A 56,901-nucleotide genomic window follows, 5' to 3' on the forward strand; every position below is an offset into this window, starting at 1 on the left:
GTTGCGAGCCGCCTATTATGTCAGGCTTTTCGTTTCCGTCAACACCTTCTTTCGAAGTGGTTGAGGTCCTGATCCTTCGCGGTTGCCGCCTTGCGGTGGCCCCTGCGTCGGGGGAGGGAAAGTATGTCCCCATCCGGGGCGTTTGTGAAGGGGGCAGACGACATTTTTTCACGTCGCCTCCCTCCCATTCATGCTGGAAGGGGTCCGGATCGCCCGAACCCCTTGTGGCGCTTAGGCCCCAACCAGCAGCACGCGGGCAAAGGTGCGCTTGCCGACCTGCAGCAGGCCTTCAAAACCGGGCACGAACACCTGCTGGGCGTCGTCCACGACCTCGCCATCGACCTTCACTGCACGCTCCTTGAGCTTGCGGGAGGCCTCGGAGTTGCTCGGGGTCAGGCCGGCAGCGGTCAACAACGCACCGATACGCAGACCCTCGGTCGGGATCGCCACTTCCTGTAGCGGCAGCAGGGTCACATCGCCCTGCCCGGTCACGGCGGCGTTCCAGCCGGCGATGGCCTGTTCGGCCGCCGCGGCATCGTGGAAGCGGGTGGTCAGCTCGCGCGCCAGGCGCAGCTTGACCTCACGCGGGTTCAGGCCGCCGGCCTGGACCTGCTCGCGCAGGCTCACCGCTTCGGCCTGGCTGATATCAAAGGAAAGCAGCTCGATCCAGCGCCACATCAGGTCGTCACCGATCTTCATGGTCTTGGTGACCATATCGATGGCCGGCTCATTGATCCCGATGTAGTTGTTGAGCGACTTGGACATCTTGGCCACGCCGTCCAGGCCCTCCAGCAGTGGCATGGTCAGCACGATCTGCGGCTTCTGCCCGTAGTGCTCCTGCAGTCCACGGCCCATCAGCAGGTTGAACTTCTGGTCGGTGCCGCCGAGCTCGACGTCGGCCTCCAGCGCCACCGAGTCGTAACCCTGGACCAGTGGGTAAAGGAACTCATGCAGGGCAATCGACTGCTGGGCGGCATAGCGCTTGGCGAAGTCGTCGCGCTCAAGCATGCGCGCCACGGTGTGCTGGCCGGCCAGGCGGATCATGTCGGCGGCGGCCATCTTGCCGAACCACTCCGAATTGAAGCGCACTTCGGTCTTCTCGCGGTCCAGCACCTTGAAGACCTGGTCTTCATAGGTACGCGCGTTGGCCAGCACGTCTTCCTTGGTGAGCGGCTTGCGGGTGACGTTCTTGCCGGACGGGTCGCCGATCATGCCGGTGAAGTCGCCGATCAGGAAGATGACCTGGTGGCCGAGGTCCTGGAACTGGCGCAGCTTGTTGAGCAGCACGGTGTGGCCCAGGTGCAGGTCCGGGGCGGTGGGGTCGAAACCAGCCTTGACCCGCAGCGGGCGGCCGCTTTCCAGGCGCTGGCGAAGTTCCTCGGATTTGAGGATTTCGTCGGCGCCACGACCGATCAGGGCGATGGCTTCTTCAATCGAGGACACGTGACAACTCCCGGCAATGCCTTATTTACATGAATGACGTTAAGTACAAGTTAACCGCATGCGCTTCACAAAAGCCAATAGGCACAAGGGTTTGACGCGGTATTTATACCTGTCTATGTTACCGACGTTTGGGCCCGCGCTCCCGGGCCAGTCAGGAACAGACCGACGATGCTCAACTCCGATCAAGGCCGCGCGCGCAAGCAGCGCTTCAAGGAACGTCTCCACGTCCTCCACGACACCGCCCTGCATCGGAAGCTCAAGCAGCATCTTCCCGCCGCGTTCAACGAGCGCTGGACGCGCCGGCACTGGATGCACGCCAGCCTGTTCGCCACCATCGGCGCGCTGGTGGCCACGATCGTGCCGGGCTTCTCGCACACCATCGAAACGCCCTACTCCGTCGGCCATTCCACCCTGGCCCTGCCGTTGCCGCCGCTGTCGCTGGAGCGGCAGAAGCAGGTGCCCGGTGACAGCTGGCAGGTGCTGCGGGTGCAGCGCGGCCAGACCCTGAGCAACCTGTTCGACGAGGCCGGCATTCCGGCCACGGTGATGCACCAGGTGCTGGAGCACCCCGGCGCGCGCGCGGCGTTGACCAAGCTGCGCCCCGGCGCGGAGATCGCCTTCGACCTGCCGCTGTCCGGCGACCTGCGCACGATCCGCTTCGACCGCGATGCCGACAACCGCGTCGAGCTGTCGCTGAAGGATGACCAGATCACCGAGAAGGTGATCAAGCGCGAGTCGTCGACCCGCCGCATCGTCGCCAGCGGCGAGATCACCAGTTCGTTGTATGCGGCCGCGCGGAAGGCCGGGCTGTCGCCGTCGGCGATCGCCACGATGACCGACGATATCTTCAAGTACGACATCGACTTCTCCAAGGACCTGCAGCCGGGCGATCGCTTCAGCGTGGTGCTGGATGAAACCTGGCGCGAAGGCGAGAAGGTGGATACCAGCAAGATCCTGGCGGCGACCTTCACTTCCGGCGGCAAGACCTACAGCGGCTTCCGCTTCGACCGCAACGGCAAGTCCGAGTACTTCGACGTGAGCGGGCGACCGCTGAAGAAGAGCTTCATCCGCATGCCGATCCCGTTCGCGCGGTTGAGCTCCAGCTTCGGCGCGCGCAAGCACCCGGTGCTGGGCAAGATGCGCATGCACAAGGGCGTGGACTACGCCGCGCGCACCGGCACCCCGATCATGGCCGCCGGCGATGCGCGCGTGCAGTTTGCCGGTACCCAGCGTGGCTACGGCAACGTGGTGATCCTGGACCATGGCCGCGGCCACACCACGCTGTACGGGCACATGTCGCGCTTTGGCTCGATCAAGGTCGGCCAGCGCGTGGCCCAGGGCACGGTGATCGGCTATGTCGGCTCGACCGGCATGGCCACCGGCCCGCACCTGCACTACGAATTCCGCGTCAACGGCGAGCACCGCAATCCGCTGTCGGTGACGATGCCGCCGCCGGAGCCGCTGCGTGGCAACGAGCTGGCTGCCTTCCGCGCGCAGACCGCGCCGGCGCTGGCGCGCATCCAGGGCATGGAGAAGCTGATCTATGCCGAAGCCAGCCCGGCCCCGCAGGTGGCCCCGGCCGACACCCAGGCGCAGACCCAGACCGCCAGCGTGGCCAAGCCGGCCAGGCGCAACCGCGGCTGATCGCGGCGGCCAGCGCGCGGGTACGTGCGCATTGACGGCGATGACGGGTTGCGCCGAAGCTGGACGCAACCCGCTTTGACTGCCTGCCATGACCGCTGTCGTTGATCCGCATAGCCCGCTCTTCATTGGCTTGATGTCCGGCACCAGCGCCGATGGCATCGATGCCGCGCTGGTGCAGTTTCCCGCCGAGGGCGGCTGCCGCTTCGTGCACGGCCACACCCACCCGTGGGATCCGGCGCTGCGTGCGGAGCTGATCGCACTCGGCGAAGGCGGCGACATCGCCTCGCTGGATGCGCTGGGCCGGATCGATGCCGAAGTGGGGCTGCGCTTTGCCGAGGCGGCCAATGCGCTGCTGCGGCTGAGCGGGGTGGATCGTGCCCAGGTGCGCGCGATCGGCTCGCACGGGCAGACCGTGCGCCACCGGCCGTTGGCCGATCCGGCGTTCACGATGCAGCTGGGCGACGCCAACCGGATCGCCGAGGCCACCGGGATCACCACCGTGGCCGATTTCCGCCGCCGCGATGTGGCTGCAGGCGGGCACGGCGCACCGCTGATGCCGGCCTTCCACCTGGCGATGCTGGGCACCACCGATGAGGATCGCGCGATTCTCAACCTGGGTGGCATCGGCAACCTGACCCTGATTCCCCGCGATGGCGTGCCACGCGGCTTCGACACCGGCCCGGCCAATGCACTGATGGATGCGTGGTGCCAGCGCCACCGGGGCGTGCCATTCGATGCAGACGGGGCGTTTGCGGCCAGTGGGACCTTCGACGAGGCGTTGCTGGCGCGCTGGCTGGCCGAGCCGTGGTTTGCGTTGCCGCCGCCGAAGAGTACCGGGCGCGAGCAGTTCCACCTGGACTGGGCCGAGCAGGCACTGGGCGAAGGCGAGCTGGCGGCGGCCGATGTGCAGGCCACGCTGATGGAGCTCACGGCGGCGACGGTAGCCAACGCCTTGCTGGCGCACCTGCCCGAGGCGAAGCGGGTGCTGGTGTGCGGCGGTGGGGTGCGTAATTCACAGCTGCTGCGCCGGTTGGGCGCGCGGTTGCCTGGGGTGGTGATCCAATCCAGTGCGGTGCACGGGTTGGACCCGGATTATCTGGAGGCGATGGGGTTTGCGTGGCTGGCGCAGCGGACGCTGGACGGCTTGCCGGGGAATCTGCCGAGCGTGAGCGGGGCGCGGGGGCCGCGGATTCTGGGGGCGATACATCCGGCGTAGGGGAAGAGCAAGAGCAAGGGCAAGGGCAAGAGCAAGAGCAAGAGCAGCCGAGCATGGCTCGGCTCTACCGGGGCAAGGGCAGCCGAGCCATGCTCGGCAACCGCGCAGCGCGGCGCTATCCGCGCCTGCCGATCCCTCTACGCTCGGGATGGTCGCCAGTGCCCTGCGCTACACCCCTTGGGCGTCCGGCAATGCCTGCAATGCGGCGATGGCATCGGCCAGGGCGTCCACTTCGGGATTCTGGAAGCCGCTGCGTACTTCGAGTTCGCTGGCGAACAGGCCCTGTTCGAGCAGCACCACGCAGGTGTGTTCACGGGTCCAGCCGCGCGCGACCGCCACGCGCCGGATGCGTTCGTTCAACAGCGGGTCCAGATCCCGCAGCAGCAGATCGACCATTGTTCTCCCCCGTTGGCAAGCACCGCCCCCACGGCACAACGGGGGTGATCATGGCCCAGCGCGGCGCGGCGGGCAACCTGGGTCAGGCTGGCGGGGCGTGTCGGCGCTGCTGACGGATCAACAAGGCACACAGGATCACCACCGGGATGCCGATCAATGCGGTGCCGGTGAAGAACAGCGCATACCCGTCCAGCAGGGTGCGGCCCTGGGCCAACGATTGCACCGCCCAGCCGGAGAGCCCTTTCAATGCCTTGCCGGGCATCGCATAGAACGAGCTCAGCAAGGCGTACTGGGTGGCGGTGTAGCCGATGCTGGTCAGGCTGGACATGTAGGCGATCAACGCCGTGCCGGCGAAGCCGCCGGAGATGTTGTCGATGGCCATGGCGATGGCGAAGCTGGTCGGGTCCGGGCCGACATAGGCCAGCCAGGCAAAGGCGAGGTTGGACGCCGGGCCAAGCACCGCGCCGACCAGCAACGTGGTGAGCACGCCCCAGCGCACCGACACCAGGCCGGCCGCGGCGATGCCGATGAAGGTGGCCACCAGCCCGACCGAGCCGCGCACCGCGCCGACGGTCTCTTCGGCCAGGCCCAGATCCACGTAGAACGGATTGGCCATCGGACCCATGATGAAATCGGCCATGCGATAGACGCTGATGGCCAGCAGGATCAGGATCGCGCCGCTGCGGTGTTCGCGCACGAAGGCCACGAACGGCCCCACCAGTGCATCGAACAGACCGCGTGGCGTCCACAGCGGGGCGGCCTGGGTCTGCACGGCCAGCTGCGCGCGCGCCGGCTCCCGGGCCATCACCACCGCCACCACGCCGAGTGCCATCAGGCCGGCCATGATTTCGTAGGACATCTGCCAGCCCACCCGCGCGGCGATCAGCAGGATCAGCGCATCGGTGACCAGCAGCGCGGTGCGATAGCCCAGCGCGGCCGAGGAGGTCAGCAGGCCGAGCTGTTCACTGTTCTCGGCGATTTCGATGCGCCAGGCATCGATGACGATGTCCTGGGTGGCCGAGGCGAAGGCCACCACGGTGGCCATCACCCCGAACACCACCAGGTGCTCCCAGGCGATGCCCAGGAAGACGAAATGGCCGCCCTTGGGCTGGACCAGCGCCATGCCCACCAGCGCCACGGCCACCACCAGCTGGGACAACAGCATCCAGCCACGGCGGCGGCCGAAGCGCCCCAGCAGCGGCGCGTTGACCTTGTCCACCAGTGGGGCCCACAGGAACTTCATCGAGTAGGCCAGGCCCACCCACGACAGGAAGCCGATGGTGGTCAGCTCGATGCCTTCCTTGCGCATCCAGAAGCCGAGCGTGTTGCCGACCAGGTAGATCGGCAGGCCGGAACTGAAGCCCAGCAGCAGCATGGCCAGCACCTTGCGCTGGCGCAGGTTGGCCAGCACCCGCTGCCACGGGCGACGCGGCTTGACGACCGCTTCGGTCATGGGGCGTAGTCCACCGTGAACGGGGCATGGTCGGAGAAACGCTCATCGCGGTAGACCGCGCAGCTGCGCAGGCGATCGCGCAGGCCAGGACTGACGAACTGGTAGTCGATGCGCCAGCCGACGTTGTTGGCCCGGGCCGCGCCGCGGTTGCTCCACCAGGTGTAATCCTGGCCTTCGGGATGCAGCAGGCGGTAGGCGTCGGTCCAGCCCTGGCCGGCGGCGATGTCCAGCGCCTGGCCGGAGTCGGCGCACTGGCCGTTGAGCCAGTCGCGCTCGGGCGGCAGGCAGCCGGAGTTTTTCTGATTGGACTTCCAGTTCTTGATGTCCAGCGCCGAGCGCACGATGTTCCAGTCGCCGCACAGGACGTAGTCGCGGCCGCTGGCCAGCCACTCCGCCAGGATCGGGCGCAGCCACTCCATCACTTCGTACTTGAAGCCCTGGCGCAGGTCGCCCGAACTCCCCGACGGAATATAGAAGGAGACCACGCTGAGGTTGCCGAAGCGGGCCTCGATGTAGCGGCCTTCATCGTCGAACGGGGCCCAGCCCAGCGAGGTGATGACCTGGTCGGGCTCGCGCTTGCTGTAGATGGCCACGCCGCTGTAGCCCTTCTTGGTGATGGCGTCGCGGTAGAAGCAGTGGTGGCCGTACGGACGGAACATCGGGTCGGTCAGCTGGTCTTCCTGGGCCTTGGTTTCCTGGATGCAGAGCACGTCGGCGTCCTGGGCGCGGAACCAGTCGAGGAAGCCTTTGGTGGCGGCGGAACGGATGCCGTTGGCGTTGAAACTGATGATGCGCATGCTGACCCGGGTCTGGAGCGGTAACCGGGAAAGCATACCGGGAAGACCCCGCCACGGCTCGCCGGGATGCGCCGCCGGTGCCAGCCCTTGGGGAGGGCCGGGAAATGCTGCGCGGCGCGGCAGAAGGCGGTTTGAGGGCGAAAAAAGCCCCCATGCATTAGGATTTGCGGTCCAAATGAATTGAATAGAGTCCTGATGAGCGACCATCGCCACCGTTTCCTGCAACTGGCCCTGACCGCCGACGCCCTGCGTTTTGGCCAGTTCACCCTCAAGTCGGGCCGCCTGAGCCCCTATTTCTTCAATGCCGGCCGCTTCGATTCGGGCGCGCGCATGGTCCAGCTGGCCGCCTGCTACGCCGATGCGGTGGAGGCCACCGGGCTGAAGTTCGACGTCGTGTTCGGCCCGGCCTACAAGGGCATCCCGCTGGCCACCGCGACCGCCTGCGAGTTCGCCCAGCGTGGGCGCGACCTGCCGCTGTCGTTCAACCGCAAGGAAGCCAAGGCCCACGGCGAAGGCGGCAACCTGATCGGCGCAGACATGAATGGCAAGCGCGTGCTGATCGTCGATGACGTGATCACCGCCGGTACCGCCATCCGCGAGGCGCTGACCATCATCAAGGACGCCGGCGGCACCCCGGCCGGCATCGTGGTGGCGCTGGATCGCCAGGAGATCGCCTCGGAAAACGACCGCCGCTCAGCGGCCCAGTCGGTGGCCGAAGAGGCCGGGATTCCGGTGGTGGCGGTGGCCACGCTGGCCGACCTGCTTGATTTTGCCTCCGGAAATCCGGAACTTGTCGGATACCGGCAGCCGCTGGAGGACTATCGGTCCCGCTACGGCAGCCGTCCTACGCGTTGAGAGCAGGGGGCTCGCCAACCATGTCCAGCCGGATTGCCACCACCATTCTGATCGGCCTGCTGCTGGCCGCGCCGTCGCTGTCGGCCCAGGCCCAGCGCGGCAAGAACGAGCCGAAAGCCAAGAAGCTGTACTGCTGGAACAAGGGCGCCGAGCGGATCTGCAGCGATACGCTGCCGCAGGATGCGGTCAACAGCGCGCGGGAGGAATTCAGCGCGGCCAGCGGGCTGCGACGTGGTGAGGTGGAGCGCACGTTGACCGAGGAAGAGCGCGCGGATGCGGCGGTGGTGGCCGCGCAGCGCCAGCTCGACCTGGCTGCGGACGAAACCCGCAAGCGCACCGAGCAGGCGATGCTGTCCACCTACGAGAACGAAGATGACCTGCGCCGGGTGTTCATCGAGCGCACCGGCATCATCGACAACAACGTGCAGACCGCGCGCTACAACGTGGCCAGCCTGCGCGATGCACTGGTGAGCCTGCTGGGCACCGCCGGCGACCGCGAACTGGCTGGCAAGCCGGTGGCTGAGAAGCAGGCCCAGAGCATCCAGCAGCGCCATGCCGAACTGGTGGCGCAGCGGCGCATGCAGGCCTCCTTCGAAGCGCAGCGCAAGGCCTTGGATGTGGAGATCGAGGAGACCCTGCAGCGGTATCGGTTGTTGAAGGGCGTGGGGACCGATCCGCGGGCGTGAGCTGGCGGACGTTGTTGGAGTGAGAGGCGGCCGGATGGCCGCCTTTTTTGTGCGCGTGGCCCGGACGGGTAGTGCCGGCCGCTGGCCGGCTCGCCGTACATCGGGCCAGGGTCATGAGGAGCCGGCCAGCGGCCGGCACTACCGGAAGGCAGGTCAGCGGGGGCAGCCGACCAACGGTCGGCTCTACGTTTGTTTATGCACTTTTTACGCTTGGGCGTGGTGCTGGGCGTGGCCCCTTTATGCCGGGCAGGCAGACGATGGGCGCCTGACGTGGAGTGGTTCCACCTGGACGTCCCATGAGCCTGTATCTGCCTGTGTTCCCTGCCGCCGGTGCGCCCTGCACCGCCGCCCTCCTTTCCTGCGTTTGAGGCCACGACCATGCCTGCCTGGCTTTCCCTGGTGTGTGGCGTGCTGGTGCTCGTCGCCGCCGCCTATCTGCTGTACGTCGTGCTTCGGCCCGAAGCGTTCTGACCGGAGCCGACCATGACCGAGATCCTGTTGATCCTGCTGGCCAGCATCGTGCTGGCCTTTCCGCTTGGGCTGTACCTGGCCCGGGTGATGCGCGGTGCGCCGATGCGAGGCGATGCGCTGTTCGGGCTGATTGAAAAGCCCCTGTACCGGCTGCTGGGGGTGAACCCGGCGCGCGGCATGTCCTGGCGTGGCTATGTGATGGCCTTCCTGCTCAGCAACGTGGTGATCGCGGCGCTGGTGCAGGCGGTCTTCATGACCCAGGCCTGGCTGCCGTTCAATCCCGACCAGATCCCCAACATGCGCTGGGACACGGCGCTGCACACGATGGTGTCGTTCCTGACCAACACCAACCAGCAGCACTATTCCGGCCAGGCGCAGCTGTCCTACTTCTCGCAGATGACCGCCATCACCGGCCTGCAGGTGGTGACGCCGATGATGGGCCTGGCGCTGGTGGTGGCCACGCTGCGTGCGCTGTTCGGTGCGCGTCCGGACGACGTGGACGCCGCACAGTCCGCGCAGCTCAGCGCGGACCGCCGCGTGGACGTGGGCAACTACTACGCCGACGTGGTGCGCGCGTGCGTGCGCTTCATGCTGCCGCTGTGCCTGTTGTGGGCGGTGCTGCTGACCAGCCAGGGCGTGCCCTCGACGCTGGCCGCCGGCCCGCAGGCGACGCCGATCGATGCGGCCGCCGGCATGGACACGCAGAAACTGCCGCTGGGCCCGGTCGCGGCGATGGTCGCGGCCAAGCAGCTGGGCACCAATGGCGGTGGCTGGTATGGCCCCAACAGTTCGATGCCGCTGGAAAACCCGACGCCGTTGTCCAACGCCCTGGAACTGATCGGCATCCTGCTGATCCCGATCGCAGTGATCTTCATGCTGGGCGCGTTCACCGGACGCAGGCGCCTGGCCGGGCTGGTGTTCGGCTGCATGCTGGCGATGTCCAGCGTGTCGGTGGCGGCCACGGTATGGCTGGAAGGCCATTCGGCCACGGCGGCCAGCCCGCTGCTGATGGAAGGCAAGGAAGTGCGCATCGGCGCCGATGGCACCGGCCTGTGGGCGGCGATCACCACCCAGGTGTCCAACGGCTCGGTCAACGGCATGCATGACTCGCTCAGCCCGCTGGCCGGGGCGGTGCCGATGATCAACATGCTGGTCAACGCAATCTGGGGCGGCATCGGCTGCGGCCTGCAGCAGTTCATCGTGTACCTGATGCTGGGCGTGTTCTTGGCCGGGTTGATGACCGGGCGTACCCCGGAACTGCTCGGGCGCAAGCTGGAAACCCCGCAGGTCCGACTGCTGGCGCTGCTGGTGCTGCTGCAGCCGATCACCATCCTGGGCTTCACTGCGGTGACCCTGGCGATCCCGGCGATCACCGGCACGTCCAATCCCGGCTTCCACGGCATCAGCCAGGTGTTCTACGAGTACGTGTCGGCGTTTGCCAACAACGGCTCGGGCTTTGAAGGCCTGGGCGACGCCACCCCGTGGTGGAACCTGAGCTGCACCTTGGTGCTGCTGCTGGGCCGCTACCCGGTGCTGATCATCCCGCTGGTCGTGGCCGCGCAACTGGCCGCCAAACGGCGCGCCCCGGAATCGGCCGGCACGCTGCAGATCGAAACCCCGACCTTCGCGCTGACCCTGATCGCGCTGGTCGTCGTCCTGACCGTATTGCAGTTCATGCCGGCGCTGGTGTTGGGCCCGGTGGCCGACCACCTGTCGCTGACCCTGCATTGAGATGTGACCCCATGAGTACCTATCCCTTGAACGTTTCTTCCCACCGCCGCCAGCGCCTGCTCGATGCCGCCGGCTGGCGCCGCGCCCTGCGCGATGCGGTGATCAAGCTCTCGCCCCGGCACCTGCTGCACAGCCCGGTGATGGCGGTGGTGATGGCCGGCACCGTGGTCAGCCTGGTGGTCACCCTGAGCGGCAACGCACCGCTGGGCTTCGGCCTGTCGGTCACCGCGATCCTGCTGCTGACCGTGCTGTTCGGCAATTTCGCCGAAGCGGTGGCCGAGGCGCGCGGGCGTGGCCAGGCCGCCTCGCTGCGGCGGGCGCGGCAGGACCTGAGCGCGCGTCGGCTGGCCGCCGCGCATGCCGGGGCCAGCGAGACCCAGGTACCGGCCGCCGAGCTGCGCCCGGGCGACCATGTGATCGTCAGCGCCGGCGAATTGATTCCGGCCGACGGCGAGATCGTGCAGGGCCTGGCCACCATCAACGAAGCGGCGGTGACCGGTGAATCGGCGCCGGTGCTGCGCGAGGCCGGCACCGACCGCAGCGGCGTAATCGGCGGTACCAAGGTGCTGTCGGACCAGATCATCGTGCGCATCACCGCCGAGCCGGGCCACAGCTTCCTGGACCGCATGATCGCGCTGGTGGAAGGCGCCAACCGCCAGAAGACCCCCAACGAGGTCGCGCTGACCCTGCTGCTGGCCGCGATGACGCTTACCTTCCTGATCGTGGTGGCCACGCTGCCGGCGATCGGTGCGTTCGTCGGCGTGCGGGTGGACCCGCTGCTGCTGATCGCGTTGTTGGTGTGCCTGATTCCCACCACCATCGGCGGGCTGCTGCCGGCCATCGGCATCGCCGGCATGAACCGGGCGCTGGCCGCCAACGTGCTGGCCAAGTCGGGCAAGGCGGTGGAAGTGGCCGGTGACGTGGACGTGCTGCTGCTGGACAAGACCGGCACCATCACCTACGGCGACCGCCAGGCCACGCACTTCCATGCACTGGCCGGGATCGACGCGCCGCAGCTGCGTGAAGCGGCGCTGTTGTCCTCGCTGGCCGACCCGACCCCGGAAGGCAAATCGATCGTGCGCCTGGCGCGCGAACAAGGCTGCACCACCGCCGAGCCGGACCGCGCCGATTACCTGGCCTTCTCTGCGCAGACCCGCATGTCCGGCGTGGACCTGGACGGCGGCCGGCGCATCCGCAAGGGCGCGGCCGACTCGATCAGCGCCTATGTGCGTGAGCTGGGCGGCATCGTGCCGGCCGAACTGCCGGGCCGCGTGGAGCAGGTGGCGCGCAACGGTGCCACCCCGCTGGTGGTGTGCGAAGGGCGCCACGTGCTGGGCGTGATCGAGCTGTCGGACGTGGTCAAGCACGGCATGCGCGAGAAGTTCGCGCAGCTGCGCGCGATGGGCATCCGCACGGTGATGATCACCGGCGACAACCCGCTCACGGCCGCCGCCATTGCTGCCGAAGCCGGCGTGGACGACTACATCGCCGAGGCACGTCCCGAAGACAAGCTGGCGCGCATCCGGGCCGAGCAGGCCGGCGGGCGGCTGGTGGCGATGGTGGGCGACGGCACCAACGACGCCCCGGCGCTGGCCCAGGCCGACATCGGCCTGGCGATGAACTCCGGTACGCAGGCGGCCAAGGAAGCCGGCAACATGGTCGATCTGGATTCGGATCCGGCCAAGCTGCTGGCGGTGGTGGAAGTGGGCAAGCAGCAGCTGATCACGCGCGGTGCGCTGACCACCTTCTCGCTGGCCAACGATGTGTCCAAGTACTTCGCGATCCTGCCGGCGCTGTTCGCCTCCACCCTGCCGGCCATGGCGGCATTGAACGTGATGCACCTGTCCAGCCCGCGCAATGCGGTGCTGGCGGCGCTGATCTTCAACGCGCTGGTGATTCCGGCGCTGATTCCGCTGGCGCTGCGCGGGGTGCGCTTCCGCCCGGCCACGGCCACCGCGCTGCTGCGCCGGAACATGCTGGTGTACGGCCTCGGCGGCGTGCTGCTGCCGTTTGCGGCCATCAAGTTGATCGACCTCTTCCTTGTCTCGGTATTCGGCGCATGAACCGCTCACTTGCAACCTCCCTGCCCCGCGCCGCGCGCGCCCCTGCCGCGCGGGCGGCCACCCTGCAGCAGCACGGCGCATGGCGCCCGGCGCTGATGCTGGGGCTGGTCAGCCTGCTGCTGCTCGGCCTGGCCTATGCGCTGGCCGCGACCGGTGCCAGCCGGCTGCTGTTCCCCGCGCAGGCCGATGGCAGCCTGCTCATACGCGATGGCCAGGTGCGCGGCTCACAGCTGATCGCGCAGCCGTTCACCGGCGATGGCTACTTCCAGGCGCGCCCGTCGGCCGCCAATTACGACCCGATGGCCGCGGCGGGCAGCAACCTGGCCCGGACCAACCCGGCGCTGCAGGAGCGCGTACAGGCCAGCATCGCTGCGGTGGCCGCGCGCGAAGGCGTGGCTCCCGCGCAGGTGCCCAGCGACCTGGTGACTCAGTCCGGCGCGGGCATGGACCCGGAACTGTCGCCGGCCGCCGCGCAGCTGCAGATCGCCCGCGTGGCCCGCAGCCGCGGGTTGCCGCCCGAGCGCGTGACTGCACTGGTGAAGGCCAACACGCAGGGCCCGCAGTGGCGCGTGTTCGGTCAGCCGCGGGTCAACGTGATGACACTCAACCTGGCGCTGGATGACCTCAAGGCGGCCCCGTGATGCGGGGATCGCATCGGCCGGTGCACAATCGCCACCCATGAGCGACCCACGTACCCGCCAGGCCGATGCCCTGGTTGAACGCCTGCAACGCGAAGCCGGCGGCAAGCTCACCGTGTTCCTCGGTGCCGCCCCGGGCGTAGGCAAGACCTTCAGCATGCTCAGCCGCGCGCACGAACAGCTGCGTCGCGGCGTGGATGTGGTGGTAGGGCTGGTGGAAACCCACGGCCGCGCCGAGACCGCTGCGTTGCTGGAGGGCCTGCCGCAGGTGCCGCTGGTGCAGCGCGACTACCAGCAGCACGTGCTGGGCGAGATGGACCTGGACGCGGTGCTGGCCCGCCACCCGGCGCTGGTGCTGGTGGATGAGCTGGCCCACCGCAACGTCCCCGGCAGCCGCCACGAGCGCCGCTGGCAGGACGTGGAAGAACTGCTGGAAGCCGGCATCGATGTCTGGACCACGGTCAACATCCAGCACCTGGAAAGCCTCAACGACGTGGTGATGCGCATCACCGGCGTGCGCGTCACCGAGACCGTGCCCGACGCGGTGCTCGACCGCCTGCACGACATCGTGCTGGTGGACATCCCACCGCGCGAACTGATCGAGCGCCTTCAGCAGGGCAAGGTGTACGTGCCCGAGCAGGCAGCACAAGCCCTGCAGGCGTTCTTCTCGCCGGCCAACCTCACCGCGCTGCGCGAACTGGCCATGCAGGAAGCGGCCGACCGCGTGGACAGCAGCCTGCGCGAGACCCGCGCCGCACGTGGCGAGGCCAACCTGCCGCTGCGCCGGCGCGTGCTGGTGGCCATCGATGGCGGTGGCCAGAGCGAGTACCTGGTGCGCGTGGGCCGGCGCATCGCCGAGCGCCGTGATGCGCCATGGACGGTGGTAACCGTGCAAGGCCGGCGCAACGACGAAGACACCCGGCGCGAGATCGATGCGGCCTTTGCCCTCGCCCGCCGCCTCGGTGGCGAGGCCGAGCTGCTGCACGGATCGAGCATCGCCGATGCGCTGCTGGACCACGCCGCGCACAACAGCGTGTCCACGCTGGTGCTGGGCCGCACCCGCGAGCGCCCGTTCGCGCGGATGCTCAACCGCACCCTCACCCAGCAGCTGATCCAGCGCGGTGCGCACTACGAGATCACCATCATCGGCACCCCGCAGGCGCGCGCCCGCGCGCGGCGTGCCGGGCTGACGATCCCCACCCGCAGCACCGGCCAGGACACGTTGCTGGCCGTGGGCGCCACCGCGCTGGCCTGCCTGGTGGCGCTGATCGCCGAGCGCTGGGTGGGGCTGTACGACCTGTCGATGGTGTTCATCGTGGCGGTGGTGATGGTGGCCGCGCGCAGCCGCACCAGTGCGGCGGTGATCGCCGCGGCGCTGTGTTTCCTGGCCTACAACTTCTTCTTCATCGCCCCACGCTTCACCTTTGCGATCAGCGCGCGCCAGGGCGTGATCACCGTGTTCCTGTTCCTGGCCGCCGCGCTGGTGGCTGGGCGGCTGGCCTCGCGGCTGCGCATGCAGGTGGTGGCGCTGCGTGCGTCCAACCGCCATGCCAATGCGCGCCAGGCGCTGGGCCGGCAGCTGACCCGTGCGGCCAGCAACGAAGAGGTGGCGCAAGCCGGGCGCGAGGCGCTGGAACAGGCGATGGACGCACCGGCCTGGCTGCGCATCGGCCAGGACACCAGCACCAGCGGCAGCGCCGCACCGGGCGACACCGACCTGGCCGCCGCCGACTGGGCGCGGCGCCACGGCCAGCCCAGTGGCCGCTTCACCGATACGCTGGCCGGCGCGGAATGGTGGTTTCTGCCACTGCTGGACGGCGACGACCGCGCCATCGGCGTGGCCGGCATGCGCTTCGCGCGGAGTGCGCCGCGCCTCACCCCCGAGCAACGCCAGCTGGCCGAGGCGATGGTGGATGACATCGCCCAGGCCGCGCTGCGCACGCAGCTGGTAGCCGACCTGGAAAAGGCGCACGTGAGCAACGAGACCGAGCGCCTGCGTTCGGCACTGCTGTCCTCGGTATCGCACGACCTGCGCTCGCCGCTGGCGGCGATGATCGGCTCGGCCGACAGCCTGAGCAGCTATGCCGATGCGATGGACGCGCAGGATCGCCGCGCCCTGCTGGACACCATCCTGGTGGAAGGCGAGCGGCTGGACCGCTACATCCAGAACCTGCTGGACATGACCCGGCTGGGCCACGAAGGCCTGCAGATCAACCGCGACTGGATCGGCGTGGACGAGCTGGTGGGATCGGCCGCGCGGCGGCTGCAGCGGTATCAGCCGGAGGTGCAGCTCAAACTCGATATCCCGGCCACGCTGGCCCCGATCTGGGTGCACCCGGCGCTGGTGGAGCAGGCGGTGTTCAACGTGATGGAGAACGCGGCCAAGTTCTCGCCGCCCGGCGCGGCGGTGGAGGTGCAGGCGCGGCTGGTGGAGGGCGAGCTGCGCATCGACGTGCTGGACGCCGGGCCGGGCATTCCCGATGACGAGCGCGCCCGCATTTTCGACATGTTCTACAGCGTGGAGCGCGGCGACCGGGGCCGGCATGGCACCGGGCTGGGGCTGACCATCTGCCAGGGCATGATCGGCGCGCATGGCGGCAGCGTGCAGGCGCTGCCGGGGCGCGACGGACGCGGTACCCTGATCCGCATCACGCTGCCCCTGCTGCAACCCCACCCTGCCGATGACAACGACGAATCCTGACCCCACCCAAGGCGTGCCCCCGGCCCGCGTGCTGGTGATCGATGACGAAGCGCAGATCCGCCGCTTCCTCGACATCAGCCTGCGCGCGCAGGGCTACCGCGTGGTGCAGGCCGCCACCGGCCAGGCCGGGTTGGAAGCGCTAGTGAGCGAGCGCGCGGACCTGGTGATCCTGGATATCGGCCTGCCGGACATGGAAGGGCACGACGTGCTGGCCGAGCTGCGCCAGTGGAGCCAGGTGCCGGTGATCATGCTCACCGTGCGCGCCAGCGAGACCGAAAAAGTGCGGGCGCTGGACAACGGCGCCAACGACTACGTGACCAAGCCGTTCGGGACGCAGGAGCTGATGGCGCGCGTGCGGGCGCTGCTGCGCTCGCGCACGGTATCCAGCGAGGGCGTGCTGCCGCAGTTTGACGACGGGCACCTGCATATCGACCTGGTGCGGCGCGAAGTGCACCTGGACGGCGCGCCGGTGGCGCTGACCCGCAAGGAATACGCGTTGTTGTCGCTGCTGCTGCGCAATGCCGGGCGGGTGGTGACCCAGCCGCAGATCCTGCAGGAGATCTGGGGGCCGACGCACCAGCATGACACGCACTACCTGCGCATTCTGGTGGGGAAATTGCGGCACAAGTTGGGCGATTCGGCGCTGGATTCGCGGTACCTGTTCACCGAACCTGGGGTGGGGCTGCGCTTCAAGGGCTGAGGCGGGAGGGCAGCCGAGCATGGCTCGGCTCTACCTTGGGGTTCGTGCGCCTTGATGGGTCACGATCGTTGATCGATGCGCGCGGGAATGCGCACGCATCGGTAGAGCCGAGCCATGCTCGGCTGCCGTTCCCTCAGAACCCCGACACAACCAACGGTCGTAATCCCGATGCGCGCCATGCCCGCGCACCATTACCAACGGTCGTAATCCCAATGCACGCCAATGCCTGCGCGACGACCAACGGTCGCAATCGCAATGCACGCCAATGCAGGCACGTCGTGACCAACGATCGTAGTCGCGGGTGGGAGGGCAGCCGAGCATGGCTCGGCTCTACCTTGGGGTTCGCGCGGCTTGATGGTTCACGACCGTCGATCGTGGCGCGCGGGAATGGGCACGCATCGGTAGAGCCGAGCCATGCTCGGCTGCCTTTCCCTCAGAACCCCGACACAACCAACGGTCGTAATCCCGATGCGCGCCAATGCCCGCGCACCATGACCAACGGTTGTAATCCCAATGCACGCCAATGCCTGCGCGACGACCAACGGTCGCAATCGCAATGCGCGCGAATGCAGGCACGTCGTGACCAATGATCGTAGTCGCGGGCGGGAGGGCAGCCGAGCATGGCTCGGCTCTACCTTGGGGTTCGTGCGCATTCCGGCGCGCCACGACCGTCGATCGTGGCGCGCCGGAATGCGCACGCATCGGTAGAGCCGAGCCATGCTCGGCTGCCTTTCCCTCAGAACCCCAGCGCCACACCCGGCAGCAGCGGCTGCAGCTGTTCGCGGAACAGGGCCTTGATGCGCTCCAGCGCGGCTTCGTCATCGGCCTCGAAGCGCAGCACCAGCACCGGGGTGGTGTTGGACGCGCGCAGCAGGCCCCAGCCGTCCGGGAAATCGGCGCGCAGACCGTCGATGGTGGACAGGCGCGCGCCGGCGAACGGCGAGTCCTCCACCTGCGCGGCCGACACGAACAGCGACACCAGCGCATGTGGGGTGCCCGATTCCACCGGCACCTTCAGCTCCGGGGTGGACACCGCGTCGGGCAGTTCCTCGAAGATCTCCGACGGCGTCTCCTCGCGCTGGGCCAGGATTTCCAGCAGCCGCGCGGCCGCGTACAAACCATCGTCGAAACCGAACCAGCGCTCCTTGAAGAAGAAGTGCCCGCTCATCTCGCCGGCCAGCTCGGCATCGGTTTCGCGCATCTTCGCCTTCATCAGCGAGTGCCCGGTCTTCCACATCAACGGGCTGCCGCCGTTGCGCAGCACGTAATCGGACAGCTTGCCGCTGCACTTCACGTCGTAGATCACCAACGCGCCCGGGTTGCGCATCAGCACGTCGGCGGCGAACAACATCAACAACCGGTCGGCGTAGATGATCTTGCCCTCGCGGGTGACCACGCCAAGGCGGTCGCCATCGCCGTCGAAGGCCAGGCCGATATCCGCATCGAAACGCTTCACCGTCTGGATCAGATCTTCCAGGTTGTGCGGGTCGCTCGGGTCCGGATGATGATTGGGGAACGTGCCATCCACATCGCAGTACAGCGGAATGACCTCGGCCCCGATCGCCTCCAGCAGCGGCTGCGCCAGCTCACCGGCCACGCCGTTGCCGGCGTCGGCCACCACCTTCAGCGGACGGTCCAGCTGCACGTCATCGGCGATGCGCTGGATGTAATCGGCGTTGACCTCGCGCTGCTGCAGGCTGCCCGGCTCGGCGGCCACGTGCAGCTGGCCGTCGCGGATGCGCTGGTACAGCTCGGTGATGGCATCGCCGGACAGCGTCTCGCCGCCGACCACGATCTTGAAGCCGTTGTAGTCCGCCGGATTGTGGCTGCCGGTCACCGCCACGCAGCTGCCCGCGCGCAGGTGGTAGCTGGCGAAGTACACCACCGGCGTCGGCGCCAGACCGATATCGATCACATCGCAGCCGGCACGGCGCAGGCCTTCGATCAGCGCGCCGGTGAGTTCCGGACCGGACAAGCGACCATCACGGCCGACCACGATCTCGCGCAGGCCTTCCACCTGCATCACCGAGCCGATGGCCTGGCCGATCAGCGCGGCCACCTGCGGGGTCAGCTCACGCCCGACCACACCGCGGATGTCATAAGCCCGGAAGATATCGGCCGGCACGTCCTGGCCCACCACGCCGGGCATCGGCGGCGGCGCGCCTTCGGTCACGGCCGGCACCACCGCCAGCGGAATCTGGTCCAGGCTTTCGCGCAGGGTGGGGCCCTCTTCCACGTCGGCATCCTTGGACGCGCGGCGACGCGGCAACGGCACCCTGCCCTTGCCGAACTGCAGCATCGCGGCGATCGCCAGCAGCAGCACCGCCACGATCGCACTGGGAATGCCACCCAAACCAAGCGGGCCCGGTTCGATATCCGGCACGGCCGCCGCCAGGCGCAGCCCGCTCTTGCCGAGCGGACGGGCCAGCGCCTCGGCGCCGTCGGCCAGCGCGACGCTGCCCTGTTCGATCACGTTGTGGTTGCCCTGGCGCAGCGCCAGGTAGCCTTCATCGGGCACGCGCACCTGGTCGAAGGTGGCGGTCAGGCGCAGCAGCGGCTGGCGCACGTACACCAGCGCCGGCCCCTGCGTACCCAGCACCACCGGCGCGGCCAGGCCCAGGCGCTGGCCGCCGGCATCGCGCACCACACGGGCCACCACGGTGTCTCCGGCATTGGCCGCTTCCAGCAGGGCCAGGCGCGAGTAGCCAAACGCCTTCGGATCGGCATAGGCCTGATCCAGGGTGGCCAGCAGCACCTGCACGTCTTCGGTACCCGGCCAGCCTTCGCGGATGGCCACGGCGGTCGCTTCGGCATCGCCATTGGCCAGCGCCGTGGTGACCCGCTCGCTCTTGACCAGCTTGCGCAGCTGCGCCAACTGGCCGTTCAGCGCCGCATCCACACCGGTGACGATTTCATCGCGCGACTGCTCCAGCGACGTGCCCACCGAGGCCTGCCGCCATTGCCGCACCGCACTCCAGCCGAACCACAGCCCCAGCAGCACCAGCGCGGCGACCAACAGCGGGCCGGTGCGCTTGCTTGCCAATCGCGGTTGTCCATCCGCCGTTGCCTTGCTCATGAACACTTCCCCCTGTCAGCGCACCCCGGTATGGCCGAATCCACCCGTTCCCCTGGCGCTGTCGGTGAAAGTATCCACTACCTGCAGGCTCACGCGTGCAATCGGCAGCACAACCAGCTGCGCGATGCGGTCACCCGGCTGCAGCGTGAAGGGCTCGCGGCCACGGTTCCAGGCGCTGATCAGCAGCGGGCCTTGGTAATCGGCGTCGATCAGCCCGGTGCCGTTGCCCAGCACGATGCCGTGGCGATGGCCCAGCCCCGAGCGCGGCAGCACCACGGCGGCCAGGTTCGGGTCGGCGATGTGGATGGCGATACCGCTGGGAATCAGCGCGGTATCGCCCGGCTGCAGGGTGAGCTCGGTTTCCAGCGCCGCACGCAGGTCCAGCCCGGCGCTGTGCTCGGTGGCGTAGGCCGGCAGCGGCCAGGTATCGCCGAAGCGCGGGTCGAGCAGCTTTACCTGCAACGGCTGAAGGGTGGAATCAACGCTCATGCGTGCAACCTCTGGGCAATCAGGGACAACAGTTGTTCGGCCAGCAGCGCCTTGGAGGTGCCGGGGAACACCTGTTCGCCGCCCTGCCAGTAGGCCGTGGCCGCGTTTTCATCGCTTTCAAAACCGCCGGTGGCAATGCCCACCTGGTTGGCAATCACCAGGTCCAGGCGCTTGTCCACCAGCTTGCCGCGCGCGTACTTCTCCACATCGTGGGTTTCGGCGGCAAAGCCGACCACCAGCTTCAGCGCGTTGGTCTGCGCGGCCACCTCGGCCAGGATGTCCGGTGTACGCACCAGCTCCAGCGTGAGGGTCTGGGTGCCGGCGGTCTTCTTCAACTTCTGCGGGGCCACCTGGCGCGGGGTGTAATCGGACACCGCCGCCGCGCCTATATAGATGTCGGCCGGCAGCGCACCCAGCACGGCCTCGCGCATCTGCGCGGCCGAGCGCACATCCACCCGCTGCACCCCGGCCGGGGTGGGCAGCTGCACCGGGCCACTTACCAGCACCACCTGCGCGCCCTGGCGCACGGCGGCCGCCGCCAGCGCATAGCCCATCTTGCCGCTGCTGCGGTTGCCCACGTAGCGCACCGGGTCCAGGTCTTCATAAGTGGGGCCGGCGCTGATGACCACGCGCAGGCCCTTGAGCTGCTGCTCGGGCGCGGCGTCGCCACCGGCCGGCGCCTGCAGCGCGGCCAGTGCCGCAACGATCGCATTGGGTTCGGTAAGCCGGCCCGGGCCGGATTCGCCTTCGGCCAGCGGGCCGTCTTCCGGCCCGATCACCTGCGCGCCGCGCTGGCGCAGCAGGGTGATGTTGGCCTGCGTGGCCGGGTGCTGCCACATGCGGTGGTTCATGGCCGGGCACACGGTAAGCGGCGCGGTGGTGGCCAGGCACAGCGTGGTGACCAGGTCATCGGCGTTGCCGTGGGCCAGCCGGGCCAACAGATCGGCGGTGGCCGGGGCCACCACGATGCGATCGGCCCAGCGCGCCAGCTCGATATGGCCCATGGCCTGCTCGGCGGCGCTGTCCCACAGGGTGGTGCGGGTGGGCTGGCCGGACAGGGCCTGGAAGCTAAGCGGGGTGACGAACTGCTGAGCCCCGGCAGTCATGGCGACCTGCACCTGGGCCCCGGCATCGCGCAGGCGACGCACCAGTTCCAGCGACTTGTAGGCGGCGATGCCGCCCCCTACGCACAACAACAGCTTCTGGCCTTGCAGCGGGCGCGCGGACGCCGGAGAAGCCTGGGGGGAGTCAGCCACCTGCGAATTTCCTGTCGAACTGAGGCGATTAGCTTACCTGATGGGGTGCGGGGGGCTCATGCCTCAGGGGCATGAGGGAGGTGTTTTTGGTCATGAGGAGCTGAGCAGCCTCTCTATGACTGCTGGCTGCTGTCAGTAAATGAACTGCCTGCGCCAGGGTGCCGACCAAGGGATGTGAACCCCGTGGTTTTAGTCGTTAAATAAGGATGCTTTAATAACGTTCGCAGCTGGGAAAGATTTCTTTCGCAGCTGAAACCGTATCTAAAGGAACCTTTGTCATGCCACGCATCACTGGGACCTACGCCACAACCGCCGTTGGCGGCGAGAACGTTCGCGCGTTCGTACCTCACGCCCTCCCGCCCGGTGATCCCGTGCTTTCCCCAACCGCCTACGTCGAACAGAACGCCCGCGCCGAGGTGGCGCTGACGCGGTTGTCCGGCATGGCCGGGCTGGTGGCCTCCAGCAACTGGCTGATCTATGCCGCCATTCGTAAGGAGGCCTTGCTTACCTCGCAGCTGGAAGGCACCCAGGCTACCTTGACCGACGTGCTGGATGAGGAAGCCGGTATGACGGTGACCAACGCCCAGGATGTGGAAGAGGTTACGAACTACCTGCTGGCATTCAACTACGCGCGCGAGCAGCTGCGCAGCCCTACCGGTCTGCCGGTATCACTACGGCTGCTGACCGAATCCCACCGGGTGCTGATGACAGGCGTGCGTGGCGCCACCAAGCAACCTGGGGCCGTGCGCACTACACAGAACTGGATAGGGGGAAGCCGGCCAGGCAATGCGAGTTTCGTTCCGCCGCCCGCTCAGGAAGTGGGGCCCGCGCTGAGCGCGCTGGAGCGCTATATCCACCAGCCAGAGCACGCGTTGCCGCCCTTGGTGCGTGTGGCCTTGGCGCATGCGCAATTCGAAACCATCCATCCCTTCCTGGACGGCAACGGCCGCATTGGGCGCCTGCTCATCGCCATGCTGTTGGAAGAGTGGAAGCTAATGCCCGAGCCGTTGCTGTATGTGTCTGGTTACCTCAAACGACACCAGCGGGTGTACTACGACCGGCTTTCCGCCATTCGGAAGGACGGTGACTGGGAAGGCTGGGTGAGCTTCTTCCTGGAGGCCGTGGAGGCCGCTGCCGACGAGGCGCAAAGCAGCATCGTTGCCCTTGCCGCGTGCATCGCCGAGGATCGCAAGCGCGTGCTTGCACTGGGTACCAGTACGTTGGCGACGCTTCGGTTGTTCGAGCTGCTTCCGACCATGCCGAGAATCAACATTGATCGGGCAGCACAGGTGCTGGAGGTGAGTGCGCCTACTGCGGCGAAGGCTATCAATGGATTGCAGGTGGCGGGGGTGTTGGAGGAGACGACTGGGCGGGCGCGGAACCAGAGCTTTTTGTATGCGCGGTATGTGCGACTTTTAATGGACTGAGGAAGCAGCTATTGCAGCGCGGCTAGCCAATTTCAACAGTATTCTCTCCGCATATCTTTAGAAATATCATTGTTTTTGACTGAATCAAACAGTCTGCCGAACAGCCACCAAGTGTGCCCACGCGCAATCCTTATCAGACGACGCGGCATAGTCTGATTGGCTGGGCATACGTGCTTCTCGACACTTGAGCCATGGCAATCAAAGACTGGCCCAAGGACGAGCAACCGCGCGAGAAGCTACTGGCGCGTGGCCCAGCAGCGCTTTCGGATGCTGAGTTGCTTGCCCTGTTCATGGGCACCGGCTGTAAGGGCTTGGACGTCATGGAGAACGCACGCCTTCTCCTCAAGGAACATGGCCCCTTGCGCCTATTGCTTGATATGAGCGCGCAGAAGCTGAGGAAACTGCCAGGGCTAGGCCCGGCACGGGCTTGCAAGCTGGTCGCCGCACTGGAACTGGCCGACCGCCATCTGCGTGCAAAGTTGGACCTGGGTGAAGGCATGTGCGATCCCAAAGCAGCGATGCGCTACTTCAAACAGCGGCTTCGCGGGCGGCCCCATGAGGTCTTTGCGGTCATGTTCTTGAACACCCGCAACCACATGCTGGCGTTCGAGGAACTCTCCAACGGCACGATCGATGCGGCGGCGGTCTACCCGCGCGAAGTGGCGCGCCGCGCCCTGTTCCATAACGCGGCAGCCGTGATCATCGGTCACAACCACCCGTCCGGCAGTGCCGAACCGTCCGCCGCCGACCGCGATATCACCCGTCATCTGGAAAAAGCCCTGCCTTTGGTAGGCGTCCGCCTCCTGGACCATGTAGTAGTAGGCGAAGGCACCCCCGTCTCCATGGCTGAACGAGGCTGGCTCGAACCCACCCTGTCCATCCGTGGCTGAACGCCCCAGTCAGCCCAAACAGCCGTGTCTGAAGCCCCCAAACCCGCCCCAGCGACCTCAAAGCCCCCTGCCCCAACCCCGTTCAATGGATCGGCCCGCCATCTAGGCTAAAATTGCCGATTCCGCCGCTCCAGTCCCAAAGCAGGCCTTGTGAAAAATCTCCTCCGCGCCCTGATCAGCCAAGGCATCGAAGCCTTGCGCGCCAACGGCACTCTGCCGGCCGATACCCTGACCCCGGAATTCGTGGTCGAACGCCCGAAGACCCGTGAGCACGGCGATTTCGCCACCAATGCCGCGATGCTGCTGGCCAAGCCGGCGCGCAGCAACCCGCGCGCCCTGGCCCAGGCGCTGCTGGATGCGCTGCCCAAGAGCAATGACGTGCTGCGCGTTGAGATCGCCGGCCCGGGCTTCATCAATTTCCACCTCGCCCCCAGCGCCTACCAGCGCGAAGCAGCCAGCGTGCTCAAGGAAGGCGCCGATTACGGCCGCAACCTGAGCGGCAACGGCCGTACCGTGGGCGTGGAGTATGTGTCGGCCAACCCGACCGGCCCGCTGCACGTGGGCCATGGCCGCGCTGCCGCCATTGGCGACTGCCTGGCGCGCCTGCTGGATGTGAACGGCTGGAACGCCAAGCGCGAGTTCTACTACAACGACGCCGGCGTGCAGATCGAAAACCTGGCCCTGTCCACCCAGGCGCGCGCCAAGGGGCTCAAGCCCGATGACGCCGGCTGGCCGGAAGCGGGCTACCGCGGCGATTACATCCAGGACGTGGCCAACGCCTACCTGGCCGGCGCCACGGTGGAGCTGGAAGGCCACGCGGTGGTGGGCGAACGCGACCCGGACAACCTCGATGGCATCCGCCGCTTCGCGGTGGCCTACCTGCGCAACGAGCAGAACCAGGACCTGGCCGCGTTCGGGGTGGATTTCGACATCTACTTCCTGGAAAGCTCGCTGTACAAGGACGGCAAGGTGGAAGAGACCGTCGCCCAGCTGCAGGCGGCCGGCCACACCTATGAGGACGGCGGCGCGCTGTGGCTGCGCTCGACCGACTTCGGTGACGACAAGGACCGCGTGATGCGCAAGTCCGACGGCACCTACACCTACTTCCTGCCGGACGTGGCCTACCACCTGAGCAAGTGGCAGCGTGGCTATGAGCGCGCGATCACCGAGCTGGGTGCGGACCACCACGGCTCGCTGGCGCGCGTGCGCGCCGGCCTGCAGGCGCTGGACGTGGGCATTCCCCAGGGCTGGCCGGAATACGTGCTGCACCAGATGGTGACGGTGATGCGCGGCGGCGAAGAAGTGAAGCTGTCCAAGCGTGCCGGCAGCTACCTGACCCTGCGCGACTTGATCGAAGAAGCCGGCCGCGATGCGACCCGCTGGTTCCTGATCGCGCGCAAGCCCGATTCGCAGCTGACCTTTGATATCGACCTGGCCCGCGCGCAGAGCAACGACAACCCGGTGTTCTACGTGCAGTATGCGCACGCCCGGGTGTGCAGCCTGCTGCGCCAGGCGCAGGAGAAGGGCCTGAGCTACACGCCGGGCGAAGGCCTGGCCGGCATGGCCTCGCTGAGCGACGACGCCTCGCTGTGGCTGATGGTGGAAATGTCGCGCTTCCCGGAAGTGGTGGAAGCGGCCGGTATCGCGCTGGAACCGCACCTGATCGCGCAGTACCTGCGTGAATTGGCGCACGCCTTCCACACGTGGTATCACGGCACGCAGGTACTGGTGGCTGACGATGCCGAGCGCAATGCCAAGCTCACGCTGGCGTGCGCGGCGCGCCAGGTGCTGGCCAATGGTCTGAACGTCCTGGGCGTTTCCGCCCCGGAAAAAATGTAAGCAGTGGAGAAGCAGTAAATGGCAGCACGACGCGGCAAGAGCCAGGCACGGCGCAACAGCAGCCAGGGCACACCGGGATGGGTGTGGCTGGTTGCGGGTGTGGCGATTGCGGCCGTGGTGTTTTTGGCGGCACCGAACCTGTTCAAGAACGACGGTGACGGCTTCCTGCGGGTAGGTCCGCAGCCGAACCCGAACGCCCAGCCGGCCCCGGTGAGCGACGCCGACACCGACGTGGGCGCGGAACTGCCCAAGCCGGGTGCGGCGGCCAAGCCTGCCGAACCGGCCAAGCCGGCCACGCAGTACGACTTCTACACCCTGCTGCCCGGCAAGGAAGTGGAAATGTCCGATGCGGAGCTGGCGGCCAGCGCGCGTGCCGAGGACCAGCGCCGCGCCAAGGCCGAGGCGCAGCGCGCGCAGGCAGCGTTGGAAGGCCGTCCATTGCCGCCGGCCCCGGCACCCACCAGCACGGCGGCGACCACCTCGCCGGCGACGGTGAGCACCGCCCCGCTGCCTGCGCCGGTGGCCGAGCGCCCTGCGGCGACTACGGCAGCGGCGGCCACCCCTGCGCAGACGGCTGCGGCTACCCCGGCGGCACCAAAGCCGGCGGCTACTGTAGCGGCGACGCCTGCGGCTGCGGCGGCTGAGCCGGCGGCGAGCAACGTGCGTTACATCCTGCAGGCCGGCGCATTTGGCGCGTCTGGCGATGCCGAGGCGACCAAGGCCAAGCTGGCGATGATCGGTTTGGCGGCGCGGGTGGAATCGGCGCAGATCAACGGGAAGACGGTATACCGCGTGCGCATGGGGCCGTATGGCAGCGCGGGCGAGCTGGCGGAGGCCAAGCAGAAGCTGGATGGGACGGGGCTTCAGGCGATGGCGATCAAGGCGCAGTGAGTGGCGCTGCAGGAATTTTGAAGACGCCGGCTTGCCCGGCGTTTTCTTTTCGCGGCGAAGAGCAGCCGAGCATGGCTCGGCTCTACCCTTCTCTCGGGAATAAGCGCGCGGGCGGGTAGTGCCGAGCCATGCGCGGCAACCGCTTCTCTTGGGGATCAACGCGCGTTTGGTAGTGCCGAGCCATGCTCGGCAACCGCGCAATGCGCGATGCGTGCGTCCGAAGACCTGCGGCCTGAACACACCGGGGTTCACACCGGGGTTCAGTGCACGGCGGGCGCGTGGACCATGCGTTGGTACGGGCGGAGCGAAGAGCAGCCGAGCATGGCTCGGCTCTACGTCCTCCCCGGGAATTAACGCGCGTCCGGTCCGGCAGCTGGTGATGCGTTATCGTCCGCGCATGTCTTCCCATCCTGATTCTGCTGAACTTCCTGGCGTTGCCGGGGCTACCGGTCGCTACCGCGAATGGGCGCCGCCGGCTGCGCTGCGCGGCAGCTTCGGGCAGCTGTGGCGCAGTGATCTGCCGGTGGGCCATAGCGGTGAGGTGGCGGTGCTGCCCGATGGCTGCGTGGACATTCTCTGGCGCGATGGGCGGCTGTTTGTGGTGGGGCCGGATGTGGTGGCCGCGCACCCGCAGTTGACGCCCGGTGCGCAGGTGTTGGGCGCGCGGTTCCAGCCGGGTGCGGCGCGGGCGTGGTTGGGGTTGCCGCTGTCGGAGATCGTGGGGACGGCGGTGGCGTTGGAGGACGTGCTGGGCGTGCGGGCGCGGCGGATGGCGGCGCGGTTGAACGCGGTGGGCGATAGCGAGGTGCGGCAGCAGGTGTTCGCGCGGGAGCTGGCCGGGCTGGCTGGCAATGGCACTGCCGATGCGGCGGCGGCGCAGGTGTTTGCCCAGGTGCGTGCGGGGAATATGGACCTGGCGGCGGTATCCGGGACGCTGCAGCTGAGTACGCGCAGCCTGCGCCGGTTGTGCCATGCGCAGTTCGGCTACGGGCCGAAGATGCTGGAGCGGATCCTGCGCCTGCAGCGGGTGCTGCGTTTGGCGCGGGCGCGGCCACGCGACAGCCTGGCGGCGCTGGCGTTCGACGGTGGCTACGCGGACCAGTCGCACCTGAGCCGGGAAGTGCGGGCGCTGGCCGGAATCGGTGCGGCCGAACTCTGCGCGCAGTGGCGCGGCTGACTGGCCGTTTTGTTCAAGACAGACGCGCGGAAACTGGCGATGCTGGTGCTCCTTTCAATACGAGAACAGCGATGAGCACAGCACACGGCAACGATCGCCGCATCGACAACATCGAATTCAACGTGGCCGATATCGCCCGCAGCAAGGCGTTCTACGGGGCGGTGTTTGGCTGGTCGTTCACCGATTACGGCCCGGGCTATACCGAGTTCGACGATGGCCGGTTGCGCGGTGGGTTCACCACGGACGAGCCGGTGCGGCCGGGTGGGCCGTTGGTGATTCTGTATGCCGATGACCTGGTGGCCACGCAGCAGCGGGTGGAAGCGGCCGGGGCGGAAATCTGCCGGGCGGCGTTCGATTTTCCCGGCGGGCGGCGGTTTCATTTCCGCGATCCGGATGGGTATGAATTGGCGGTGTGGACGGCCGCCTGAGGTAGAGCCGACCGTTGGTCGGCTACCGTCTGAGGGGGCGTGCGCCGCGCGGTATGCGCGAAGAGCAGCCGAGCATGGCTCGGCTCTACCGGGATGCCGCACCCTGACGGGTAGAGCCGAGCCATGCTCGGCTGCCGTTGGGGGATGCGAGGTGTCGACCAACGGTCGGCTCTACCGGAGCGATCCGGTTGGATCAGTCGCGCGCTACCTGGAAACCGGCGAACGACTGGCTTACCGGCATCAGCTCCAGGCGGTTGATGTTGAGGTGCGCCGGCAGGTTGGCCACCCAGAAGATCTGCTCGGCGATGTCCTCGGCGGTCATCGGGTTCGCCCCGGTGTAGAGGGTGTCCGAGGCGGCCTGGTTGCCGTGGGTGCGCACGAGGGTGAACTCGGTCTCGGCCATGCCCGGCTCGATGGTGGTGACGCGCACGCCGGTGCCGTGCAGGTCGGCGCGCAGGCCGAGCGAGAACTGGCTGACGAACGCCTTGGTGCCGCCGTACGCGTTGCCGCCCGGGTACGGGTACACGCCGGCCACCGAGCTGATGTTGATGATGGCGCCCTTGCGCGCCACCAGCTGCGGCAGCAGGCGGTGGGTGAGGGTGACCAGGGCGGTGACGTTGGTGTCGATCATGGTGCGCCAGTCTTCAAGCGAGGCGCTCTGCGCCGGGGCGGTGCCCTGGGCGAGGCCGGCGTTGTTGACCAGCAGGTCGATGGCGGCGAAGCCGGCCGGCAGGGCGGCCAGTGCGGCCTCCATGGCGGCGCTGTCGCGCACGTCGAAGACGGCCGCATGGACGCGCTCGGGACCGTAGGCGTCGACCAGCGGCTGCAGCCGTTCAGCGCGCCGGCCGGTGGCGATGACACGCCAGCCAGCCTGGGCGAAACGATGGACGGCGGCAGCGCCAAAGCCGGAGGTGGCGCCGGTAATCAGAGCGGTACGGGTCATCGGGGTACTCCGTGGGAATCCCCGCCATTTTCGCACCGATCAGCGGATGCGGAACACGCGCGCCTTGGGCAGGTCTTCGTCCACCTGCAGGAACCAGCGCCCGGCAATGCCCGGCACCACGACGATCTCGGGGTTGCTGCGGCTGGCCTTGAGCGTCATTTCACCCTTGAGCACCTGCCACCGCTGGCCGTTGTCGAGGGTGAACACGGTGCCCGGCGCCCAGCCATCCACCTGGCCGGTGACCTTGGCCTTGATCGGGCCGTCGTCCAGGCCGGGGAACATCGGGGCCGGGGTAGGCGCGCCGGGCAGGGCGACCGGGGCGGCGGCCACCGGCGCGGCCGGGGTGCGCGCGTCGGCCTCACGCAGCAGGCGGTTGAGGGTCTGCAACTGGGCCGGGGTAAGCCCCACCTGGGCCAGTGCCTGCGGGTCCACGCGCTGTTCGATCGCCACGTAGGGCACCTGGGCGGCGGCCGATCCGGCCAGCCACAGCATTCCCGCACCCATTACTGCCTGCCACCTGCGCATTGCCTGCTCCACTGCCTGTCGATGCCCGATGGCGGCACTGTGCTTCACTTTCATGGCAGCCAGATGACAGCCGCGCCGGTCGCGACGGGGCCGGCGACCGGCAGGGGGTAAAATGGCCGCCAGCCGCGCAGCCGCGCCGGCGGTATTGGACGTCACATGATCAACAACGATGTACTGCGCAGCATCCGCTACATGCTCGACCTCAGCGACGGCATGATTGCCGACACCTGTGCCCTGGCCGACCCGGCCTTCGTGATCGACAAGGCCGACGTGGCCGGTTGGCTGCGCAAGGAAGACGAGGAAGGTTTCGTGCCGTGCGATGACCGCACCTTGGCGCACTTCCTGGATGGGCTGATCGTGCACTTCCGTGGCCGCGACGAGAGCCAGCCGCTGCGCCCGGTGGAAAAGCGCATCACCAACAACCTGGTGCTGAAGAAGCTGCGCGTGGCGTTCCAGTTGAAGGACGTGGACATGCACGAGATCTTCGACAACGCCGGATTCCCGGTGTCCAAGCCGGAGCTGTCGGCGCTGTTCCGCCAGCCGGATCACAAGAACTACCGGGCCTGCGGCGACCAGTTGCTGCGCAACTTCCTCAAGGGCCTCACCCTGCGCGTGCGCGCTGCCTGAGCCCCACCCCGGTACGTGGCTCGGCCTGCGGGGCCACGTGCTGCAGCAGTTCCTGCATGAAGGCCCGCGCCGCCGGCGTGGGCAGTTTCGACCACACCGCATGCACGCGCCGCACGGGCGCATCCTGGATGGCCACGCAGGCCACGCCGGTGAAGCCGGCGGCGATGGCCACCGGCACGATGCCCACCGCCAGCCCCTGCTGTACGAAGCGCTCGATGAGCGACATATGGTTGATCTCGAACGGCACCCGATGCGGTAGCCCGGCGGCGGCGAAGGCCTCGTCGGTCTGGCGGCGCGCGCCGCTGCCATATTGGAAGTCCACCAGCGGCAGTTCGGCCAGGGTGGCCAGCGACAGCCGTTTGCGGCTGGCCAGCGGGTGGTTGGGCGGCAGCACGGCCACCATCGATTCTTCGGCGAGCAGGCGATGGCAGGCACCGTCGATGGCGGTGCCCGGCGAGAGGCCGACCAGGGCCACATCCACGCGGCGCTCGCGCACGTCTTCCATCAGCACTTCGCTCTTGTCCATGCGCAGGCGGAATTCCACCTGCGGGTAGCGCGTGTGGAAGGCGGCCAGGCAGGCGACCAGGTCCACGGCGGTGAGCGAGGTGATCTGGCCGATGGTGAGGGTGCCGCGCACCTGGCCGGCGACGGCGGCGACGTCTTCGCGCAGGTGGCGCAGCGAGTCCAACACCTGGCGCGCGTGGGTGAGCAGCACCTCGCCGGCCGGGGTGACCCGCACCTGGCGCGGCAGGCGCTCGAACAGGGTGGCCTGCAGTTCTTCTTCCAGGTGGGCGATCTGGTGGCTGAGTGCGGACTGCACGACGTGGCAGCGCGCGGCAGCGCGGGTGAAGTTGCGTTCTTCGGCCAGGGCCACGCAGAACTCGAGCTGTTTGAGGTTCACGCCGACATCTCCACCATCCATCTATTTTCCAGATGCGCTGGATGATAACTATTCATTTCCATCATCGCGACGCGAGGCGGACACTGGCGTCCCCCTGACACCTGGAAGCCGTATGACCGCCGATGTCCACACCCCCTTGAGCCGCTGGCAGGTGCTGTTGATGGCCTTTGCCACGGGCGTGGCGGTGGCCAGCAATTACTACGCGCAGCCGCTGCTGCACACCATCGCCGGCGAGTTCGGGGTGTCCTTCGGGCGCGCGGGCATGCTGGTGACGGCGGCGCAGTTGAGCTACGGCGTGGGCGTGGTGCTGCTGGTACCGCTGGGCGACATGTTCGAGCGGCGGCGGTTGATCGTGGTGATGTCGCTGCTGTCGGCGTCGGGGTTGGTGGTGAGCGCGTTGAGCCATGAATTCGTCTGGCTGCTGGTGGGCACGGCGATCACCGGGTTGTTCTCGGTGGTGGCGCAGGTGCTGGTGCCGTTCGCGGCGACGCTGGCCCGGCCCGAAGAGCGTGGCCGGGTGGTGGGCACGGTGATGAGCGGGCTGCTGCTGGGCATCCTGCTGGCGCGGACGGTGGCCGGTGCGTTGTCGTCGCTGGGCGACTGGCGCTGGGTGTACTGGATGGCCGCGGGCACGCTGGTGCTGACCACGTGGGTGCTGTATCGCACGTTGCCGCGTTTCTACCAGCATGCGGGGTTGGGTTATGGCGCGTTGCTGCGCTCGATCGGGACGCTGTTCGCGCAGGAGCCGGTGTTCCGCCTGCGCACGCTGCTGGGCGCACTGAGTTTTGCGATGTTCGCCATGTTCTGGACGCCGCTGGCGTTCCTGCTGGCGGGCGCGCCGTACCACTACAGCGACGCGACGATCGGGCTGTTCGGGCTGGTGGGCGCGGCGGGCACGTTGGCGGCAGGGCTGGCGGGGCGGATGGCGGACCGGGGCAAGGCGGCGTTGGCGACGACGCTGGCGCTGGTGCTGCTGGCGGTGTCGTGGCTGCCGCTGGGCTTTTCCACGCAGTCGCTGGTGGCGCTGGTGGTGGGCGTGCTGGTGCTGGACCTGGCGGCGCAGCTGCTGCACGTGAGCAATCAGAACGTGGTGTTCGCGCTGCGGCCGGAGGCACGCAACCGGCTCAATGCGGGGTACATGACTGGCTACTTCATCGGCGGTTCGTTGGGGTCGCTGGTGTCGGCGCAGGTGTATGGCGCGTTCGGGTGGATGGGCGTGTGCGTGGCCGGCGCCGGTGTTGCGGTAGTGGCGATGGGTGTCTGGGCATGGGCGGTGGTCGCGGAGAAGCGGAAGGCGCCGTAACGCCGACCGTTGGTCTGCTGTCGCGACGTGACGCCGTAACGCCGACCGTTGGTCTGCTGTCGCGATGTGACACCGTAGAGCCGACCGTTGGTCGGCTGCATTTGCGCGGTGGGTGGGAGCAGCCGACCGACGGTCGGCTCTACGGGAAAAGCAGCCGACCAACGGTCGGCTCTACGTTAGAAGGTGGTTTGGACGGCGAACTCCACGCGGGAACCGGCGTTGCCGGGGAACAGGCGCTTGGCCGCGTGGTCGGTGTCGTGCGCGGTGAGGCGCAGTTCCCACGGGCCGTGGACCTTCCAGACGGCGCTGAGATGGCCGTGCAGGTAGTCGTCGGCCTGCGCGCTGGCCAGCCAGTAGTGACCCACCGCCGCTTCCAGCCGCCACTGCTCGCCCAGCGGCAGGCGCGCGCCCAGCTGGGCGTAGGTGCCGCTATGGCCGCCGGCCAATGCGTCGTCGGACACACCCACCTGCAGCCAGTAGCGCTGCTGCCAGGTCAGCGTGCTGTTGAGCTCGGTCCAATCCAGGTCCACGTTGCTGGACGGATAGAGATAGCGGGTGAGGTTGACGTCCAACGCCCAGTCCTGGCCCAGCGCCCCGCCCCAACCGGCCACCACGTCGAACTCACTGCGTGCGCCGTTGTCCGGCTTGAACGACACCCCCGACCCCCACACCGACGCATACCAGCCGCGCTCGCTGCCGAGTTTGACGCCCGCCTGCGCGGCCGGGTCGCCGTCGCTCTGCGAGCTGCCGCGCCAGACATAATCGGAGGTCAGCGTCGCGTTGCCCTCCACGGCGGCCGCCGCCGCACCACTCAGCATCAGGCCCAGCAGCAGCACGCTGCAGCGACGCGCGACGCGCCCTTTTTTCTGTTCAACCACCACGGTAAGCACTCCATCGGACGGCGGCGCCGTCGAGGTGGGCAGTGTTTCCGCAGTGGCCGTAAAGCCGCCATGGCGCGGCCGGGGGATCGGCGCAAATTCCGTGTAAATCCTGCGTCCACGATGCGCCAAAGGCCCCGCGCTATCATGGGCGCTCTGACCTGTTGCGAGTAATGGCGTGGACGCGATCCTGACCCCGGTGTCGATTGGCGAACTGATCGACAAGATCACCATCCTGGAAATCAAGGCCGAACGCATCAGCGACGCCGGCAAGAACGCCAACGTCCGCAAGGAACTCGATGGCCTGTGGCCGCTGTGGCAGCAGCAGCTGGCCAGCCAGCCCGGGCTGGACGCGCTCAAGGATCAGCTCAAGGCAATCAACGTGCGCATGTGGGACATCCAGGACCAGCTGCGCGACAAGGAAGCGGCGCAGGTGTTCGACGATGCGTTCATCCAGCTGGCGCGTGGCGTCTACGGCACCAACGGCGAGCGGGTGAAGGTAAAGAACGAGATCAATCGCATCGCAGGGTCTGCGCTGGTCGAAGAAAAGCAGTACCAGGGCGAATAAGCCACCCTGCCCGCGCCGGGCTCAGTGCCCGGTGGCGGCCATGAAGCGTTCGCGGTCCTGCTGGGTGCGCCGGCGGATTTCGGCCAGGGCTTCGTTCTCGGTGGCTTCCAGCATGGATTCGAACAGGCGCTGGAAGTGGTTGCGCATGGCCAGGCGTGCGCCGGCCGGGTCGCGCGCGCGCAGGGCGTCGAGAATGGCGGTGTGTTCTTCGTCGCGGGTGTCATCGTCGTTGTGGCAGACGTTGGCGTAGACCTGCTTCACCCGCGGCAGCTCGTTGCGCATGCGCCAGATCAGCTGCACGCAGTGCTCCACCACCGGGTTGCCGGCAATCCGCGCGATGGACAGATGGAACTGGCGGTCGGCCTCGCTGGCCGCCGCTTCGCCCGAGGTGGGGTCGACCATGGCCGCGATCAGGCCGGCCAGGGCCTCCACTTCGTCATCGGTGATGCGGCTGGCGGCCATGGCCGCCGCTTCGGCCTCGATCACCGCGCGTGCGGCGGTCAGGTCGAAGGCCGACACATCCGGCAACGCGCCGGGGGCCTGCGACGGGCGCGCCTTCACATACACGCCCGAGCCGGTCTTGATGGTGATCAGCCCCTGCGCTTCCAGCGCGATTTCCGCCTCGCGCACGGTCACCCGGCTGACGCCCAGGCGCTCGGCCAGGTCGCGTTCGCCGGGCAGCCGCGAGCCCGGCGGGAATTCGCCCTTCTCGATCAGCGCGACGATTTCAGCGGCAATGGACTGGTAGAGACGGGGTTCGGACATCATCAAGACCTGGCTGTACGGTGACTGGGGACCGACATGCGACCGCGCCCTCAGAGAGCGGCGCGGTCCTGGAAAACCGCGCCACTGACCTCAGAAGCGGTAGCGCACCCCCAGATAATAGCGCCGCCCGTAGGTGGTGTACTCGCGGAAGCTGCCCAGGATGGGCATATCCGACACCCGCGGCTCGTCGGTGAGGTTGCTGGCCGACAGCGACAGCGACAGGTTCTTGTTCACCTTGTAGGTGGCGCGGAAGTCGAGCGAGCCATTGTCGCGCACGTAGCGGTTCTGCGAGGGGTCGCCGACGAACTGCTGGTAATAGTCCGACCGGTATTTGTAGATCGCCTGCAGGTCCAGCTTGCCCAGGCCCCAGTACACCTGGGCCGAGGCCACGTGCTTGGACAGCCCGAAGATGTTGGCCGGCTCGACGATGCCGGGGGTGAACACGCCGGTGATCGGGTCGGTGGACTCGCCCAGGCGCAGGTCTTCGGTCTTGAAGTTGGAGTGGGCGTAGTTGTAGCTGGCCTTCACGCCCAGCCCGGAGAAGATGCCCGGCAGGTAGGAGAAGGTGTGCGAGCCGGTCAGCTCGAAGCCGATCAGGTCGCTCTTCTGGTCGCTGGTGGCCAACTGTTCAACCGGGACGGTGACGCTCTGGCCGTCGATGTCGAAGGTTTCGCCCAGCACCACCGGCACCGAGCCGCCGTTGAACTGCTTGTAGTAGATGGCCGTGGACAGGATCGAGTCGGCGTTGGCGTACCACTCCAGCGAGACATCGGCATTCCAGGACATCAGCGGCTTGGCGCGCGGGTTGCCGGTGGCGGTGATGTTACCCAGCGCCTCGGCCACGCTGCGGAAGTCGGTATCGGCCTCGTCCAGGGTGAAGCTGCGGCCAAAGCCTTCTGCCGCCAGGTCGGGACGCGACATGGCGCGGTAGGCACCCACGCGCATCAACAGGTCCGGGCGCAGTTCGAAGGACGCGTTGAAGCTGGGCAGCCATTCGGCATTGCTGGACTTGAGCACCTGGCGGGTGAAATCGCCGGTGGGGCGCAGGGTGATGGTGCCGTCGGGGTTGTTGATCACATCCAGGCCGCTGCGCAGGCCAACCGAGCTGACATCGGTGCGCACCCAGCGCACGCCGATGTTGCCGGTGACCGGCAGGCCGAACCATTCGCTGCTGTAGTCGCCCATCAGGTAGATGGCGTTGGTCTTCTCGGTGACATCGTTGTTGGCCGGGTCGCGCAGGTCCGCGCTCAGTCCGGTGTCGTCCACGCCGGTGAAGGCCTTGAACAGGCAACGGCTGTCGAAGGTGGCCCACTGGTCGATGGTGTTGCCGCTGGCGTTGGCCAGGAAGTCCTTCTGCGGGAACGCCTGCCGGCAGGCCTGGTTGGCCGCGCGGATGGCCGCGACATTGGTGGTGGTGATGTCGCGGGTGTCGGTGAAGTCGGTGTAGCTGGCTTCGGAGTGGCGCAGGCCGCCCTTGAACGCGGTGAAGAAGCCGCTTTCCGGGGTGAACGCCGCATCGAAGCGCTGCGCGCGGATGGTGTGTTCGCGGGTCTGCTGGCGGCGGCGGATCAGCGCCGAGTCGGTGTAGTTGTCCGGGTTGTTCACATCGAACGCCGGATCCAGGGTGATGCTCGGCACATCGCCGCTGTAGTCGTAGGTGTAGTCGACATAGCGGGTGTTCTTGATGCCGGCCACCGGCTTGCCGTTGACGTCGGTACGCCCGGCGCGCAGGCGGGTGGAGCGCTCGATCTGGTCGCGCTCGGTGTTGGAGTAGGACAGGTCGGTGGACAGGGTCCAGGCCGGGGTGGGACGGAAGATCACGTTGAAGCCGCCACCGGTGTATTCCTCCTTGCGCTCCAGGAAGTTGCCGGTGGAATCGATGGTGGTGCTGCCGGTGTGGTGCAGCAGCGCCCCATCGTCGGTGACCACGCGGTTGTTGAGGTTGCGCATCATCGAAGACAGCGACAGGTCCGAGCGGTCTTCGGTGTAGTCGCGCTTGGAGTGCTGGTAATCCAGGTTCACTTCCCATGCGTCGCCGGGGCGCCACTGCAGCGCGGCGAACTGCGAATCGCGCTTGTCGTGTTCGATGAACTGGCGGTAGATGCGGCTGCTGGGCACCAGGTAGTACGGCACGCCGTTGGCGACCTGGTTGCCGTCCACCTGGGTGCAGTTGCGGGTGGCGCCGACCACTTCGCGGCCATCACAGGCCACCCAGGTGGAGCTGCTGGAGAACATTTCTTCCGGGTTGCTGCCTTCCAGCGCCTGCACGCCCACGGAGATGCCGAGCTTGCCAGCGCCGCCCATGTCGAACTGGTCGATATAGCTGGCGGTACCGCGCCAGCCCACCCCGTCCTTGTCCTTGAGGCGGTTGTCGTAGTCCTGCCAGGTGCCGCGCCCATCGAGCTGGATGGTGCGCTTGCCGTATTGGAGCGGCTTGACGGTTTCCATGTTGACCGTGCCGGCCACGCCGCCTTCGACGAAGTCGGCGCGCTGGGTCTTGTAGATGGCCACGCTGTTGATCAGCTCGGACGGGAACTGGTTGAAGTTCACCGAGCGGTCGCCGCTGCCGTTGGTGGCTTCGCGGCCATTGAAGGTGGACGAGCCCAGGAACGGGCCGAGGCCGCGGATCGAGATTTCCGAGGCGCCGCCCTTCTCGCGATGGGTGGAGGCGCCGGTGATGGTCTCGATGGCTTCACCGATGGACAGCGCCGGCAGGTCGCCGATGTCGTCGGCGGCGAGCACGTCGGAGATGACGGTCTCCTCGCGCTTCTTGTCGATCGAGGTCTGGATGGTGCCGCGCACGCCGGTCACCTGGACCTGGTCCAGGGTGGTGGGCTGTGCGGGCGGTGCGGCGGCGTCCTGTGCGTGGACCAGCGGCACCAGGGCGGTGCTGCACAGGGCATAGAACAGCGCGCTATGCAGCGCGGTGCGGCGGAGGCCTCGTAGTGAGGCCGTACGGCGGTCATGCAACATCGTGATCTCCCTCCCAGGATGGATCGTCCGATTACACGGATTCGACCCGAAGATTCACGGTTACTGGACCAATGTCAATGAATTGGTACTAAAGTCTACCCCGGACATTCGTGCAGACCACTTTGACGGTATTTAATGTGCGGATGCAGCAGAAATATGCGCAACTGGCGAACCACATGCATCTAAAGTGGTATGCGATTGTGGTTGACGGACGCATTGGACGACCTGTTACGATCCGGACTCGCGTTTCGATGCCACGGTTGATCTGGGAGGGTAAGCCGATGACTCTGCAACATTCTCAAGCGCCACGTGCGCTGCGTCCGCTGCTCACCGCCCTGGCATTGGGCCTTGCGGCCGGCGCACTGCCCGCCTTCGCGGCCGACCATCTGGTCCATGATGCCGCCGGGTATGCCGCGGCGACCAAAGCGCTGCAGCCGGGCGATACCGTGATCCTCGCCGACGGCGTATGGCGCGACATCGACCTGCTGCTACGCGGCACCGGCAAAATTGGTCAACCAATTAAGCTGACAGCGCAGACCCCGGGCAAGGTGATCCTCAGCGGCCAGTCGCAGCTGCGCCTGGCCGGATCGTACCTGGAGGTGTCCAACCTGGTGTTCCGCGATGGCTGGGCCCCGGGCAGCGAAGTGGTGTCCTTCCGCGCCTCGTCCAAGGAGTGGTCCACCCACAGCCGGGTGACCGGCGTGGTGATCGACGGCTACAACAAGCCGGACCGCCAGCAGTCGGACAACTGGGTCGGGATGTACGGCCAGGACAACCGCTTCGATCACAACCAGCTGGTGGGCAAGACCAACGCCGGCACCACCCTGGTGGTGGTGCGCAACACCAGCAGTGGGCTGGACAACCGCCACCGCATCGACCACAACTGGTTCGGCCCGCGCCCCAACCTGGGCAGCAACGGCGGTGAGACCATCCGGGTGGGCACCAGCACCGACTCGCAGTCCGATTCGAATACGGTAGTGGAGAACAACTGGTTCGAGCAGTGCGATGGCGAAGTGGAGATCGTATCCAACAAGTCCGGCGGCAACCTGTATCGCGGCAACGTGTTCTTTGAATCGCGCGGCTCGATGGTGCTGCGCCACGGCCATGGCAACGTGGTCGAGCGCAATGTGTTCCTCGGCAACAACAAGGCCCACACCGGCGGCGTGCGGGTGATCAACCGCCACCAGATCGTGCGCGACAACTACTTCGAGAACATCGCCGGTGACAACTTCGCCGCCGCGCTCGCAGTGATGGCCGGCACCCGCGATGCGCCGTTGAACCGCTATGAGCAGGTGGACGATGCCCTGATCGAGCGCAACAGCTTCATCGGCGTGCGCCAGGTGTTCCTCGGTGCGGGCCTGGATGACGAGCGCAACGCCATGCCGGTCAACAGCCGCCTGCGCGGCAACCTGTTCATCGGCGATGGTAGTCGCGAGCTGCTGCGCAGCGAAGGCGATCTGGGGGGCATTGCCTTCAGCGGCAACGTGCAGAGCCCCAGCGTGTCGCCCGGCTTCCCGGCGGGTGTGAGCGCGCAGAAGGTCACCCTGCAGCGCGCGGCCAACGGGCTGCAGTACCCGGTGGAAACCATCGCGGCGGGCGCGCCGCGCGATCTCGCGCCGGTCGCGCGCGAACAGGTCGGCGTGAGCTGGTATCCCAAGACGCTCACCAGCACCGCGCTGGACAGCGGTGCCACCCACAAGGTGGCCCCGGGTGAGGACACCCTGAGCCGCGCGATGGCCAACAGCGCCCCCGGTGACCAGTTGCAGCTGCAGCGCGGCCAGTACCGCATCGACCAGGTGTTGAACGTGGACCATCCGGTCAGCGTGATCGGCCCCCGCCGGGGGCGCGCCAGCCTGCAGTTCTCGCGCCCTGCCCTGTTCGAGATCCGCGCCGGCGGTTCACTCAAGCTGACCGGGCTGGACATCGACGGTGCGCTGGCGCCGGACGCGGCCGGCAACGCGGTGGTGCGCATCGCCCCGGGCAGCCAGGCGTTCAACTACACCCTGCTGATCGAAGACAGCCGCATCCACGGGCTGACCACCAACAAGGCCTTCGACGTGATCAACGCCGGCAAGGGCAGCCTGGCCGCGCGCATCGCGCTGCGCAACACCACCGTGGAGGACATCAGCGGCAGCGTGATTGCCGCCGCTGCCGAAACCGACGACCTGGGCACTTACAACGCCGAGCAGGTGGACATCGTGGATTCGACGTTCCGGAACATCGCCGGGCCACTGTTGAACCTGTATCGCGGCGGCACCGATGAAAGCACCTTCGGCCCGACGCTGCGGGTGCATGGCAACCAGCTTGAAAACGTCGGCGTAGCTGCCGACACCAGCCTGCGCCTGCATGGCGTGCAGACCGCCACGCTGACCGACAACCAGTTCCTCCGCAGCGGACGCGTGCGCTTCAGCCACCGCGTCGGCGAGCCCCGCCTGGCCGCGCACGGCAACGTGCTCAACGCCACCGCGGCGATGCAGTCCGATACTCCAGCCGAGACCCTGCCATGACGCGTTCCACGCCCCTGATGCTGCTGCTGGCGGCCTCCTTCAGCGCCGCCGCGCTGCCCGCCGTTGCCGCCGCACCTGCCGGCACCCAACAACCGGCGGCCGCTGCCAGCGCCCCGGTACTGGTCACCGCCGCGCAGTGGCAGCAGATGCGCAGCGATGGCAGCAGATACCCGGTGTTTGCCAAGGAACAGCAGCGCGCCGAGCGCCTGGTGCGCGGCATGATCAAGGCCGGCATCGATGTGCCGGTGCCCAAGGACAAGGGCGGCGGCTACACCCACGAACAGCACAAGCGCAATTACCAGGCCATCCAGGCCGCCGGCGCGCTGTACCGGCTGACCGGCGACAAGGTGTATGCCGACTACGCGCGCGACCTGCTGCTGGGTTACGCCAAGCTGTACCCCGGGCTGGGCGCGCATCCGCAGGGCCGCGGGCAGATTCCCGGCCGGCTGTTCTGGCAGACCCTCAACGATTCGGTGTGGCTGGTGAGCGCGGTGCAGGGCTACGACGCGATCCGCGACAGCCTCAGCGCGGCAGACCGCAAGACCATCGACGACAACGTGTTCCGGCCGATGGCCGACTTCCTCAGCGGTACGCCGGAAAACTTCGACAAGATCCACAACCACGCCACCTGGGCGGTGGCGGCGGTGGGCATGACCGGTTACGTGCTGCGCGACACGACTTACGTGGACAAGGCGTTGAACGGCAGCAAGCGCGATGGCAGCGCCGGCTTCCTCAAGCAGGTGGACCAGCTGTTCTCGCCGGACGGCTATTACGAGGAAGGCCCCTACTACCAGCGTTATGCGCTGGCACCATTCATCCTGTTCGCCAATGCGGTCCAGCGCAACGAACCGCAGCACGGCATCTTCAAGCGCCGCGACGGGGTGTTGCTGAAGGCCGTCGATTCGCTGGTGCAGAGCAGCTACGGCGGCTACTTCTTCCCGATCAACGACGCCATCCTGGACAAAGGCCTGGACACCGAAGAACTGGTGGCCGGCATCGACATCGCCTACGCGCAGACCAGCGACGCGCGGCTGCTGTCGGTGGCCAAGGCACAGAAGCGCGTGCTGCTTTCGCCCGAAGGCCTGCAGGTGGCCCAGGCGCTGGCGCAGGACAAGGCCAAGCCGTTCGCCTTCGTACCCACGCTGCTGCGCGATGGCCCGGACGGCACCGAGGGTGCGCTGGCGATCCTGCGCATGGGCGGTGAAAACGGCCAGGCACTGGTGATGAAGAACACCAAGCAGGGCATGGGCCACGGCCACTTCGACAAGCTCAACTGGCTGTTCTACGACAACGGCCAGCGCGTGGTCAGCGATTACGGCGCCGCGCGTTTCCTCAACATCGAGGCCAAGGCCGGCGGCATCTACCTGCCCGAGAACAACAGCTGGGCGCGGCAGACGCTCGCCCACAACACGCTGGTGGTGAACGAGCAGAGCCACTTCGGCGGCGACTGGAAGAAGGGGCAGGCGCTGGCGCCGACGCCGCTGCTGTTCGCGGTCAACGACGATACCCAGATCGCCTCGGCGCGCATGGACGGTGCCTACGACGGGGTGAGCTTCACCCGCACCCAGGTGCTGCTGGCCCATCCCGCGCTGACCGAGCCGGTGGTGCTGGACCTGCTGCGGGTCAACGGCAACAAAGCGGCGCGCTATGACCTGCCGTTGCACTTCAACGGCCACATCATGGACGCGGGCTTCAAGGCGCAGTCGGCGGTGGCCGCGCGGCCGGTGCTGGGCAAGGCCAACGGCTACCAGCACGTGTGGATCGATGCGTCCAGCGAGCCGAGCAGCGAGGCGCGCAGCCTCACCTGGCTGCTGGACGGACGCTTCTATACCTATCGCTTCGCCAGCACCGCACCGTCGCGTGCGCTGATCGGCGAAAGCGGGGCCAATGATCCCTCGTTCAACCTGCGCCGCGAACCGATGCTGCTGCAGCGCGTGGATGGGCAGGCTGCCACCACGTTCTATGGCGTGCTCGAACCGCATGGCCAGTACGACGGCACCGCCGAAACCGTGCGCGGGGCCAACAGCCGCATCGACCGCATCGCCCACTACCGGGGCAAGGATGCCGACGTGCTGGTACTGGACCTGGCCGGCGGCAAGCGCGTGGCGCTGGGCATCGCCGATGACCCGTCCAAGGGCGGCGCGCATGAGGTGAGCGGCGATGGCCACAGCTGGCGTTGGGACGGCGGCTGGAAGCGCTTTGACACCGGCAGCGGCAAGGACGGCAAATGAAGGTCACCACCCAAGCGCGCACCTACGTGCGCTGGTTGATCGTGGCGCTGATCGCCGTTGCCACGGTCATCAACTACATCGACCGCAACGCCCTGGCGGTGATGTGGCCGCAGATCTCCAAGGATGTGGGCGCAACCAAGGAAGACTACGCGCTGCTGGTCACGGTGTTCATGCTGTTCTACGCCGCCGGGCAGTTCGTGTTCGGCCGGTTGTTCGACATCATCGGCACGCGCCTGGGCTTTGCGCTGTCGATCGCGGTGTGGTCGATCTCGATCGCGCTGCACTCGGTCACCCACTCCATCCTGTCCTTCAGCCTGGTGCGGGCGATGCTCGGCATCAGCGAGGCCGGTGCCTGGCCGGGCGCGGTGAAGGCCAACGCCGAGTGGTTCCCCGCCCGTGAGCGGGCACTGGCGCAGGGCGTGTTCAATGCCGGCGCGTCGATCGGGGCGATCATCTCCGCGCCGCTGATCGCGGTGCTGTTCCTGTGGCTGGGCTGGCGCGGCACCTTCATCCTGATAGGTGCGATAGGCTTCATCTGGCTGCTGCCGTGGCTGATCATCTACCGCGCCGGGCCGGACAAGCACCCGTGGGTGAGCGCGGCCGAGCGCGCGTTGATCCTGGATGCGCCGACCGAACAGCTGGCGGTGCCGGTGGCCGAGTACGTGCCCAACGTGCGCCAGCTGCTGGGCCATCGGCAGACCTGGGGCATCCTGATTTCGCGGTTCTTCCTGGACCCGATCTGGTGGCTGTTCGTGTCCTGGCTGCCGATCTACCTGGCCGACACCTTCGGCTTTGACATCAAGCAGATCGGCATCTTCGCCTGGGTGCCGTATGTCGGCGCGATGATCGGCAGCCTCGGCGGCGGCTGGTTGTCCGGGCGGCTGATCGGTGCCGGCTGGAGCGTGGACAAGGCACGCAAGGTGGTGATTACCCTGGGCGGGGCGATCATGGCCCCAGCCCTGCTTGGCGCGGTGCTGGCCACCGACCCGGTATGGGCGGTGGTCACCATTGCCTTCGTGCTGTTCGGCTTCCAGATCGCCATCGGCAACATCCAGACCCTGCCCGGCGACATCTTCAGCGGCAAGTCGGTCGGTTCGGTGGCCGGTCTGGGCGGCATGGCCGCCGTGGCCGGCACGCTGATCACCACCTGGCTGGTGCCGGCGATGACCCACGAATCCTACGCACCCATTTTCATCCTGGTGGCCGCGCTGGTGCCGGCTTCCCTGCTGGCGCTGTGGCTGGTGACCGGCCGCGTGGAGAAGATCCACGGCCCGGCCGAACCGCGCTGATTTCCTTTCCGTTTTTTCCCCCAACGCATCACAGGAGTTTTCCATGACCCAATTCAAGGACAAGGTGGCCATCGTCACCGGTGGCGGCCGTGACATCGGCCGCGAGATCTCGCTCAAGCTGGCCGCAGCCGGTGCCAGGGTGTGCATCAACTACGCCAACGACGAGGCCAGCGCGCAGGACACGTTGAAGCAGATCGAAGCGGCCGGTGGCACTGCCATCGTGCACCGCGCCGACGTCACCGATGCCAAGGCGGTGGCCGGCATGGTCGCGGCCACGCAGGCCGCGTTCGGCCCGCAGATCGACGTGCTGGTGAACGTGGCCGGTGGCATGGTGCAGCGCCGTCCGCTGGCCGAGATCGACGAGGCGTTCTTCCACAAGGTGATGGACCTCAACATGAGCTCGGTGTACCTGACCACCCATGCGGTGGTGCCGCACATGCCCGAAGGCGGTGCGATCGTGAACTTCGCCTCGCAGGCCGGTCGCGATGGCGGTGGCCCGGGCGCGGCGATCTACGCCACCGCCAAGGCCGCGGTGATGACCTTCACCCGGGCCATGGCCAAGGAGCTGGGCCCGCGCGGCATCCGCGTCAATGCGCTGTGCTGCGGCATGATCGCCACCCGCTTCCATGATGAGTTCACCAAGCCGGAAGTGCGCACCGCCGTGGCAGGCAACACCCCGCTGCGCCGCCAGGGCCGTCCGCAGGAAGCCGCCGACACGGCCGTGTACCTGGCCTCGGACGCGGCCGGTTTCATCACCGGTGCCAACGTGGACGTCAACGGCGGCACTTACTTCTCTTGATGGATATGTTCTGCTGACCGCCTGGGAGGGCTGCCATGCTGCGCTGGACCACTGCACTTTCGATTGCACTTGCCACCAGCGCCGCTGCGCTGCCCGCCCATGCCCAGGTCTGGGTGCCGGCATGGACCGCCTCGCCGGCACCGGACCGCCTGGACGGCACGCCGGAGGCCCCGGTGCAGTTTGCCCGGCAGACCGTGCGTCAGGACATGCGCCTGGCCAGCTCGGCCACCGCGCTGCGCTTCCGCATCAGCAATGAACTGGGCGATGCGCCGCTGACCATTGGCGGCGCCTCGGCCCAACGTACCGGCACGGCCACCCCGGCCAAGCTGGTCACTTTCAATGGTCGCAGCGAAGTGGTGGTGCCCGTGGGCGCCGCCCTGCTCAGCGACCCGGTGGCGATGACGGTGCCGGCCTTGGCCGATGTATCGCTCACCGTGTATTTCCCCGAACCGACCAAGCCGGCCGTGCGGCGTACCGCACTGCGCATCGTCGACGGCCGCCAGGCCGAGGTGGCCGACAAGGTCAAACTCGCCTACCGGCAGAACGTGGTGTCGGCGGTGCTCGCCGAACGCGCCAGCAAGCCGGTGGTGGTGGTCGCCCTGGGCGATTCGATCACCGAAGGCGCCACGGCCACGCGCGGCAGCAACGGCGATTGGCCGGCGCTGCTGTCCGCGCGCCTGCAGCAGGCCTGCCCGGACCGGGTGGTGGTGGTCAACGCCGGCATCAGCGGCAACAAGGTGATGGACCACGGACGCAGCCACAGCGCGCTGGCGCGGCTGGACCGCGACGTGATCGCGCTGCCCAACGTGAGCAAGGTGATCGTGTTCGAAGGCATCAACGACATCCGCCACGACGGCGGCACCCCGCCCAAGGCCGGCCGCAACGCTGAGGACATGGTGCTGGGCTACCGGCAGATCGCCGAGCGCCTGCACGGCAACGGCATCGGTGCGATCGCGGCGACCATCACCCCGTTCGGCGGCTCGGACCGCTACGAGCCCACCGCCGCCGCTACCCGCACCCAGCTCAACACCTGGATGCGCGGCGGCCGCAGCGGCTATGACGGCCTGATCGACTTCGACCAGATCCTGCGCGACCCGGCCAACCCGGAAAACCTGCCCGAGGACATTACCCGCGACCACCTGCATCCCAACGATGAAGGTTACCGGCGCATGGCCGAGGGCATCGACCTGGGCCTGCTGGGGTGCAAGGCACGATGAGCACGCAGCAGTTCGCGCTGGCCGCAGCGCACGGCCAGCGCTGGGATGCACTGGCGCTGGGCGAGGTGATGCTGCGCTTCGATCCCGGCGAAGGCCGGATCCGCAACGCGCGCCAGTTCAACGTGTGGGAAGGCGGTGGCGAGTACAACGTGGCGCGGGGCCTGTGCAGCACCTTCGGGCACCGCAGCGGGGTGTTGACCGCGTTGCCGCGCAACGAACTGGGTGCGCTGGCCCAACAGCTGATCCAGGCCGGTGGCGTGGATACCGGCCAGATCCTGTGGCGCGAGTACGATGGCATCGGCCGCAACACCCGCATGGGCCTGAACTTCACCGAGCGCGGCTTTGGGGTGCGTGCACCGCTGGGCATCTCCGATCGCGCTACCTCGGCCGCCTCGCAGCTGCAGGCCCACGAATACGACTGGGACGTGCTGTTCGGCCGCGACGGCGCGCGCTGGCTGCATACCGGCGGCATCTTCGCTGCGCTGTCCGAGCACAGCGCGCAGACCGCCATCGCCGCGGTGCGGGCCGCGCGCCGGCACGGCGTGGCGGTGTCCTACGACCTCAACTACCGCGCCAGCCTCTGGGACAGCCATCCCGACCCGGATGCGGCCCGGCATGCCAACTGCGCCATCGCCGCCGAGTGCGATCTGCTGGTGGGCGATGAGTACTCGTTTGCGGCGTGCCTGGGCATGGAGCTGGCCGACCTGGGTCGACGCACCACGCCGATGGATGTGGGCCCGGCCGACGCCGCCGCGCAGCGCGCACTGCAGCGCTTCCCGAACCTGCAGGCGGTGGCCTTCACCCTGCGCGACGCCAGCAACGCCGCACGCAATGGCTGGGGCGGTGCATTGCGTACGCGCGAGACATTGTTCGTCTCGCGCACGCGTGAGGTCGACCTGCTCGATCGCGTGGGCGGCGGCGATGCCTTCGTGGCCGGCGTGGTACACGCCCTGCTCAGCGGCAAGGGCGAACAGGCCGCGGTGGAACTGGGCGCGGCGCATGGCGCGCTGGCAATGTCCACGCCGGGCGACAACGCCTGCGCCAGTCTGGAAGAAGTGGAAGCGGTGGCACGCGGCGACAGCGCCGCCGCCAAGCGCTGACCCGGCACCGACCGCAGCGCGACCGTTCAGTGCGCCATTGAAAGATGCGCCAGCGCGCGCAACGTGGACACGGTCAGCGGCGTGGGCAACGCATCGGGGGTAAACCAACCCAGGGCGAGCAACGCCTCCGGTTCCTTCACTTCCGCTACCTGCGTTTTATCCTGCTTACGCACCAGATACACCGGCGCCACCCAGTGCTGGCCCAGCGCCGGTTCGAAATGGTCCACCACGCACAGCAACCGCTCCACCGCCACGCGCAGCCCGGTTTCCTCCTCGACCTCGCGGATCACCGCGTGTTCGACGGTTTCCATCCAGTCCACCTTGCCGCCGGGCAGGCCCCAGTGGCCTCTCTCCGGCTCGCGCCCGCGCTGCACCAGCAGGAGTGCGCCATCGGCGCGCTGCACGACGGCACCACAGCCAAGCCGGGGGTGTTGAGGATCGGAGGGCGTGGTCATGCGGGAGCCTTGGGTGTGAGAACGCGCATTATCGACGGTGCCGCGCGAAGAACGAGAAAGGCCCGGCAATGCCGGGCCTTTCCTGCCACGCCGTTCAGGCACGTGGCGATGCGGTCACGCTGGAATTACCAGCTGAAGCGCGGGCCGACCGACCATTCCTTGTCACCATGGCGATCCATCTTGATGTCGCCGTTGATGCCCCAGTTCTGGTTCAACTTCACCTGGCCACCCAGGCGGCCGTAGAACTGGCCATCCGGATTGACGCCGTGCTTCTTGCTGTAATCCTCGTAGCCGGCCATCGCATAGACTTCGGCGTGCTGGCCGAACGCGGTACGGATACCGGCTTCAGCGCTGTAGCCGTTGAAGTCCAGGCCTTCCTTCGGGTCGAACTTGTTGTAGGCAACGCGGCCCACGAAGTCGGTGCTGTTGCCGATTTCCTGGTTGTAGCCAACGCCGACGCGCCACTGGTCAACCTTGAAGTTGCCGATGTCGGTCTTCTGCTGGTTGTACTCACCGAAGGCGTGGAAGTTCGGCAGGAACGCATAGGAACCCTTCACGCCCCAACCATCGGCCTTGCCGCCGTCTGCGTCGGTCTTGACGTAGTCGCCTTCGGCGTAGTTGTAGGACAGGCCTTCAGCAGCCGAAGCGGCGAACGGCAGGGCGGCGGCGAGGGCCAGGGCAATCAACGAAGTCTTCATGGGGGTACACCTTTTTGTCGTGAACTGCTTGCAGCCAGCGCGGACGCCGCTCTGCATCGGGAATGTAAATTCTCCGTTATTCGCCACAACCCGCCCTGAAGTCGATAGGTTTCATATCAGTGAATTTTTGGCGGCGGTTCAGTTGCGCTCTGGCATATACGCGCGCGCTGCGATTTCAGCGGGAAACAGCGCTGAAGCTGTGCATGCGGCGTGATCCTGGCGACGTTGATGCTGAACAACAAGGGAAGGCCACGGCGCCGTGCGGCGATACGCCAGCATCGGCAAACAGCAATTGGAATCTGGTCACGACGATGCCCTTTCGGGGCGTCACGCGTTGGGGAAGCCGCTCTTGGGGAGTAGTCGGCTAACGCGTCCATCCTCCGTGATACACCGGCAACGCAACGGAGGCGTTGCTCAGGTCGCTCGTGTGGGCGTCCTTTCCGGCTCCCCATCTTCGATGGAATGCGTCAGCCCCGATATCAGGATCTTCCTCGTCGGCGTTCGGATTTTTCTGACCCCATACGCGCATGGATGCCTGCGTATTGTACAACCCGTTGAATTTACTGAAATTTACCAGTCAGGGCGATCCTCATCACATCGACAAAGTGCACTGCGGCGCACTGTCGATCGTTCTCCCCCTGATTCGTCGTATGCAGTGAAGGCGCCCATTCCGGTGCGCCATCCGGAGCTTGGCATGGCTTATATCGATGGATTCGTAATCGCCGTCCCCACCGCGAACAAGGACGCATTCCTCAAGCACGCACAGATGTGTGATGCGATCTGCATCGAGCACGGCGCCACCCGCGTGGTGGAGTGCTGGGGCGATGATGTGCCGCACGGCAAACAGACCGACTTCCATCGTGCGGTGGAGGCCAAGGCGGATGAAACGGTGCTTTTTTCGTGGATCGAATGGCCGGACAAGGCCACCCGCGATGCCGGCATGCAGAAGATGATGGATGACCCGCGCATGGATCCGGAAACCAATCCGATGCCGTTCGATGGCAAGCGGATGATCTACGGCGGCTTTGTGCCGGTGGTGGAGCTGAGCGGGACGTAAGGACTTCATCCGGGCCACACAGTGGCCCCATCGTCCGCCCACGCCGAGGCAGGATCCTGACCGCTCTACGGTCATCGGTCCTGCCGCGATGTCATCCCTTGCCGGCCATGCCTGCGCTGGCCTCACCGCCTTCCTGTGCTGGAACGCGCGCGCGCCGGCGCCCTCGCGGGCGGCGATAGTGCCGTTCGTGTTCCTCGCGGTGTGTCCGGACCTGGACTATCTGGGGATCTGGCTGCTCGGCTATGGCGCCAACCCGCGTCTCACCCACAGCCTGTTGTTCGCATTGATCGCGGCGGTGGCCGCGAACCGGATGGCGAAGGCCGTTGGCGTCCAACTGGCGCTGCCGTGGCTGCTGGCGGCCAGCGCCCCGCACCCACTGCTGGATCTGCTGGTGGGCGCGCATCCGGTGCCGCTGTTCTGGCCACTGCAGGCTGAGGTGTCCCTGCCGGGTGTGCTGCCCAGTGCCGGCGCGCTGAAGTTCGACAACGTCTATCTGTGGCGCAACCTGCTGATCGAATTGGGGGTGTTGCTGCCGGTGTTTGCCGCGCTGGTTGTGATGGCGCGCGGTGCGGCGTTGCGCCGATGGCATACCTGGGCGCTGTGCGTTGCGCCGGTCTGGGCCGCGTTTGTCGCCTGGTCGATCAGCCTGCCGCGTTGACGCCTGCAGGGCGGCACACGCCGTCGTAGTCGCAGCGTTGGTCGAACGCGCTCAGCGTGCGTGGCCGCTGTCGTCGTCGGCGCCGTGGCCCATGCCCATGCCCATGCCGCCACCGGCCATGCCGCCACCGCCACCGCCAGCTTTGCCGCCGGCCTTGTCGCCGTCCCCCTTGCCCTTCGCAACGGCGCTGGGACGGGCCGGCCCCTGCTGCGGGATGGCCACGCTGGCCGGGATCGGCGCGAGGTCGAGCGCTGCGCGGATGAAGTCGCGCAGCGACACCACCAGTTCAGCGGTCTGCACCGGGCGCCCCTGCGCCAGTTCGGTGGCCGCGCGCGCGGCCAGCCGCACCTGGTCATCGGTGCCGAGCAGGATGATGTCCGACAGTGCGGCTTCCACCGCGTCGCGGATGCGCCGCGCGCGATCGCTGCCGGCGTCGATGCCGTCGGGCAATGACAGCGCATCGTCCGGCGCGGCGCGGTGCAGGTCGCGCAGATGGCGTGGGTCCACATGCAGCGTACCGGTGAACGACCCGCCCAGGACCTTGTAGGCGGCGATCAGCGTGCGCAGGCGTTCGTTGATCTGCCGGTTCTCGCGCTCGCGCCGCTGCTGCAGGGTCTGCATCACCAGCAGCCGGATGCCGACGCCGATCAGGGTGATCACCGCCAACCCCACCAGGGTGGAAAGCATGGCCTGCCAGGAACTGAAATCTAGACCGCGCATGGCGTCTCCCTTGTCGAGGGGCAACCCTAGCAGGGCGCGTGGACAGACTACGTCGACAGAGGTCGTTCGCCCGCGGCGGTGAGGCTCACCGTACCGGCACTGCGCGACACCGGCGCCCTCACCCGCACTTGGAATACCCGCAGTTCAAACACGTCGCACACCCATCCAGGATCACCAGCGCCTGGGTGTTGCACTTGTGGCACATGCTGGCGCTCGGCGGGAAGCTCGTACCATCGCCGGTCACGACCAGGTCTTCCTCGTGGTCGGCGGTGCTGTCGGGGGCGTGCTGCTCGTACTGGCGGCGCTTGTCGGCGATCAGCGCGCGTTGCGCCGGGCTCAGCTCGGGGTCGTGCAGCAGGCCGATCGACTTGAGGTGCGCTTCGATGATGCTGCCCAGCTCGGCCACCAGCGAGGGCATGTAGACGCCGCCGGCCTTGTAGTAGCCACCGCGCGGGTCGAACACGGCCTTCATTTCTTCGACCAGGAACGTCACGTCGCCGCCCTTGCGGAACACCGCGGACATGATCCGGGTCAGCGCGACGATCCACTGGAAATGCTCCATCGACTTGGAGTTGATGAACACTTCGAACGGGCGCCGCAGCTCATGCTCGGTGCCGGGGTTGAGCACGATGTCGTTGATGGTCACGTAGAAGGCGTGCTCCACCAGCGGGGATTTGATCTTGTAGGTATTGCCGATCAACACGTCGGGGCGCTCGATGCGCTCGTGCATCTGCACGATGTTGTCGGAGGGTGCCAGGGCCGGGGCGGTGGCGAGGGCGGGCGCTGCATTGGCAGCGGCCTGGCGCGTCTTCTCCTCGGGGGTGAGCACGGCGTAGCCCTTGATCTTCTGGTCGATCCTGACAGCCATGGTGCGGTTCCTCGTGCGCCTGCAGGGAGTACCCGTCTGCGACCGCGTCACGGCACCTGCCCGGAGGCAGGCGCCGTGCTTACCGACTTACTTGCGGCCGCGCTTGGCCGGGGCCTTGCGGGCCACGGTCTTGGCAGCGCTGGCGCGCTTGGCCGGAGCAGCCTTGCGGGCTACGGTCTTCTTGGCCACGGCCTTCTTGGCGGTCGCGGTCTTCTTGGCCACAGCCTTCTTGGCCACGGCGACCTTCTTGCCGACGGTCTTGCGGGCAACGGCGGTCTTCTTGCCGACCACCTTCTTGGCCGCGGTGGTCTTCTTGCCAACGACCTTCTTGGCCGCTGCGGTCTTCCTGGTCACGGCCTTCTTGGCGGTGGCGACTTTCTTGCCGACCACCTTCTTGGCGGCGGCGGTCTTCTTGCCGACGACCTTCTTGGCCACGGTCGACTTCTTGGCGACCGTCTTCTTGGCCACGGCGACCTTCTTGCCGACGGCCTTCTTGGCGACGGCGGTCTTCTTGCCAACCACCTTCTTGGCGGTCGCGGTCTTCTTGGCGACAGTCTTCTTGGCCACGGCAACCTTCTTGCCGACGACCTTCTTGGCGGCGGCGGTCTTCTTGGTCACGGCCTTCTTGGCGGTGGCGACCTTCTTGCCGGCAACCTTCTTGGCGGCCTTGGTGGTCTTGGTCACGGCCTTCTCGGCGGCGGCCTTCTTCTTGGCAACCTGCTTCTTCAGCGAGGCAGCTTCGGCCTTGGCGTTGCTCTTGGCCGCTTCCAGCTTCTTCTTGGCGCTGGCCAGGGTCTTGCCGACCGACTTGGCCGCCTTGTCAGCCTTCTTGGCGACGGTCTTCTCGGCCTTCTGCACGGCCTTCTTGACCTTGGCAACCTGGGTGGTGGCAGCCTTGCGTGCGCGCTTGACGGTCTTCTTCACCGAGGCAACCGCATCTTCAGTGGTGGTGGCGATGGCCTCGCCCACTTTGCCAGCCACTTCCTTCACTTCGTCGACGCCCTGGGTCAGGGTCGCGGTCACACCATTGCCGTTGCTCATGATTGCCTCCTATAGGGGCTGGTTAGTCAAATCGCTGGCGATGCTATACCGGCGCGGTCCATCGTGGAACGGTCTTGTCGCAGCCCATGAGCCGCATCTGTGCTTGGCGGGCCGGCGATGCGTGCGCCCGGGCAACCGGGCATCTGCAGCAAACCCCTTTAAAACAGCTTCCGTACATGAATCAGAACTTGCCGTAGTAGCCCTCCTTGAGCGCGTCGAACAGATTGGCGGCGGTGTGCAATTGACCGTCGTACTCGATCTGTTCGTTGCCCTTTACCTCCACAACTGCGCCGTCTTCGAGCTCGAAACGGTAGGTGGTGTTCTCCAGATCGGCCTCCTTGACCAGCACGCCCTGGAACGCGGCCGGGTTGAAACGGAAGGTGGTGCAGCCCTTCAATCCCTGCGCATGGGCGTAGCGGTAGATGTCCTTGAACTGCTCGTAGGGGTAGTCGGTGGGGACGTTGGCGGTCTTGGAGATCGAGCTGTCCACCCACTTCTGCGCGGCGGCCTGGACATCGACGTGGGCCTCGGGCGAAATGTCGTCGGCAGCGATGAAGTAGGCCGGCAGCCGGGCGTCCTGCGCTTCTGCAAACGGCATCGCGCGCGGGTTGACCCGGTGGCGGTAGGCCAGCAGTTCGTAGGAGAACACGTCCACCTTCGCCTTGCTGTTGCGGCCCTCGACGATCACGTTGCGGCTGTAGTGGTGGGCAAAGGATGGCTCGATGCCGTTGGAGGCGTTGTTTGCCAGCGACAGGCTGATGGTGCCGGTGGGGGCGATCGAGCTGTGGTGGGTAAAGCGCGCGCCGACCTCGGCCAGTTCCGCCACCAGCGCCGGGGCGACCTCGGCGATGCGCTGCATGTAACGGCTGTAGCGCGCGTGCAGCACCCTGCCCTCCACCTGCTGGCCAACCCGCCAGCCGTCGTCGACCATCTCCGGGCGTTGGCGCAGCATCGCCGCGGTCACCTCGACGGTCTCCTGCATGATCGGCGCCGGCCCTTTTTCGCGGGCCAGCGCCAGCCCGGTTTCCCAGCCGGCGATGGCCATCTCGCGGGCCACGTCCTCGGTGAACGCGCACGAGGCCGGGTCGCCATAGGTCATCTGCAGCATCGCCAGGGTCGAGCCGAGGCCGAGGAAGCCCATTCCGTGCCGGCGCTTGCGCAGGATCTCCTGGCGCTGCTGTTCCAGCGGCAGGCCATTGACCTCGACCACGTTGTCGAGCATGCGGGTGAACACCCGCACCACCTCCTTGTATTGGTCCCAGTCGAAGCGGGCCTGCGCGGTGAACGGGTCGCGCACGAAGCGGGTGAGGTTGACCGAGCCGAGCAGGCAGGCGCCGTAGGGCGGCAGCGGCTGCTCCCCGCACGGGTTGGTCGCGCGGATGTCTTCGCACCACCAGGCGTTGTTCATCTCGTTGACCCGGTCGATGAGGATGAAACCGGGCTCGGCATAGTCGTAGGTGGACACCATGATCATGTCCCACAGGTGCCGCGCACGCAGCTGGCCATACACCCGGCAGGCGACCAGGCCATCCTCGCGCACCACGTACCCGCGATGGGTCGGCCACGACCGCCACTGCACCTGTGCCTGGTCGGCCAGGTCCTGGTCGGCCGCTTCGGCGCGGGTCAGCGGGAACAGCAGCGGCCAGTCGGCATCGTCTTCGATGGCCTGCATGAAGCCGTCGGTGATCAGCAGCGACAGGTTGAACTGGCGCAGCCGGCCGTCCTCGCGCTTGGCGCGGATGAACTCGCGCACGTCCGGATGCGACACATCGAAGGTACCCATCTGCGCACCGCGCCGCCCCCCGGCCGAGGACACGGTGAAACACATCTTGTCGAAGATATCCATGAAGGACATCGGCCCGGAGGTGTGCGCGCCGGCCCCGGCGACGAACGCCCCGCGCGGTCGCAACGTACTGAACTCATAGCCGATGCCGCAGCCGGCCTTGAGGGTGAGCCCGGCTTCGTGGACCTTCTGCAGGATGCCGTCCATCGAGTCTTCGATGGTGCCCGAGACGGTGCAGTTGATCGTGCTGGTGGCCGGCTTGTGCGCCTGCGCGCCGGCGTTGGAGATGATCCGCCCGGCCGGGATCGCGCCACGGCGCAGTGCCCAGGTGAAGCGCTCGTTCCAGTGCTGGCGCAGTTCGGCGGTGGTTTCCGCATCGGCCAGCGCGCGGGCCACGCGCAGGTAGGTGGCGTCGATGTCCGCATCCAGCGGTTCGCCCTGCCGGGTCTTGAGGCGGTATTTGCGGTCCCAGATATCCAGCGAGGCCGGCTGCAGCGGTACGCCGTCGGCATCGGCGCCTGCGTCGCGGATCTGGTCCAGGGGCAGCGTGCTCATCGCAGGGCAGGCTCCATCAGGCACGGGCCACGGCCTGATCGTTGACGGCGTGTCGTTGCCCCGGACAGCAAACCCAACCTCTTGGGGCAATCCTGATCGGCAACGCAACATCTTGTGGCCGATGCCTTCCCAGCTTACCCCTGCCGAAGGCGCTGTCAACGCCGACCGAAGGCCGCAGCGCCTGGAACGGCGGGGGCGAATGCAGGCCGATTTCATTCGCGGTTTAGGCGCGGGCGGACACACTCATTCAGCTTGCTTTACCGTATGCATGTCTTTACCTCTTTCGATACGGAACCGCCGGACCATGCGACCGCTCCCGACTCTGCTCACGCTGGCCTTTGCCGCCGCCTTCGGTGGCTTCACCGCCACGGCCATCAACGCGCATCTGGACAACCGTGCCGAAGCGGCACCGGTGTCGCTGGCCATTCCCGCCACGGCCGCACTGCCGGCAGCGGTCGCCGGGCAGACGGTGCCGTCGCTGGCACCGATGCTGGAGCGGGTGATGCCGGCGGTGGTGAGCGTCAACACCAAGCAGGTGGTGCGCGTGCGCAACCCGTTCTTCAACGATCCGATCCTGCGCCGGCTGTTCCCCGAAGTGCCGCAGGAACGCATCAACGAATCGCTGGGCTCGGGGGTGATCATCGACGCCAGCGCGGGTCTGGTGCTGACCAACCACCACGTCATCGACAACGCCGACGACGTGCAGGTGACGCTGGCCGACGGGCGCACGGTGAAGGCCGAGTTCCTCGGTTCGGACCGCGATACCGACATCGCGCTGATCCGCATCCCCGCCGACAAGCTCACCGCGCTGCCGCTGGGCAACAGCGAACAGCTGCGCGTGGGCGACTTCGTGGTGGCCATCGGCAACCCGTTCGGCTTCAGCCAGACGGTGACCTCGGGCATCGTCTCGGCGGTGGGCCGAAGCGGCATCCGCGGGCTGGGCTACCAGAACTTCATCCAGACCGATGCGTCGATCAACCCGGGCAACTCCGGTGGCGCGCTGGTCAACCTGCAGGGCCAGCTGGTGGGCATCAATACGGCCAGCTTCAATCCGCAGGGCAGCATGGCCGGCAACATCGGCCTGGGCCTGGCCATTCCGTCCAACCTTGCCCGCGACGTGGTCGACCAGTTGGTCAAGCATGGCGTGGTGGTGCGCGGCACGCTCGGCGTGGAAGCGCAGAACCTCACCCAGCAGATCGCCCAGGGGCTGGGCCTGACCGAATCGCGTGGCGCGCTGGTGACGCGCGTGCTGGCAGGGTCCGGCGCCGCCGCGGCCGGGCTGCGGCCGGGCGATGTGGTGGTGAGCGCCAACGGCCAGCGCGTGGACAGCGCGCAGGCCCTGCACAACGTGGAAGGGCTGACCCCGGTCGGCAGCACGCTGAGCCTGGACATCCGCCGCGATGGCAAGCCGCTGCAGCTCAAGGCCACGCTGAAGGAACAGGCGCGTGCGGTCAGCGGCGATACGCTGGATCCGCGCCTGGTCGGGGCTACCTTCGTGGACCTGCCCGAATCGCTGCGCCAGGCCGGTATCAGTGGCGTGCAGGTAAGCGAGGTCAAGCGCGGCAGCCGCGCGGCCACGTCGGGATTGGCCGCCGGCGATGTCATCACCGAAACCAGCGCCGGTGAATTTGCCGACCTGGCCAGCTGGCGCGCCAACTTCCAGCAACGCCCGCCGCAACTGGTGCTGCGCATCGTGCGCGGCAACACGCCTGGCGTGCTGGTGATGCGCTGAACGGCTCAGCCGGTCTTCGCGCGCAACTCACGGGGCGTAACACGCCCTACACCCGGCCGATGCTATTACCTTGCGTTCGTTATCGGGGTCCCTCCCCGGTCACCTTCCCCATCGCACATAACGGAGAGTCACGATGAGCCCCACCAATACCGAAAACCTGAAGGAACACCTGGGCGAAGCCGGTTCGCACCTGAAGTCCGCGGCCAGCGCCGCCGGCGGTGCGATCAAGGGCGCCACCGGTGCGGCCGGCGACGAACTGCGCATCGGCAAGGCCAACGTCAAGGCCGAACTGTCCGACACGGCGCTGTCGGGCCTGGCGGCCGCTGAATTTGGCGGTGCCGCTGCCAAGGAACAGGTCGATGCACTGATGGACAAGGGCAAGGACCTGGTCGACAGCGCTGCCGAGCTGATCCGTGAGCGTCCGCTGGCCTCCTTCGGCGT

Annotated in this window: 48 protein-coding genes (1 of these 48 only partly in view); 29 read left to right on the plus strand and 19 right to left on the minus strand. The window is 67.3% G+C overall.

Features of this window, described 5'->3' with window-relative positions:
* Positions 1 to 231 precede the first annotated feature (231 nt).
* Positions 232 to 1,443 carry a tyrosine--tRNA ligase gene (gene tyrS / locus NR101_RS15010; RefSeq protein ID WP_256777515.1) on the minus strand — a complete coding sequence of 404 codons (1,212 nt, stop codon included), beginning with the start codon at positions 1,441 to 1,443 and terminating at the stop codon, positions 232 to 234.
* A gap of 168 nt (positions 1,444 to 1,611) precedes the next feature.
* On the opposite strand from tyrS, the gene NR101_RS15015 reads away from it, so the two are divergent.
* Both NR101_RS15015 and NR101_RS15020 read left to right on the plus strand, forming a co-directional pair.
* Positions 1,612 to 3,087 (plus strand): M23 family metallopeptidase, encoded by a 1,476-nt coding sequence (locus tag NR101_RS15015; protein WP_256777514.1) that lies wholly within the window; start codon positions 1,612 to 1,614, stop codon positions 3,085 to 3,087.
* 88 nt (positions 3,088 to 3,175) lie between these two features.
* On the plus strand, positions 3,176 to 4,303 hold the full coding sequence (locus tag NR101_RS15020) for an anhydro-N-acetylmuramic acid kinase (RefSeq protein WP_256777513.1): 1,128 nt from the start codon (positions 3,176 to 3,178) through the stop codon (positions 4,301 to 4,303).
* A gap of 168 nt (positions 4,304 to 4,471) precedes the next feature.
* On the opposite strand, the gene NR101_RS15025 is transcribed toward NR101_RS15020, so the two are convergent.
* From NR101_RS15025 to NR101_RS15035, 3 genes are all read right to left on the minus strand, one after another.
* A complete protein-coding gene (locus NR101_RS15025; protein WP_256777512.1) occupies positions 4,472 to 4,699 on the minus strand; it encodes a hypothetical protein in 228 nt (75 codons plus the stop codon).
* Positions 4,700 to 4,781: 82 nt separating this feature from the next.
* A complete protein-coding gene (locus tag NR101_RS15030; protein WP_256777511.1) occupies positions 4,782 to 6,152 on the minus strand; it encodes an MFS transporter in 1,371 nt (456 codons plus the stop codon).
* Complete coding sequence (locus NR101_RS15035) at positions 6,149 to 6,949, minus strand: exodeoxyribonuclease III (RefSeq protein ID WP_256777510.1); 801 nt, start codon at positions 6,947 to 6,949, stop codon at positions 6,149 to 6,151. Before NR101_RS15035 ends, NR101_RS15030 begins: the two co-directional genes overlap by 4 nt.
* A gap of 195 nt (positions 6,950 to 7,144) precedes the next feature.
* On the opposite strand from NR101_RS15035, the gene pyrE reads away from it, so the two are divergent.
* The 8 genes from pyrE (at position 7,145) to NR101_RS15075 (ending at position 16,794) form a co-directional block, all read left to right on the plus strand.
* The gene (pyrE, locus tag NR101_RS15040; RefSeq protein WP_256777509.1) at positions 7,145 to 7,804 is read left to right on the plus strand and encodes an orotate phosphoribosyltransferase; all 660 of its coding nucleotides are present in this window, start codon (positions 7,145 to 7,147) and stop codon (positions 7,802 to 7,804) included.
* Positions 7,805 to 7,824: 20 nt separating this feature from the next.
* Positions 7,825 to 8,490 (plus strand): hypothetical protein, encoded by a 666-nt coding sequence (locus NR101_RS15045; protein ID WP_256777508.1) that lies wholly within the window; start codon positions 7,825 to 7,827, stop codon positions 8,488 to 8,490.
* Positions 8,491 to 8,868: 378 nt separating this feature from the next.
* Positions 8,869 to 8,961, plus strand: coding sequence for a potassium-transporting ATPase subunit F (locus NR101_RS15050; protein ID WP_017355708.1), 93 nt, complete (start codon positions 8,869 to 8,871; stop codon positions 8,959 to 8,961).
* 12 nt (positions 8,962 to 8,973) lie between these two features.
* Complete coding sequence (kdpA, locus tag NR101_RS15055; protein WP_256777507.1) at positions 8,974 to 10,692, plus strand: potassium-transporting ATPase subunit KdpA; 1,719 nt, start codon at positions 8,974 to 8,976, stop codon at positions 10,690 to 10,692.
* An 11-nt stretch (positions 10,693 to 10,703) separates the two neighbouring features.
* Positions 10,704 to 12,755 (plus strand): potassium-transporting ATPase subunit KdpB, encoded by a 2,052-nt coding sequence (kdpB, locus tag NR101_RS15060; protein ID WP_256777506.1) that lies wholly within the window; start codon positions 10,704 to 10,706, stop codon positions 12,753 to 12,755.
* Positions 12,752 to 13,396, plus strand: a complete 645-nt coding sequence (gene kdpC / locus NR101_RS15065; protein ID WP_256777505.1) for a potassium-transporting ATPase subunit KdpC — start codon at positions 12,752 to 12,754, stop codon at positions 13,394 to 13,396. The genes kdpB and kdpC overlap by 4 nt, the downstream gene beginning before the upstream one ends.
* A 37-nt stretch (positions 13,397 to 13,433) precedes the next feature.
* Positions 13,434 to 16,094: a sensor histidine kinase KdpD gene (locus NR101_RS15070; RefSeq protein ID WP_256777504.1), complete on the plus strand. Its 2,661-nt coding sequence runs from the start codon at positions 13,434 to 13,436 to the stop codon at positions 16,092 to 16,094.
* Positions 16,075 to 16,794, plus strand: coding sequence for a response regulator transcription factor (locus NR101_RS15075; protein ID WP_256777503.1), 720 nt, complete (start codon positions 16,075 to 16,077; stop codon positions 16,792 to 16,794). The genes NR101_RS15070 and NR101_RS15075 overlap by 20 nt, the downstream gene beginning before the upstream one ends.
* 736 nt (positions 16,795 to 17,530) lie before the next feature.
* On the opposite strand, the gene NR101_RS15080 is transcribed toward NR101_RS15075, so the two are convergent.
* Genes NR101_RS15080 through coaBC form a run of 3 tightly spaced genes read right to left on the minus strand, consistent with a single transcriptional unit; the run spans position 17,531 to position 21,615 of the window.
* Positions 17,531 to 19,870, minus strand: coding sequence for a phosphomannomutase/phosphoglucomutase (locus tag NR101_RS15080; RefSeq protein ID WP_256776999.1), 2,340 nt, complete (start codon positions 19,868 to 19,870; stop codon positions 17,531 to 17,533).
* Between the two features lie 15 nt (positions 19,871 to 19,885).
* The gene (gene dut, locus NR101_RS15085) at positions 19,886 to 20,359 is read right to left on the minus strand and encodes a dUTP diphosphatase (protein ID WP_038690973.1); all 474 of its coding nucleotides are present in this window, start codon (positions 20,357 to 20,359) and stop codon (positions 19,886 to 19,888) included.
* Entirely contained in the window at positions 20,356 to 21,615 is a 1,260-nt protein-coding gene (gene coaBC, locus NR101_RS15090; RefSeq protein ID WP_256777000.1) for a bifunctional phosphopantothenoylcysteine decarboxylase/phosphopantothenate--cysteine ligase CoaBC, read from the minus strand. Before coaBC ends, dut begins: the two co-directional genes overlap by 4 nt.
* A gap of 278 nt (positions 21,616 to 21,893) precedes the next feature.
* On the opposite strand from coaBC, the gene NR101_RS15095 reads away from it, so the two are divergent.
* The 6 genes from NR101_RS15095 (at position 21,894) to NR101_RS15120 (ending at position 28,267) form a co-directional block, all read left to right on the plus strand.
* A complete protein-coding gene (locus tag NR101_RS15095; RefSeq protein WP_256777001.1) occupies positions 21,894 to 23,042 on the plus strand; it encodes a Fic family protein in 1,149 nt (382 codons plus the stop codon).
* A 191-nt stretch (positions 23,043 to 23,233) separates the two neighbouring features.
* Positions 23,234 to 23,932, plus strand: coding sequence for a DNA repair protein RadC (gene radC / locus NR101_RS15100; protein ID WP_256777002.1), 699 nt, complete (start codon positions 23,234 to 23,236; stop codon positions 23,930 to 23,932).
* Between the two features lie 150 nt (positions 23,933 to 24,082).
* Positions 24,083 to 25,771 (plus strand): arginine--tRNA ligase, encoded by a 1,689-nt coding sequence (argS, locus tag NR101_RS15105; RefSeq protein ID WP_256777003.1) that lies wholly within the window; start codon positions 24,083 to 24,085, stop codon positions 25,769 to 25,771.
* An 18-nt stretch (positions 25,772 to 25,789) separates the two neighbouring features.
* Positions 25,790 to 26,662 (plus strand): SPOR domain-containing protein, encoded by an 873-nt coding sequence (locus tag NR101_RS15110; protein WP_256777004.1) that lies wholly within the window; start codon positions 25,790 to 25,792, stop codon positions 26,660 to 26,662.
* Between the two features lie 397 nt (positions 26,663 to 27,059).
* Positions 27,060 to 27,839, plus strand: a complete 780-nt coding sequence (locus NR101_RS15115) for a helix-turn-helix domain-containing protein (protein ID WP_256777005.1) — start codon at positions 27,060 to 27,062, stop codon at positions 27,837 to 27,839.
* A 71-nt stretch (positions 27,840 to 27,910) separates the two neighbouring features.
* Positions 27,911 to 28,267, plus strand: a complete 357-nt coding sequence (locus NR101_RS15120) for a VOC family protein (RefSeq protein WP_256777006.1) — start codon at positions 27,911 to 27,913, stop codon at positions 28,265 to 28,267.
* Between the two features lie 193 nt (positions 28,268 to 28,460).
* On the opposite strand, the gene NR101_RS15125 is transcribed toward NR101_RS15120, so the two are convergent.
* Both NR101_RS15125 and NR101_RS15130 read right to left on the minus strand, forming a co-directional pair.
* Positions 28,461 to 29,210, minus strand: coding sequence for an SDR family NAD(P)-dependent oxidoreductase (locus NR101_RS15125; protein WP_256777007.1), 750 nt, complete (start codon positions 29,208 to 29,210; stop codon positions 28,461 to 28,463).
* A gap of 39 nt (positions 29,211 to 29,249) precedes the next feature.
* The gene (locus NR101_RS15130) at positions 29,250 to 29,714 is read right to left on the minus strand and encodes a hypothetical protein (RefSeq protein WP_256777008.1); all 465 of its coding nucleotides are present in this window, start codon (positions 29,712 to 29,714) and stop codon (positions 29,250 to 29,252) included.
* A 177-nt stretch (positions 29,715 to 29,891) separates the two neighbouring features.
* Between NR101_RS15130 and NR101_RS15135 the strand changes: the two genes are divergently transcribed.
* Entirely contained in the window at positions 29,892 to 30,362 is a 471-nt protein-coding gene (locus NR101_RS15135; protein ID WP_256777010.1) for a DUF1456 family protein, read from the plus strand.
* Here NR101_RS15135 and NR101_RS15140 read toward each other — a convergent pair.
* Entirely contained in the window at positions 30,337 to 31,263 is a 927-nt protein-coding gene (locus NR101_RS15140; protein WP_256777011.1) for a LysR substrate-binding domain-containing protein, read from the minus strand. The two genes, NR101_RS15135 and NR101_RS15140, sit on opposite strands and share 26 nt — an antisense overlap.
* Positions 31,264 to 31,375: 112 nt before the next feature.
* Here NR101_RS15140 and NR101_RS15145 point away from each other — a divergent pair, with 112 nt between their 5' ends.
* Positions 31,376 to 32,566 (plus strand): MFS transporter, encoded by a 1,191-nt coding sequence (locus NR101_RS15145; RefSeq protein WP_256777012.1) that lies wholly within the window; start codon positions 31,376 to 31,378, stop codon positions 32,564 to 32,566.
* A 176-nt stretch (positions 32,567 to 32,742) separates the two neighbouring features.
* On the opposite strand, the gene NR101_RS15150 is transcribed toward NR101_RS15145, so the two are convergent.
* Positions 32,743 to 33,384, minus strand: a complete 642-nt coding sequence (locus tag NR101_RS15150) for a TorF family putative porin (protein WP_256777047.1) — start codon at positions 33,382 to 33,384, stop codon at positions 32,743 to 32,745.
* A gap of 238 nt (positions 33,385 to 33,622) precedes the next feature.
* Between NR101_RS15150 and NR101_RS15155 the strand changes: the two genes are divergently transcribed.
* On the plus strand, positions 33,623 to 34,012 hold the full coding sequence (locus tag NR101_RS15155; RefSeq protein ID WP_256777013.1) for a DUF6165 family protein: 390 nt from the start codon (positions 33,623 to 33,625) through the stop codon (positions 34,010 to 34,012).
* 21 nt (positions 34,013 to 34,033) lie between these two features.
* Here the strand turns inward: NR101_RS15155 and NR101_RS15160 are convergent, their stop codons facing one another.
* Positions 34,034 to 34,777 (minus strand): FadR/GntR family transcriptional regulator, encoded by a 744-nt coding sequence (locus NR101_RS15160; RefSeq protein WP_256777014.1) that lies wholly within the window; start codon positions 34,775 to 34,777, stop codon positions 34,034 to 34,036.
* A 90-nt stretch (positions 34,778 to 34,867) separates the two neighbouring features.
* Positions 34,868 to 37,750 carry a TonB-dependent receptor gene (locus NR101_RS15165; protein WP_256777015.1) on the minus strand — a complete coding sequence of 961 codons (2,883 nt, stop codon included), beginning with the start codon at positions 37,748 to 37,750 and terminating at the stop codon, positions 34,868 to 34,870.
* A gap of 281 nt (positions 37,751 to 38,031) precedes the next feature.
* Here NR101_RS15165 and NR101_RS15170 point away from each other — a divergent pair, with 281 nt between their 5' ends.
* Genes NR101_RS15170 through NR101_RS15195 form a run of 6 tightly spaced genes read left to right on the plus strand, consistent with a single transcriptional unit; the run spans position 38,032 to position 46,893 of the window.
* A complete protein-coding gene (locus tag NR101_RS15170; RefSeq protein WP_256777016.1) occupies positions 38,032 to 40,257 on the plus strand; it encodes a polysaccharide lyase 6 family protein in 2,226 nt (741 codons plus the stop codon).
* Positions 40,254 to 42,488 carry an oligoalginate lyase gene (locus tag NR101_RS15175; protein ID WP_256777018.1) on the plus strand — a complete coding sequence of 745 codons (2,235 nt, stop codon included), beginning with the start codon at positions 40,254 to 40,256 and terminating at the stop codon, positions 42,486 to 42,488. Before NR101_RS15170 ends, NR101_RS15175 begins: the two co-directional genes overlap by 4 nt.
* The gene (locus tag NR101_RS15180) at positions 42,485 to 43,777 is read left to right on the plus strand and encodes an MFS transporter (protein ID WP_256777019.1); all 1,293 of its coding nucleotides are present in this window, start codon (positions 42,485 to 42,487) and stop codon (positions 43,775 to 43,777) included. Before NR101_RS15175 ends, NR101_RS15180 begins: the two co-directional genes overlap by 4 nt.
* A 43-nt stretch (positions 43,778 to 43,820) precedes the next feature.
* On the plus strand, positions 43,821 to 44,576 hold the full coding sequence (locus NR101_RS15185) for a glucose 1-dehydrogenase (RefSeq protein ID WP_256777020.1): 756 nt from the start codon (positions 43,821 to 43,823) through the stop codon (positions 44,574 to 44,576).
* Between the two features lie 35 nt (positions 44,577 to 44,611).
* Positions 44,612 to 45,793, plus strand: coding sequence for a GDSL-type esterase/lipase family protein (locus NR101_RS15190; RefSeq protein WP_256777021.1), 1,182 nt, complete (start codon positions 44,612 to 44,614; stop codon positions 45,791 to 45,793).
* Entirely contained in the window at positions 45,790 to 46,893 is a 1,104-nt protein-coding gene (locus tag NR101_RS15195; protein WP_256777022.1) for a sugar kinase, read from the plus strand. Before NR101_RS15190 ends, NR101_RS15195 begins: the two co-directional genes overlap by 4 nt.
* A gap of 26 nt (positions 46,894 to 46,919) precedes the next feature.
* Here the strand turns inward: NR101_RS15195 and NR101_RS15200 are convergent, their stop codons facing one another.
* Positions 46,920 to 47,348 carry an NUDIX domain-containing protein gene (locus NR101_RS15200; protein WP_256777023.1) on the minus strand — a complete coding sequence of 143 codons (429 nt, stop codon included), beginning with the start codon at positions 47,346 to 47,348 and terminating at the stop codon, positions 46,920 to 46,922.
* A gap of 125 nt (positions 47,349 to 47,473) precedes the next feature.
* The gene (locus NR101_RS15205; RefSeq protein ID WP_137191825.1) at positions 47,474 to 48,046 is read right to left on the minus strand and encodes an Ax21 family protein; all 573 of its coding nucleotides are present in this window, start codon (positions 48,044 to 48,046) and stop codon (positions 47,474 to 47,476) included.
* Positions 48,047 to 48,740: 694 nt separating this feature from the next.
* Here NR101_RS15205 and NR101_RS15210 point away from each other — a divergent pair.
* Complete coding sequence (locus tag NR101_RS15210) at positions 48,741 to 49,103, plus strand: DUF1428 domain-containing protein (protein WP_256777048.1); 363 nt, start codon at positions 48,741 to 48,743, stop codon at positions 49,101 to 49,103.
* Between the two features lie 88 nt (positions 49,104 to 49,191).
* Positions 49,192 to 49,761, plus strand: a complete 570-nt coding sequence (locus tag NR101_RS15215; protein WP_256777024.1) for a metal-dependent hydrolase — start codon at positions 49,192 to 49,194, stop codon at positions 49,759 to 49,761.
* A gap of 51 nt (positions 49,762 to 49,812) precedes the next feature.
* Here the strand turns inward: NR101_RS15215 and NR101_RS15220 are convergent, their stop codons facing one another.
* From NR101_RS15220 to NR101_RS15235, 4 genes are all read right to left on the minus strand, one after another.
* Positions 49,813 to 50,481, minus strand: a complete 669-nt coding sequence (locus tag NR101_RS15220; RefSeq protein ID WP_256777026.1) for a hypothetical protein — start codon at positions 50,479 to 50,481, stop codon at positions 49,813 to 49,815.
* A gap of 118 nt (positions 50,482 to 50,599) precedes the next feature.
* Positions 50,600 to 51,349, minus strand: coding sequence for an NrdJb (locus NR101_RS15225; protein WP_256777027.1), 750 nt, complete (start codon positions 51,347 to 51,349; stop codon positions 50,600 to 50,602).
* An 87-nt stretch (positions 51,350 to 51,436) separates the two neighbouring features.
* On the minus strand, positions 51,437 to 52,390 hold the full coding sequence (locus NR101_RS15230; RefSeq protein WP_256777028.1) for a histone: 954 nt from the start codon (positions 52,388 to 52,390) through the stop codon (positions 51,437 to 51,439).
* Positions 52,391 to 52,571: 181 nt separating this feature from the next.
* A complete protein-coding gene (locus NR101_RS15235) occupies positions 52,572 to 54,728 on the minus strand; it encodes an adenosylcobalamin-dependent ribonucleoside-diphosphate reductase (protein WP_256777029.1) in 2,157 nt (718 codons plus the stop codon).
* A gap of 304 nt (positions 54,729 to 55,032) precedes the next feature.
* Between NR101_RS15235 and NR101_RS15240 the strand changes: the two genes are divergently transcribed.
* Positions 55,033 to 56,460, plus strand: a complete 1,428-nt coding sequence (locus NR101_RS15240) for a Do family serine endopeptidase (protein ID WP_256777030.1) — start codon at positions 55,033 to 55,035, stop codon at positions 56,458 to 56,460.
* 133 nt (positions 56,461 to 56,593) lie between these two features.
* Positions 56,594 to 56,901: the 5' portion of a hypothetical protein gene (locus tag NR101_RS15245; RefSeq protein ID WP_256777031.1), read on the plus strand. 58 nt of this gene lie beyond the right edge of the window; 308 of the gene's 366 nt are visible here — the first part of the coding sequence; its start codon is at positions 56,594 to 56,596; the stop codon falls past the right edge of the window.

Source organism: Stenotrophomonas sp. Ste86, assembly GCF_024519465.1.
GTDB lineage: Bacteria > Pseudomonadota > Gammaproteobacteria > Xanthomonadales > Xanthomonadaceae > Stenotrophomonas.

Excerpts from the sequence above, each read along its gene's own strand:
- NR101_RS15045 (WP_256777508.1), top strand. The coding sequence starts at position 7,825 with ATGTCCAGCCGGATTGCCACCACCATTCTGATCGGCCTGCTGCTGGCC.
- NR101_RS15035 (WP_256777510.1), bottom strand. The coding sequence starts at position 6,949 with ATGCGCATCATCAGTTTCAACGCCAACGGCATCCGTTCCGCCGCCACC.
- NR101_RS15070 (WP_256777504.1), top strand. The coding sequence starts at position 13,434 with ATGAGCGACCCACGTACCCGCCAGGCCGATGCCCTGGTTGAACGCCTG.
- NR101_RS15165 (WP_256777015.1), bottom strand. The coding sequence starts at position 37,750 with ATGTTGCATGACCGCCGTACGGCCTCACTACGAGGCCTCCGCCGCACC.
- NR101_RS15020 (WP_256777513.1), top strand. The coding sequence starts at position 3,176 with ATGACCGCTGTCGTTGATCCGCATAGCCCGCTCTTCATTGGCTTGATG.
- NR101_RS15120 (WP_256777006.1), top strand. The coding sequence starts at position 27,911 with ATGAGCACAGCACACGGCAACGATCGCCGCATCGACAACATCGAATTC.
- NR101_RS15125 (WP_256777007.1), bottom strand. The coding sequence starts at position 29,210 with ATGACCCGTACCGCTCTGATTACCGGCGCCACCTCCGGCTTTGGCGCT.
- NR101_RS15220 (WP_256777026.1), bottom strand. The coding sequence starts at position 50,481 with ATGCGCGGTCTAGATTTCAGTTCCTGGCAGGCCATGCTTTCCACCCTG.
- NR101_RS15225 (WP_256777027.1), bottom strand. The coding sequence starts at position 51,349 with ATGGCTGTCAGGATCGACCAGAAGATCAAGGGCTACGCCGTGCTCACC.
- kdpA (WP_256777507.1), top strand. The coding sequence starts at position 8,974 with ATGACCGAGATCCTGTTGATCCTGCTGGCCAGCATCGTGCTGGCCTTT.
- NR101_RS15135 (WP_256777010.1), top strand. The coding sequence starts at position 29,892 with ATGATCAACAACGATGTACTGCGCAGCATCCGCTACATGCTCGACCTC.
- NR101_RS15015 (WP_256777514.1), top strand. The coding sequence starts at position 1,612 with ATGCTCAACTCCGATCAAGGCCGCGCGCGCAAGCAGCGCTTCAAGGAA.
- NR101_RS15205 (WP_137191825.1), bottom strand. The coding sequence starts at position 48,046 with ATGAAGACTTCGTTGATTGCCCTGGCCCTCGCCGCCGCCCTGCCGTTC.
- NR101_RS15170 (WP_256777016.1), top strand. The coding sequence starts at position 38,032 with ATGACTCTGCAACATTCTCAAGCGCCACGTGCGCTGCGTCCGCTGCTC.
- NR101_RS15110 (WP_256777004.1), top strand. The coding sequence starts at position 25,790 with ATGGCAGCACGACGCGGCAAGAGCCAGGCACGGCGCAACAGCAGCCAG.
- kdpB (WP_256777506.1), top strand. The coding sequence starts at position 10,704 with ATGAGTACCTATCCCTTGAACGTTTCTTCCCACCGCCGCCAGCGCCTG.
- NR101_RS15115 (WP_256777005.1), top strand. The coding sequence starts at position 27,060 with ATGTCTTCCCATCCTGATTCTGCTGAACTTCCTGGCGTTGCCGGGGCT.
- NR101_RS15190 (WP_256777021.1), top strand. The coding sequence starts at position 44,612 with ATGCTGCGCTGGACCACTGCACTTTCGATTGCACTTGCCACCAGCGCC.
- NR101_RS15185 (WP_256777020.1), top strand. The coding sequence starts at position 43,821 with ATGACCCAATTCAAGGACAAGGTGGCCATCGTCACCGGTGGCGGCCGT.
- pyrE (WP_256777509.1), top strand. The coding sequence starts at position 7,145 with ATGAGCGACCATCGCCACCGTTTCCTGCAACTGGCCCTGACCGCCGAC.
- NR101_RS15175 (WP_256777018.1), top strand. The coding sequence starts at position 40,254 with ATGACGCGTTCCACGCCCCTGATGCTGCTGCTGGCGGCCTCCTTCAGC.
- NR101_RS15160 (WP_256777014.1), bottom strand. The coding sequence starts at position 34,777 with ATGTCCGAACCCCGTCTCTACCAGTCCATTGCCGCTGAAATCGTCGCG.
- NR101_RS15025 (WP_256777512.1), bottom strand. The coding sequence starts at position 4,699 with ATGGTCGATCTGCTGCTGCGGGATCTGGACCCGCTGTTGAACGAACGC.
- NR101_RS15150 (WP_256777047.1), bottom strand. The coding sequence starts at position 33,384 with ATGCTGAGTGGTGCGGCGGCGGCCGCCGTGGAGGGCAACGCGACGCTG.
- NR101_RS15075 (WP_256777503.1), top strand. The coding sequence starts at position 16,075 with ATGACAACGACGAATCCTGACCCCACCCAAGGCGTGCCCCCGGCCCGC.
- NR101_RS15145 (WP_256777012.1), top strand. The coding sequence starts at position 31,376 with ATGACCGCCGATGTCCACACCCCCTTGAGCCGCTGGCAGGTGCTGTTG.
- NR101_RS15050 (WP_017355708.1), top strand. The coding sequence starts at position 8,869 with ATGCCTGCCTGGCTTTCCCTGGTGTGTGGCGTGCTGGTGCTCGTCGCC.
- NR101_RS15210 (WP_256777048.1), top strand. The coding sequence starts at position 48,741 with ATGGCTTATATCGATGGATTCGTAATCGCCGTCCCCACCGCGAACAAG.
- NR101_RS15030 (WP_256777511.1), bottom strand. The coding sequence starts at position 6,152 with ATGACCGAAGCGGTCGTCAAGCCGCGTCGCCCGTGGCAGCGGGTGCTG.
- NR101_RS15230 (WP_256777028.1), bottom strand. The coding sequence starts at position 52,390 with ATGAGCAACGGCAATGGTGTGACCGCGACCCTGACCCAGGGCGTCGAC.
- NR101_RS15200 (WP_256777023.1), bottom strand. The coding sequence starts at position 47,348 with ATGACCACGCCCTCCGATCCTCAACACCCCCGGCTTGGCTGTGGTGCC.
- NR101_RS15215 (WP_256777024.1), top strand. The coding sequence starts at position 49,192 with ATGTCATCCCTTGCCGGCCATGCCTGCGCTGGCCTCACCGCCTTCCTG.
- NR101_RS15180 (WP_256777019.1), top strand. The coding sequence starts at position 42,485 with ATGAAGGTCACCACCCAAGCGCGCACCTACGTGCGCTGGTTGATCGTG.
- kdpC (WP_256777505.1), top strand. The coding sequence starts at position 12,752 with ATGAACCGCTCACTTGCAACCTCCCTGCCCCGCGCCGCGCGCGCCCCT.
- NR101_RS15195 (WP_256777022.1), top strand. The coding sequence starts at position 45,790 with ATGAGCACGCAGCAGTTCGCGCTGGCCGCAGCGCACGGCCAGCGCTGG.
- NR101_RS15130 (WP_256777008.1), bottom strand. The coding sequence starts at position 29,714 with ATGGGTGCGGGAATGCTGTGGCTGGCCGGATCGGCCGCCGCCCAGGTG.
- NR101_RS15095 (WP_256777001.1), top strand. The coding sequence starts at position 21,894 with ATGCCACGCATCACTGGGACCTACGCCACAACCGCCGTTGGCGGCGAG.
- NR101_RS15235 (WP_256777029.1), bottom strand. The coding sequence starts at position 54,728 with ATGAGCACGCTGCCCCTGGACCAGATCCGCGACGCAGGCGCCGATGCC.
- NR101_RS15240 (WP_256777030.1), top strand. The coding sequence starts at position 55,033 with ATGCGACCGCTCCCGACTCTGCTCACGCTGGCCTTTGCCGCCGCCTTC.
- NR101_RS15080 (WP_256776999.1), bottom strand. The coding sequence starts at position 19,870 with ATGAGCAAGGCAACGGCGGATGGACAACCGCGATTGGCAAGCAAGCGC.
- dut (WP_038690973.1), bottom strand. The coding sequence starts at position 20,359 with ATGAGCGTTGATTCCACCCTTCAGCCGTTGCAGGTAAAGCTGCTCGAC.
- radC (WP_256777002.1), top strand. The coding sequence starts at position 23,234 with ATGGCAATCAAAGACTGGCCCAAGGACGAGCAACCGCGCGAGAAGCTA.